Below are 55,476 nucleotides of genomic sequence, written 5' to 3' on the forward strand. Positions count from 1 at the left end.
CGCCGCGAAGGCCGCGAAGAAGAGCCCGCTGAGCGACGGGCAGAAGCGCCTCGCGCTCGTGGGGGCGTACGCGTCGTTCGCGGTCTGCGCCCTCGCTGTGCTGGGCGGGCTGCTCCTCATCATCTTCAACCACTGAGCTTCCCCGCCGGCCCGTCGCACCCCGCCCCTAGACTCGGCGCATGGTCGCGGCATCCGTGCAGTTCGGTCAGCATCCGCCTGCCCGGCGGACGATCCTCCACCTGAGCGACACGCATCTGCTGGCCGGCAACCCGCCCCTCGGGGGGCGCTACGACACCGCCGCGAACCTCGGCCGCACGCTCGCGGCCGTCGAGCGCCTCGGTCTGCGACCGGACGCCCTCGTCTTCACCGGCGACCTCACCGACCTCGGCGAGCCCGACGCGTATGCCGCGCTCCGAGAAGCCGTCGAGCCCGTCGCGGAGCGGCTCGGCGCGCCGATCGTGTGGGTGTGCGGCAACCACGACGAGCGCCCGGCGCTGCGTCGCGGCCTCCTCGGCCTCGACGCGTCGGAGGAGCCCGTCACGGCGGTCCGCGACCTCGGGGGTCTCCGGCTCATCGTGCTCGACACATCCGTGCCCGGGTGGCACCACGGCGACCTCGACGCGTCGCAGCTCGGGTGGCTCCGCGAGGTCCTCGCGAAACCGGCGCCGCTCGGCACGATCCTCGCGATGCACCACCCGCCCCTGCCGAGTCACCTGCCGCTCTTCGACATCCTGGAGCTGCGCGACCAGGACCGGCTCGCGGAGGCGATCCGGGGCTCCGATGTGCGGGCGATCCTCGCGGGGCATCTGCACTATTCGACGAGCGGCACCTTCGCCGGCGTCCCCGTGCACGTCGCCGCCGCCACGTGCTACACGATGAACCTCACGCGTCCCGCGTTCGAGGTCAACGGCATGGACGCGGGCCAGTCGTTCCACCTCGTCCACGTGTACGACGACACCGTCACCTCCGCCGTCGTGCCCGTCATGGATGCGCCGACGGGAGACTACTTCTCGCCGGAATGGGTCGAGCGGATGTCGCGGCTCACTCCCGCCGAGCGGCTCGACGCCTTCTCCCGCAAGCCGGGCCGCTGAATCCGCGGGCCGCTGACATGCGCGGCCGTTCCGCGGGCCGCTGACATGCGCGGCCGCCACCGGCAGCCCGATCGCCACGGCGTACATGCCGGGCGATGCCCCTATCCGCCGCGTACGGGGCGTCCGCGGGACCGCGCGAGTAGGGTCGAAGCATCCCCACACCGACGTGATCGACCCACGAGGACTGCACTCCAATGGCTCAGGACGCGAAGACGCGCACCCGCACAGAGACCGATTCGCTGGGATCCCTCGAGATCCCCGCCGACGCGTACTGGGGCATCCACACCGCCCGCGCGCTGGAGAACTTCCCCATCTCGAACCGGCCGATCTCGGTCTACCGCGACCTCGTGGTCGCCCTCGCCATGGTCAAGCAGGCCTCGGCGCGCGCGAACCGGGAGATCGGGGTGCTCGATGACGAGCGCGCCGAGCTCATCGACCGGGCGTCGCAGTTGATCATCGACGGCCGGTTCCACGACCAGTTCGTCGTCGGCGTGGTCCAGGGGGGTGCGGGCACCTCGACCAACATGAACGCGAACGAGGTCATCACGAACGTCGCGCTCGAGCTCGCAGGCAGGCCCAAGGGCGACTACGCGTACCTCTCGCCGATCGACCACACCAACCGCAGCCAGTCGACGAACGACGTGTACCCGACGGCCATCAAGATCGGCCTGAGCCTCGACCTGAAGTCGCTCCTCGAGGAGCTCGATCTCCTCCGCAAGTCGTTCCTCGCCAAGGCGGTCGAGTTCCACGACGTCCTCAAGATCGGACGCACCCAGCTGCAGGACGCCGTGCCGATGACCCTCGGGCAGGAGTTCCACGGCTTCGCCACGACCCTCGGCTACGACCTGCAGCGGCTCACCGAGAACGCGTACCTGCTCTACGAGGTGAACATGGGCGCGACGGCCATCGGCACCGGCATCACGACGCATCACGACTATGCGTCGGCGGTCGTGCAGCACCTGCGCGAGATCACCGAGCTCGATCTCGTCACGGCCGACGACCTCGTCGAATCGACAAGCGACACGGGGTCGTTCATGTCGTTCTCGGCGTCGCTCAAGCGCAACGCGATCAAGCTCTCCAAGATCTGCAACGACCTGCGGCTGCTCTCCTCCGGTCCGCAGGCCGGCTTCGGCGAGATCAATCTGCCGGCACGCCAGGCGGGCTCGAGCATCATGCCCGGCAAGGTCAATCCGGTCATCCCCGAGGTCGTCAACCAGGTCGCCTTCGCGGTGGCCGGCGCGGATCTCACCGTCACGATGGCCGTCGAAGGCGGCCAGCTCCAGCTCAACGCTTTCGAGCCGGTCATCGCGCACTCGCTCTTCCAGTCGATCACGTGGATGCGTCGTGCCATGCGCACCCTCCGCATCAACTGCATCGACGGCATCACCGCGAACCGCGAGCGGCTCGGGGCCATGGTCGGATCGAGCGTCGGCGTCATCACCGCCCTGACGCCCTTCATCGGGTACGCCGCGGCCGCGGCGCTGGCGAAGACGGCTCTTCTCACCGGCCGCAACGTCGCCGACCTCGTCGTCGAGGCCGGACTCATGTCGCGCGACGAGGTGACGAAGCAGCTGTCGCCCGCCCGCCTCTCGGGGCTGGAGACGGTCACCGCCGCGATCCCCATCATCGATCCGGATGCCGGCGACGCCGACGCCGATGCGCTCGAGCAGGCGCTCGGCGCTGCGGAGGCGCCGCCGGCGGTCGCACTCCAGCCCCACTCCGCCGATCGCGGCTGAGTCGCGCCCGCCGACACACACGCAGGAGAGCCCACACGATGGCGGGATGAGCCGCTACGGTCGAAGACACAGTCCTTCCGACCAGGAGGTTCGCAGCATGTCCACACCGCCTCCCGACGGCTCCCAGCCGCCGGCATACAACCCGCCTCCGACGTACAACCAGGGCCCGTCGGGCCCGGCGCCGTACTCCGCAGCGCCTCCTCCGGCTCCCCAGTACGGCTCGGCGCCGCCCGCGCAGCCGGGTCGCACGCTCGGCATCGTGGCGTTCATCCTCTCGTTCTTCGTCCAGCTCATCGCGCTCATCCTGGGCATCGTCGCCCTCGTCCAGAGTCGCAGGGCGGGCCAGAAGAACGGCTGGGCCCTCGCCGCCATCATCATCAGCGCCGTGCTGATGGTGCTCGGGATCATCCTGTTCTTCGCCGTCGTCATCCCGCTCCTCACCTTCTCGGGGGAAGTGCTGCAGGCCTGCCAGGCGGTCGACTTCTCCGGCACCGTCGAGGTGCGCGGTCTCCCCGTCGACTGCTCGACGGTCTCGCGCTGACGCATCACGGCGGCGGGCTGCTCTGCGGAGCGCCCGCCGTCGCCGCGCCCGGGCCGCTTCAGCCGACGATGCGGCAGTGGGTCGTGAGCTCGCCGATGCCGTCGATCCCGACGGTCACGGTCGACCGGTCGCGCAGGAACACCTGCGGGTCGCGCGAGTAGCCGGCGCCGCCCGGGCTGCCCGTCGAGATGAGCGTGCCGGGCAGCAGCGTGGCCGACTTGGACAGATGCGAGATGAGCGTCGCCACCGGCCGGACCATCTGGCCCGTCGAGGCGTCCTGCAGGGTCCGCCCGTCGAGCACGGTCCAGATGTGCAGATCCTGCGGATCGGGGACCTCGTCGGCGGTCACGACGAACGGCCCCGTCGGGGTGAAGCCGTCGAAGGACTTGCAGCGCGACCACTGGGCCTCGGAGTACTGGATGTCGCGCGCCGTGATGTCGTTGACGACGGTGTAGCCCCACACGTGATCGAGGGCCGTCTCGGGCTCGACGTCTTTCGCGGGCCGGCCGATGATGACGCCGAGCTCCGCCTCGTAGTCGACGGACTCGCTGAGAGAACGCGGCCACGTCGTCGTCGCACCGTGCCCCGACAGAGAGTTCGGCCAGAGGACGAAGACGGTGGGCGTCGAGTCGGTCTTGAGCCCCAGTTCGCTCGAATGGGCCGCGTAGTTCAGCCCGATGGCGAGGATGACGGGCGGGGCGAGCAGCGCCGACGCGAACGACATGCCGGGGAGCGGATGCCACGTCCCGCCGCGGGTCGAGGCATCCCCGACCCGCTCGAGCAGTTCGTCGCCCCCCGCGATCAGGTCTTCGAGGAACCGGGGAGCACCGGGGAAGAGCCCCTCGACCAGCAGAGCCTCCTCGCCGCGGATGACCGCGAGTCTCGGCTCGGCGGCCCCGGGCGGGGTCACGTGGGCGAAGCGCATCCTTCAACGCTACATGGGCCGCAGATCCGTAGGCTGTCGGCATGACGCAACCCGGGTTCGGCTCTTCCGATCGAGACGGCTCGCCTGGCAGCTTCCCTTCGCCGCTGGCTCAGCCGAGCCTGACGCCGCCGGCACCCATCACCCCCTCGCACGTCTCCCCGACGCCGCTGCGGGCTCCCGCGCCGAGGCGTTCCGGCCGCAGCGCGCCGATCCTGATCGGCGCGGTCCTCGTGATCCTCCTCATCGGGCTCGTGGGCTACTTCCTCACGTTTCTCGGGACCGGCGCCTCGCTCCTCGGCGCCATCCTCGCCCTCATCCCTCTCGCCGGCGTGCTCCTGGCCATCCGCCTCGTCGATCGGTGGGAGCCCGAGCCCCGGAGCCTGATCGTCTTCGCGCTCGCGTGGGGGGCCATCGCCGCGGTCGCGATCTCGCTCGGCGTGGACCTCTTCCTCTCGCTGCTGTTCGGGCCACGGGACTCCTACGCCGCGGAGGTGTTCCAGACCGTCGTCCAGGCCCCGGTCGTCGAGGAGTTCGCGAAGGGCCTGGGCGTCCTCATCCTCTATGCGATCGGGCGCCGCGCCTTCGACGGCCCGGTTGACGGCATCGTGTACGGCGCGCTCGTCGGAGCAGGCTTCGCCTTCACCGAGAACATCCAGTACTTCGCCATCAGCTATCTCGAGGGCGGCGTCGGCGAAGCATCCGCCACGTTCTTCGTGCGCGGGATCATGTCGCCGTTCGCCCACGTCATGTTCACGAGCGTCACCGGATTCGCCCTCGGCCTCGCGGCGCGCCGCGGCGCGACGACCGGGCAGGCGATCGGTCCGTGGCTGCTGGGCCTGGCCGGTGCGATCCTGCTGCACGCCTTCTGGAACGGCTCAGCGGTCTTCACCGACTTCTTCTCGGTGTACCTCATGCTGCAGGTGCCGCTGTTCCTCGTGTTCGTGATCGGCATCATCGCGCTGCGACGGGAGGAGTCGCGGCTCACGCGCAATCGGCTCGGGGAGTACGCGGCGGCCGGCTGGTTCACGCCGCAGGAGGTGGACATGCTCGCCACGCCGGCTGGACGCAAGGCGGGTCTGGAGTGGGCTCGCACGCTGCGGGGGGATCGGACGCCGATCATGAAGACGTTCATCGCCGATGCCACGGCGCTCGCCATGGCGCGGCAGCGGGCGATCTCGGGGCGTGATCCGCACGCGGCGTCCGACGAGCAGGCTCTGCTGGCGAAGACGGCCGCGGCGCGGCAGGCGCTGCTGTCCCTGTGAGCGGCGCGTACCGGCCGCACCGGTCGAAGCAGCCGGAACGAAGCACCCGGAACGAAGCGCCCGGAACAGAACTCAGCGCTCGGTGCCGCGGCGATGCCTGCGTGTCTACCGAGCGCTGAGCTGGTCGTGACAACCAGCGTGCCAAACCCCGCGATGGGGCGTCAACCCCCCTCGGCGAGTCGCCTCGTGGAGACGGCCCTCTTTGACCGCCCCCGCGTCGTCGGGTTTGATGGGCTCATGACTGATGACCGCACCAAGCCCGACATCGACGCGCCCGTGGGGCCGGCCCCCGACGAGCTCGTCATCCGCGACGTGATCGTCGGCGAAGGCGCCGAGGCGAAACCCGGCGACACCGTCACCGTCCACTACGTCGGCGTGGAGTACGAGTCCGGTGAGGAGTTCGACTCGTCGTGGAACCGCGGCGAGAGCATCCAGTTCCCCCTCCGCGGCCTCATCCAGGGGTGGCAGGACGGCATCCCCGGCATGAAGGTCGGCGGCCGTCGCGAGCTCGTCATCCCGCCGGACCTCGCCTACGGCCCTGCGGGCGGGCACTTCCTGGGCGGCAAGACGCTCATCTTCGTCATCGACCTCATCTCGGTCGGCTGACGCTACCGCGTGACGACGGGAGGGGTGGATGCCGAGGCATCCGCCCCTTCGTCCGTCTTGGGCCGAGCACGCCCGCGCAGGCGGTCCTGCGCGAGCAGGATGCCGAGGAACACCACGAGCGCGCCCACGGGCTCGTTCCAGGTCACGTGCTCGCCCAGCACCAGGACCCCCAGGAACACGCCGACGAGGGGCGTGATGTAGGTCACCGTCGAGGCGCGCGTCGGGCCCCAGGCGCGGACCGTGTTCTGGTTCCAGATGTAGGCGACTCCGGTGCCGAGGCATCCGAGCAGCACGATGCTTCCGACGATCCACGGGTCGAGTGCGACGGGTGTCAGCACGAGGACCGGCGTCAGGGCCACCATGATGGCCGCGGCGATGCCGATGTTGAGGAACGAGAACATGAGGGCGCTCATCCCCGTGGCCGAGACGAACCTGCGCATGTAGGCGAGACTGAAGCCGTAGCAGGCGGTCGCGCCGAGGATCGCGAACTGGGCGACGAGCCCCTGCGAGAAGTCGAGACCCTGCCACGGGCCGATGATGACGACGACTCCCAGGATGCCGAGGAGGATGCCGGCCAGCTGGACGGGCTTGAGCCTCTCGACGCGAAAGAGGAGCCCCGCCATGATCGCCGTCATGATCGGCGTCGTGGCGTTGTAGATGCTCGCGAGCCCCGACGTCACGTGCTGCTGCGCCCACGAGAAGAGCAGGAACGGCACGACGCAGAACGACACGGCCAGCACGGTCATGTGGCCCCACACCGACAGCTGCCGGGGGAGGGTCTCACGCCGGACGAGGACGAAGAGCCCGAGCGCTAGCGCGCCCAGGACGAGCCTGGACCACGCCACCTGTGCGGGCGACAGGCCGCCGAGTGCGACTTTCATGAAGAGGAAGCTCGCGCCCCAGATGATCCCCGTCAGGACGAACCCGACGGCGACGGCGAGCTGAGCCTTCTTCGAGGCTGCCAGGCCCGGGACGGAGTCGGTCGAGGTCACGCCGCGACTCTAGCCCCGGTGCTCTCCGGCGTCGCGTTGCCGAGGATGCGACGTCCGAAATCCGCCGGTCCCTGGCGGTTCGCGCGCGGCAGGGCGCCCGCATTTGTATTCATGGGAATAGATCGCGTCGTCCTCGTCGTTATGCCCCTCGAGCCGCCGGTGTTCGGAGCCGGCCCCAGACGAAGGAGATCACCCGCCATGACCGACACCACCACCGCCATCGACGTCCCCGGCTACCGAGCGGGCACCTGGGTGCTCGACCCCTCGCACAGCGAGGTCGGCTTCAGCGTGCGCCACATGATGATCTCGAAGGTGCGGGGCGCCTTCGGCATCAAGAACGCCACGCTCATCGCGCCGGAGAACCCGCTGGAGGCGAAGGTGGAGGCCAGCGTCGACGCGACGTCGCTCGACACGAAGGACGAGGGGCGCGACCAGCACCTCCGCTCGGCGGACTTCTTCGACGTCGAGAACCACCCCACCATCGAGTTCCGCTCGACGGGCGTGCGCGTCGAGGACGGCGACTTCCTGGTCGACGGCGACCTCTCGATCCGCGGCGTGACCAAGCCCGTCACGTTCGAGTTCGACTTCGGCGGCTTCGGCGCCGACCCGTGGGGCAACTACAAGGCCGGCGCGACGGCCAAGACGGTCATCAACCGCGAGGACTTCGGCCTGACGTGGAACGCCGCGCTCGAGACCGGCGGCGTGCTCGTCGGCAAGGACGTCACGATCACCCTCGACCTGCAGGGCGCGCTGCAGCAGGACTGATCCCGCCGACGAGGAGCGGATGCCGCGGCCGGACGCCGAGGCATCCGCTCCTGTCGTCTCAGGGCACGGGGTGCTCGGCGTCGTAGGCCCTGAAACGCGGGCTGAGACGCACCAGGAGCGACACGAGGCCGACGATGACGAAGCCGCCGATGAGCGGCGGGAACCACAGCGTCGTGATCGTCGCGAGTGTGCCGGCGTAGAGGGCGCCCAGGCGCGGCCCGCCCGCCACGACGACGATGAAGATTCCCTGCAGCCGTCCGCGGATCGCGTCCGGCACGGCTGCCTGCATCATGGTGCTGCGGTAGATTGCGCTCACGTTGTCCGACGCCCCGGATACGGCCAGGCACAGCGCCGCCGCCACGAGCAGCGCGATGTTCGCGGCATCCGCCGACACGGTCGCCGGCCCGAGCACGCCGAGGGCGGCGAGGACGAGCACGCCGCCGAACGCCGCGATCGACACGCCGTAGACCTGGATGGCGCGCTCGATGCCCAAGCCCTGCCGTCGGACGCGGCCGATCGGACCCGAGAAGAGGCTCGACAGGAACGCGCCCGCCGCGATGGATGCCGTGAGCAGCCCCGTGGTGATCGCGCCGCCCCCGAGCAGCACGGCGCCGATCGCGGGGAAGAGGGCCAGCGGCTGCCCGAACGTCATCGCGATGATGTCGAGGATGTACTGCAGCCGGATGTTCGGAGCCCGCCGCAGGAAGCGTGCGCCGTCGCGGAGCGAGTCCAGCCCGGGTCGCACGACGGCGCCCTCGGGCCGGATCGACGGCAGGGTCCACAGGCCGAGGAAGAGAGACGTCATGAGGACCACGTCGAGGGTGTAGGTCCACGCGTAGCCGGTGAGGGCGACGAGAACCCCCGCGAGCGCAGGGCCGGCCATCACCATGATCCCGACCGTGATGCCGTTGAGCGCCGAGGCTGCCGGAAGGAGCTCACGGGGGATCAGGCGCGGGACGATGGCCGATTTCGTCGCCATGACGATCGAGTTGGCCGCCGAGTTGACGACGCTCAGCACGTAGAGCGACCACACGCTCTCGAGCCCGCCCCAGGCGAGGAGGGCCAGCAGGAGAGTCGAGGCGAAGGTCACGAGGGCGGCGATGAGCGCGACGGTGCGCCGGTCGAAGGCGTCGGCGAGCATGCCGCCGTAGAGCCCGGCCAGGATCATGGGCACGAGCCCCGCCACCGCGATCATCGCGACCGCGAAGGTCGACTGGGTGAGGTCGTACATCTGCAGCATGACGGCGACGATCGTGAGCTGGCCGCCGAGGCCCGCGAGGGTCGAGCCGATCCACATGCGGGTGAAGGCGGAGCTGACCCTGAACGGGCTCAGGTCGATGAAATGCTCGCGACGGAGCCGGGGGAGTCTGCGCTGCCTCTGACTCGTCATGACGGATCCTGGCGGCGCACTCTGTCGAGGCTACCGCCGCTGCTGCGTCCGGTCGCCGGCGGGGCTCGGGGTCCCTGAGTGCGCCTGGGGGCTGGTAGACTCTTGAGGTTGCCGTTGGATCGGCCGCGGAGAAAGAGAGCTCGCACATCGGGTGACGGGCACCGCGCAACAAGGAGAGAGGGGATCACCTATGGCACTGGATTCAGACGTCAAGAAGGCGATCATCGAAGAGTACGCGACGCACCCCGGTGACACCGGATCCCCCGAGGTGCAGGTCGCGATGCTGACGCAGCGCATCAAGGACCTCACGGAGCACCTCAAGGAGCACAAGCACGACCACCACTCGCGTCGTGGGCTGTTCCTGCTCGTCGGTCAGCGCCGCCGTCTGCTCGGCTACCTCCAGGACATCGACATCAACCGCTACCGGTCGCTGATCGAGCGTCTCGGACTGCGCCGCTAATCGCGACCAGCGTTCAATCGCGCAGAACATTCTTGAGAAGGCCTCCCCACGGTGTGGGGAGGCCTTCGTTCTTCCCGCCGTCCTGCACCCGCGCAGGGGAGGCGGGGGATCAGACGCCGGCCGCGGCCCGCGCCGCGAGCAGGTCGGCGTGGTGGATCTCGGCGACGTCGGGGTGCGCGCGCAGGCGCGACTTCAGGGCGTTCTGGCCGTAGAGCGAATGGATCGGGTTCGCCGGGTCCTGCGTGACTCCCCGCGCGTGAGCGGCGAGCTCCGGGGGAAGCTCGATGATCGGCAGCTGAGTGTCGAGTGCGGGATTGAAGAAGAACGGCACCGAGATGCGGTCGTCGGGATACCGGGGCGAGATCACCCGGTGGTTCGTCGCGAGAAGGTAGCCCTGCGTCGCGTACTCGAGCAGCTCGCCGATGTTGACGACGAAGGCGCCGGGGATCGGCGGCGCGTCGACCCACTCGCCGTCCCGCTGAACCTGCAGGCCGCCCTTCCCGGGCTCGATCCACAGCAGCGTGAGGACGCCCGAGTCCTTGTGCGCGCCGACGCCCTGCTGCGGCGTCGGGTCGTCTTTGCCGGGGTAGCGCACGATCTTGATGAGGGTGGAGGGCTCGCCGAAGTGGTCGTCGAAGTACGACTCCTCGGCTCCCAGCGAGAGCGCCCACGCGCGCAGGAGCTTGCGCGCGACGATCGAGAGCCGATCGTGCCATTCGGCGATCACCTCCCGCAGCTCGGGCTGGGCGTCCGGCCACAGATTCGGTCCGATGAGGCGTGCGAAGTCGGGCGCATCGGGGTCGGTGACCGCCTCGCGCTCGGGCCCGATGTCGATCTGCTCCCGCCAGTCGACCTCGCCCTGCGTGCGCTCGCCGCCGATGCGGGTGTAGCCGCGGAAATGCGGGCTCCGGATGTTCTCGATCGCGAGCTTGTCGGCCTCCGGCAGGGCGAAGAAGGTCCGCGCCGCGGCGTGCAGACGGCTCTCGAGCTCCGGGGTGACGCCCGTTCCGGTCAGGTAGAAGAAGCCGACGTCGTGGGTGGCGGCGCGCAGCTCGTCGCGGAATCGCGCGGCCGCTTCAGGCCCCTGATCGAGGAGGGAGAGGTCGAGGATGGGCAGGTTCGGCTCGCTCATGCCCCGAGGCTAGGCGGAGGCGCAGCATCCGTCATTCTTTGTTGCCGACCGTTACCGGCCCGCCGATCCGCGCCGCGCGCGCCGCGCCGCTCGGAGGCGTCGGCGGTCTTCCTCCGTGCCCTCCGCCGCGGCCTCCAGCGCCGCGCGGGAGTCCCCGGCGAGCACGACCAGACCGGCTCCCACGACGATGGCGACGAGCCCCGAGATGCCGATGCCGAGCGTCCCGGAGAGGAGATTGGCGACGACGGTGAGCACGGCGAACGCCAGCACGGCGATGCGGAAGCCGCGCGGCAGCAGCAGGTTCCGCCACGTCGCGATGACGAAGGCGATCGTGAGCGCGCTGCCGACGAAACCCGTCAGCAGGAGGATCGCCTGCCAGAGGTTCTCTCCGGTGAGCCCCAGCATCACGATGAGGGCGAGCATCACGAGGAATGTGATCGACAGGCCGTACAGGACCGCAGCCATGCCCGGGCCGGAATACGGGAAGCCCGCGTACGCGAAGACGAAGAACGTCCCTGCGAGGCAGGCGTAGTAGACGACGAAGGCGAGGAGCGTCGTGAGGGCCAGCTCCGAGGACAGGGGCGCGACCCATTCGCCGATGGATGCCGCGATCCCGCCGAGCACGAGCAGGAGACCGGCGAGCGTCATCGGCATCGACCGCCCCCCGCCCTGCGCCGGCCCCGGGACCGCGGCCCCGCCGGGCGGAGCGATCGGCTGCTGCAGGCCCGTCCACGCCTCGCCGTTCCAGTAGCGCACCTGGGCGTCGGGGTCGCCGGGATCGGGGTACCAGCCCCTCGGGGCGGCCGCGCGGCGGGGCCCCGGCCCGTCCGGGCCGCCGTGGGCATCGTCGGTCATCGCTCGCCGCTTCATCGGTGTGGGAGGGTCGTTCCGTCAGTGTGCACCGGCCGCGGGAGCCTGTCGAGAGGCGCGGCGTTGCGCCGGCGGGTGCCCGAGCGGTACGCATGGACTCATGACCACGCTCTCGCGCGCCGTGCTCGTGACCGGCTGCTCGACCGGGATCGGCCGTGAGACGGCGACGCTCTTCGCCCGGCAGGGCTGGACGGTGTACGCGTCCGCCCGCCGGCTCGAGTCGATCGCGGATCTCGAGAACGAGGGATGCCGCCTCCTGGCGCTCGACGTGACGGATGCCGCCTCCTGCGCCGCCGCGGTGGATGCCGTCGTCGCCGAGGAGCGCGCCGTCGGCGTGCTGGTCAACAACGCCGGGATCATGGAGCTCGACGCCTTCGAGACGGTCTCGATCGAGCGGGTCCGGGCGATGTTCGAGACGAACGTCTTCGGTCTCATCCGTCTGACGCAGCTCGTGCTGCCCGGGATGCGCGAGCAGCGGTGGGGCCGCATCATCAACGTCGGCTCGATGAACGGCAAGTTCCCGTTCCCCGGCATGAGCGCGTACGGCGCGACGAAGCACGGCATCGAGGCACTGAGCGACGCCCTGCGCTACGAGATCGGGCCGTTCGGCGTCGACGTCTCGATCATCGAGCCGGGGATGGTGACGACGCCGCTCGCGCAGGGGGCGGCGTCCCGCCGCGACACGTCGGCGGGCGGTGTCTACGGCGCGTACAACGCGGCCGTCGCGGAGTCGGCCCTCTCGGTCGGCCAGGGTCCTTTCGCCCGCTTCGCGTGCACACCGCAGGACGTCGCCCGCGTCATCCTCAAGGCCGCCGCCGATCCGCGCCGGCCGCGCACGCGGTATCGCGTCGCACCGTCGGCCCACCTGCTGCTCACCGCGCGCGCGCTGCTGCCCGATCGCGCGTTCGACGCGCTCCTGCGCCGCTTCGTGCCGGTGCCCGAGGCGCCGTCCAGCCGGCCGGTGCCCGAGGCGCCGTCCGGCCGCTGATCACGAGTCGGGCCGGATGACCGGCCGTTCCGGCGACGGACCGGGGATGCCGCGCGTCACACGCCGTTCTGCCGCGGATCGGCGTGCTGGGGCGCGGCCGGCCTCGGACTCTCTCGCGGCCGGCGGGAGCCCGTCGGATCGGATCGACGGCCTTCGCGACCGGCGAGGCTCGGATCGGCGAACAGCCAGGCCGGGCGCGGCTCGACGAGCGGGCGGAAGACCGTCCGCACGGGCTTGGTGGCCAGGGCGAGGGCGATCAGCACGGATGCGACGACCACGATCGGCAGCCAGATCCACGTCGGGTCGAGGCCCCGGAGGATCCCGGATTCGCGGAACGGGTACAGCACGAACGAGTGCAGGAGATAGACGTACATCGTGTACTGGCCGAAGTGCGTCCACCAGTGCGAGCCGCGGGGCACGAGGGCGAAGAAGGCGGCCGACAGGATGACGGCGACCATCATGAGCGCGAGCCGCACACCGCCCGCCCACCACTGCGTGCCGCCGAGGGCGGAGTAGCTGTCGTCGTAGAAGAGCCACTGGTTGAGGTTCATCGCGCGCCAGTCGTCCACGAAGAACCAGGCGGCGAACCCCGCGACCGCGAAGAGACCGATCGAAACCGGGAAGACCCACCACTGCCGCCGCCCGAGGAGCCCGAACCGATCGATCACGCGGTGCTCGGAGAGCCACCAGCCGAGCGTGAAGAACGGCAGCAGTCCCAGCGTGCGCGACAGCGACAGCGTCGAGTCGATGTTCGAGAAGTACCCCGCGCCGATCGAGATCGCGACCGTCCACAGAAGCGGCCACCGCAGGAGCGCCAGGTAGGGCAGGACGAGGCGGAAGATGCCGAGCGCGAGCAGGAACCACAGCGTCCACGACGGCTTCGTGAGGTTCGGCGACGCGCTGCCCTCGACGATCCACTTGGTGAGGGTCCACAGCGCCTCGAAGATGACGTAGGGCAGCAGGATGTCGGTGATGACCCGAGCCATCTGCCGGCGCGTCGGGGCGCCCGACTTCGAGAAGTAGCCCGAGATGATCGCGAACGCCGGCATGTGGAACGCATAGATCAGCAGGTACAGGCTGAGTGCGATGTCGGAGTCGTAGGTGAGCCGCTGCGTCGCGTGCCCCAGCACGACCAGCACGATGCACGCGAAGCGGGCGTTGTCCCAGAAGGGCACGCGCCGTTTGGCGCGGGGCGCTCCGATCGTCCCCGTCGCGGGAGGAGCGGGGGAGGATGCCGCGGCGGCGGCCGGAGCGCTCGGTTCGGTCATGTCGGGAGAACGCCACCCTATCCTGGGGAGCGCGGCCGCCGCCCGCGGCGCGTCGGGCGCCGCGCCGACCTCGGGAATAATCCGGCGGCGCGCGCGTTGCACGAGATACATTCACTTGCATAGAAACGGATGCCACGAGCATCCGGAAAGCGGGAAGAGATCGTGAGCGAGACCACAACGTGGCCAGGAATGCAGTTCGGCATCTTCACGGTGAGCGACATCACCGAGGACCCGACCGACGGAACCACGCCCAGTGAGGCCGACCGGATCCAGGCGACCCTGACGATCGCCAAGCACGCCGAGGAGGTGGGCCTCGACGTCTTCGCGCTCGGCGAGCACCACAACCCGCCGTTCTGGTCGTCGTCGCCGACCACCACCCTCGCCTACATCGCGGCCCAGACCGAGCGCCTCGTGCTCTCCACCGCGACGACGCTCATCACGACCAACGACCCGGTGAAGATCGCCGAGGACTACGCGATGCTGCAGCACGTCTCGCGCGGCCGTGCCGACCTCATGATCGGTCGCGGCAACACCGGCCCGGTCTATCCGTGGTTCGGCAAGGACATCCGGCAGGGCCTTCCGCTCGCGATCGAGAACTACAACCTCCTGCACCGCCTGTGGCGCGAGGACGTCGTGGACTGGGAGGGGTCCTTCCGCACTCCCCTGCAGGGGTTCACCTCGACGCCGCGACCGCTGGACGGCGTCCCCCCGTTCGTCTGGCACGGCTCGATCCGCACGCCTGAGATCGCCGAGCAGGCCGCGTACTACGGCGACGGCTTCTTCGCCAACAACATCTTCTGGCCCAAGGAGCACTATCAGCGCCTCATCACGCTGTACCGCCAGCGCTTCGCCCACTACGGCCACGGAACGCCCGAGCAGGCGATCGTGGGCCTGGGCGGCCAGGTGTTCATGGCGAAGAACTCGCAGGACGCGGTGAACGACTTCCGCCCGTACTTCGACAACGCCCCGGTGTACGGCCACGGCCCCTCGCTCGAGGACTTCAGCGAGATGACCCCGCTGACGGTGGGCTCGCCGCAGCAGGTCATCGACCGCTACGCGGCGATGCGCGAGACGTTCGGCGACTACCAGCGTCAGCTGTTCCTGATCGACCACGCCGGGCTCCCGCTGAAGACGGTGCTCGAGCAGCTCGACATCCTCGGCGGCGAGGTGGTTCCGGTCCTGCGGAGGGAGCTGCAGAAGGACCGCCCGGCGGAGGTTCCGGACGCCCCGACCCACGCCGCCCTCGTGAAGGCGAAGTACGGCGACGAGGCGCCGCGCCAGGCCGTCCCCGGCGCGAACCGGGGCGACAACCTCGTCGGCGCGAGCCCGTATCAGGACACGCCGGCTCCTGCCGGCGCGGCGTTCGGTCTCGGACGGAAGGGAGCCTGAGATGGCCGCGGCATCCGCTCGCCGTATCGCGGTCATCTCGGCCGGACTGTCCAACCCGTCCTCGACGCGCATGCTCGCGGACCGGCTGAGCGCCGCCACCGCGCAGCAGCTCGCGGCGCGCGGCATCGAGGTCGAGATCGACGTGTTCGAGCTGCGCGATCACGCGCACGACATCACGAACAACCTGCTGACGGGGTTCGCGCCGCCTGCTCTCGAGTCGGTCATCAACGCGGTGGTCTCGGCCGACGCCGTCATCGCCGTCACCCCGATCTTCTCGACCAGCTACTCGGGGCTGTTCAAGTCGTTCATCGACGTGCTCGACCCCGACGCCCTCACCGGCAAGCCGGTGCTGATCGGGGCGAACGCGGGCACCGCGCGTCACTCGCTCGCGATCGACTACGCCATCCGTCCGCTCTTCACCTACCTGCACGCCGAACCGGTGTCGACCGGGGTCTTCGCGGCCTCGAGCGACTGGGGCGCCTCCGCTGACAACGTGGCACCCCTCGGCGAGCGGATCGAGCGCGGCGCGCGCGAGCTCGCGGACGCGGTCGCACGGAAGGAGCCGGTGACCGACGCCGACCCGTTCGATCCGTCGAACTACCTCGGCGAGGGCCGGTCGTTCGGCCACCTCCTGGGAGGCCTTGCGGGAGAGTAGGGGTCAGACCAGCACGATCTCGGACGGCGTGTCCAGCGGCACCCACGCCGCGGGGCGCGCCGTCTCTCTCGCGGTCAGCACGTCGGCCTCCACGAGGGGTCCGAGGTCGATCCCGGCGAGCTGCTCGATGTCGCCGATCGGCACCTGAAAGGTGCGGAAGGCACCGAGGGGCGCGACGGCACGCCCGCGCGCGGCGTCGACGAGCTCGGACTGGTCGAGGACGAACCCGGCCGCGGCGAGCTCGGGGACATCGGACGGTCGCGCCGTCGACCAGGCCGCGACCTTCCAGAAGCGGCGGGGGATCCGGATGCCGCGATACGGGGGATCGTCGGGTGCGAGAACCGGCGCGGTGAAGACCGACACACGCTGGTCGGTCGCGTCGGCGTACGCGAGCACATGATCCTCGAGGCCGAGCCACAGCTCCTTCGACTGGTTGAAGCCGGCGGCCTGAGGAGCGGCGTTCGGGTAGAAGAACGTCGCCGCCGTCGCCTCCCGCGCCTCGGCGACGGTGCCCCACCCCGGGTCGCGGCGGCGGACGAGGTGGCCGCGGTCGAGGTCGTTGTCGGCATAGACGGCCGGTCCCGCCTGCTCGGTCGCCGGGACGCGGTCGTCGAGATCCCAGTTCCCGCGCCTCTCGAGGTCGTGGAGCGTTCCTCCGTCGACATTCACGCCGGTCGCGATCGCCAGCCGGCGCGCGGGCTCCAGCAGCACGGTGAACCGCGGATAGGCCAGCTCCCGGACCTCTCGGTCGCCGAGCGTCATCGGCAGGGGCACCGGGATGCCGAGGAAGCCCGCGTCGTATCCCGTCCAGTTCCCGCTCGGCTCAGCCATGCCTCCATCCTGGCGCGCGGCGCTGACACCGCGGGGGAGGATGGACCACGTGGCCGAACCCGTCGTCAAGACCCGCGCGGACGCTCCACCCCGCTTCTTCGAGGCGGAGGCGGCGGGACTCGCGTGGCTCGCCGAGCCCGAGGCATCCGGAGGCGTCCACATCGTCCGGGTGCTCGACGTCGCCCCCGGACGGCTGACGCTCGAGCGCATCGCCGCCGGGAGGCCGGATGCCGCGTCCGCCGCGGCGTTCGGACGAGCACTCGCCGCCCCGCACGGCGCCGGCGCCGCGGCGTTCGGAGCGCCGCCCGACGGGTGGGACGGTCCGCTGTTCATCGGGCGGCGTCCGCAGCCCGCCGCGCACGAGGAGGCCTGGGGCGCCTTCTACGCCCGAGACCGCGTGCTCCCCTTCGTCGGCCCGGCCGTCGATGCGGGGCATCTCACGACGTGGGGCGCGGCCCTCGTCGAACGGGCCTGCGCCACCATCGCGGACGGGGCGTTCGACGACGCCGATCCGCCCGCCCGATTGCACGGCGACCTCTGGAACGGCAATGTGCTGTGGGGGCCGGACGGCGTCGTGCTGATCGATCCGGCCGCTCACGGCGGGCACCGCGAGACCGACCTGGCGATGCTCCAGCTCTTCGGCTGCCCGCTGCTGGACGCCGTCCTCGGTGCGTACGTGGACGCTCACCCGCTGAGGCCGGGGTGGCGCGAGCGCGTGCCGGTGCACCAGCTCCACCCCCTCGCCGTGCACGCGGCCGGGCACGGCCCGTCCTACGGTCGCGCCCTGATCGACGCCGCGCGCCGCGTGCTCGCGCTGGCGTGATCACCCGCGCCGGTCGGGCCTCCTCCGCCGCGCCAGCGCGGCGTCCAGGGCGAGACCCGAACCCACGGCGACGACGACGGACACCACGACGGCCGCGGCCGACCCACCGGGGATGATGGCGGCGACAGCGGCTCCCAGCAGCGCCTGGTAGAGCGCCCAGGCCGTCGCGGCGAGGGTCGCCACGGCGAGGTAGCGGGGCGCGGGCAGGCGCGAGGCGCCGGCGACGAGGTTCACGGCGAGCCGGGCGAACGGGATGAAACGCGCGGTGAAGAGCACGAGGGCGGTCCGCTCGTCCAGCCGCCTCCGAGCCCACGCGAACGCGGCCTGCGTGTTCGGTGCCCGCATCCAGCGCCATCGCTCGAGTCCCACGACCCGCCCGACCAGGTAACAGCACACGTCGCCGCAGGCGGCCGCCGCGGCGGCCACGACGACGACGGCGGCAAGCGGCGGGGCACCGGTCGAGACCGCGAGCGCGCCGAACGCCGTCACCGCGGCCTCGCCGGGAACGACGACGAGGAAGGCGTCCCCGAGCACGAGGGCGAACAGGAGCGGAAGGGCGAACGGCGACGACGCGATCGCGGTGAGCCAGGCATCCGTCACGGCACCTGGGTACCAGCCGCCGGTGAACGGCCACCGAACGGCGGACCACCGGTGACGCGTCGCCGTGCATCGGGTGAACACTCGGCGATCGGCGCCGTTCCGCGGCATCCGTCGCCCTTCCGGCGGTCACGCTGGAGGCGTGAGAGTCGCGGTGCTCGCAGAATCCTTCCTCCCGCACATGAACGGTGTCACCGGATCGGTCCTCCAGATCCTGAGGCACTTCGCCCGGGAGGGTCACGAGACCCTCCTGATCGCGCCGAGGGCCGGTGAGGTCGCTCCGGATCTGATCGGAGCCCGCGCCGAGCTCCTGCGCTCCGTGCCGCTGCCCTCCTACCCCGAGGTGCGGGTGGTCTTCGCGCGGGCCGCCCGGCTGACGGCCATCCTGCGGCGCTTCCGGCCGGACGTCGTGCACCTCGCCTCTCCCTTCGTGCTGGGCTGGCAGGGGGTCGCCGCCGCCGACGCGCTGCGCATCCCCGCCGTCGCGGTGTACCAGACCGATGTCATCGCATACGCCGAGAAGTACGGGATGCCGCGGGCCACGGCCTTCGTCGCGTCGCACGTGACGCGGCTGCACCGTCGCGCGACCGTGAACCTCGTACCCTCGTCGGCCTCGTCGCGCCAGCTCGAGCTGCTCGGCGTCGATCGGCTGCGGCGATGGGGGAGGGGAGTGGATGCCGAGCGCTTCGCGCCCGAGCGGCGCAGCGCCGAGTGGCGCAGCGACATCGCCGGCGACGACCTCATCGTGGGCTACGTCGGCAGGCTCGCGCCCGAGAAGCAGGTGGAGGACCTCCGGGTCCTCGCAGGTCTCCCCGGCGTTCGGCTCGTGATCGTCGGCGAGGGTCCTTCCCGGGCGCATCTGGAGAGGATCCTCCCCGGAGCCCGATTCCTCGGGCACCTCTCGGGCGACGCGCTGGCCGAAGCCGTCGCAGGCTTCGACGTCTTCGTGCATCCCGGCGAGAGCGAGACGTTCGGTCAGACGATCCAGGAGGCGCTGGCCAGCGGGGTGCCGGTCGTTGCGACGGGCGCCGGCGGGCCGGTGGATCTCGTGCGCAGCAGCATCGACGGATGGCTCTACCGGCCGGGCGACCTCACCGACCTGCGAGGACGGGTCGCAGACCTCCTCGGCGACGACGCCAAGCGACTCGCCTTCGCGCGCGCCGCGCGCGAGTCGGTGCGCCATCGCACGTGGGCCGCGCTGTCGGAGCAGCTGCTGGATCACTACGCCGAGGCGCAGCGCCTGCGCCGGATCGACGACGCCCTCCTCTTCCGAGGCGCGACCCGCCCGTCGGCTCCGGCCGCCCCCGCGGACCGCGCCGCGCGGTACACGCGCTACGTGTCTCTCGGCGATTCGCTCACGGAGGGGCTGTGCGACACGTCCCGCATGCCGGCGGGCGAGTTCCGGGGGTGGGCCGACCGCCTCGCCCAGCTGCTCGCCTCCCACGGCGACGGGCTGGCGCCGCTGCGCTACGCGAACCTCGCGGTGCGCAGCCGGAGGGTCCGCGATCTGACCCTCGGGCAGCTGCCTCGCGCGCTCGCGCTTCGCCCCGACCTCGTCTCGATCCTCCTGGGGTCCAACGACCTCGTCAGCAGGCGCGCCGCGCCGCGGCTGCTCGCGGCCGAGCTCGAGGAGGGTGTCCGCGCGCTGCGCGAGACGGGCGCCGACGTCCTGCTCGTGACGCCGTTCCTGCCGCGCCGGCGCGCCGCGCGCCTCTTCGCGCGGCGCTTCGCCGCCTACAACTCAGAGCTCCGCCGGATCGCGCGCGAGACCGGCTCGATCCTGCTCGATCTGGAGGCCCAGCCCGAGATCGGCGACCTGTCGATGTGGGCGCACGACAAGGTGCACCTGCGCTCCCGTGGCCACCGCTTCCTCGCCTACCGCGCCGCCGAGGCGCTCGGCGTTCCGGACGCGGAGGCGCTCGGCGACCTCGACGCGGCGCTGCACGACGACGACCCGCGCACGCCCTCCGCGTGGCTCACCCGCGACGCGCTGCCCTGGGTCTGGCGCCGCATGCGAGGCCGCACCGCCGGCGACGGGCGGCGTGCCAAGCACGACGGGTACGTGGAGCTCCCCGGCCGGGGAACGCCCCGGCCCGCGCCCGCCCGCTGACACGCGGTCCGCACGAGCGCCCGTGCGACACGCAGGTCCGAGGAGAGGGTGCCGCGGCGTGTCCTTCGCAGATCGTGCGGACGGCACGCTCAGCTGCGCCAGCGGTACTCCGTCTGCGGCCGCCCCTGCGTGCCGTAGCGAGGCGACCGATCGACGCGCCCCGACTCGACGAGGTGCTCGAGGTAGCGCCGCGCCGCGACCCGCGACATGCCGAGCCGTTCGGCGGTCTCGCTGGCCGAGAGCGGGCCGCTGTCGCGGACGGCCGCGCTGACCCGCTCGAGGCTCTCGAGCGCGAGTCCCTTCGGCAGCGGCGCGGGGACGGCGGGGCGCATGGCGCCGAGCATCGCGTCGATCTCGGTCTGCGTCGCCGGCCCCGAGGCATCCTGAGCCCGCCGGCGGAATTCGCGGTACTGCTCCAGCCGGTCGCGGAACACCGCGAACGTGAACGGCTTCACGAGATACTGCGCGACGCCGAGCGACGCGGTCTGGCGCACGACGTCGGCATCCCGGACGCCCGTCACCGCGATGACGTCGACGTCGGCGGCGCGCGCCCGCACGTGGCGCAGGACATCCAGACCCGTCCCGTCGGGCATCGTCATGTCCAGCAGCACGAGGTCGATCCCGCCGCCCGGCGGCGCGTCGAGGATCGCCGACACCGCCGCTCGCGCGCCGGTGCACTCCGCCACGACGCGGAACCCCTCCAGCCGCGCCAGGTACGAGCGGTGCAGCTCGAGCGTCAGCGGGTCGTCGTCGACGAGGAGGACGTCGATCACGGTCGCCTCGCGGGCAGCACGACCCGGAAGACGGTGGGGGATGCCTCGACCTCGATGCTCCCGCCGGCTCCCTCGACGATCGACTTCACCAGGGCGAGGCCGACTCCGCGCCCGTCGGCGCCGGCGGGCTTCGTCGAGAAGCCGTGCCGCCAGATCCGGTCGGCGAGATCGGCCGGGATGCCCCGCCCGCTGTCGGCGACCGAGATGCGGAGTCCGCCGTCGGCAGGCGCCAGCTCCACGCGCACCCACCGCGGCTCATCGCCGGAGGCGGCGGCATCCAGCGCGTTGTCGAGGAGGTTCCCCACCACGGACACCGCATCGACGGGTGCCAGCGTGCTGCGCGGCGCGGCGGGATCGATGTCGACGATCCAGTCGACCCCTCGCTCGCGGGCCTGCGAGGCCTTGCCGAGCAGCAGCGCACCGACGGTCGGGTCGCCGTCCCGACGTGCCGTCACCTGGTCGACGAGAGTCTGGGACTGCCGGGAGGTCTCGGTGAGGATCTCGATCGCCTCCTCGGTGCGGCCGAGCTCCAACAGGGCCACCGCCGTGTGCATGCGGTTGCCGTGCTCGTGCGTCTGCGCGCGCAGGGCCTCGCCGAGCGTCCGGACGGACTCGTACGACGACACCGCGTCCCGGACGCTTCCCGCCGGCAGGTCGCCCGTGACGCGCTTGGTGATCCGCCCCGCCGCCAGGGCGCCGAGGAACCCGGCCGCCACGACCGCGAGGGCGATGACGATCGCGAAGGGCAGCCGCGGGAAGAACGCCGACGAGAGGGACTGGACCGTCACGCCGACCGATGCCCACCCGACGACGCGTCCGCCGACCTCGACGGGCGCGATCGTGCGGACCGAGGGCCCGAGCGTGCCGCTGAACTCCTCGGTGAGCGTTTCGGGCGAGGCGGGGATCGTGCCCAGGTAATGACGGCCGATCTCCGCCGGGTCGCGGTGCGTCACGCGGATCCCGTCGGGTGTCATGATCGTGATGAAGTCCACGCCCGTCTCCGACATGAGCCGCTCGGCGTAGGGCTGCAGGCGCGCGGAGGCACCGTCTTCGGGGAGAGCCGCGCCCACCGAGTCCGTTGCGGCGATGGTCTCGGCGAGGGCCTTCGTCACGCGCTCGGCCTCGGCGCGCACCGCCCGCTGCGCCTCGAAGACGAGAAGGAGCGCCACGACCGCGCCGACGACGACGACCGCGGCGAGCAGCACGGCGAAGACGCGCGAGGCCGCGCTCGCCGCCGCCTGCCGACCCGCCATCGCGTCGCTCCCTCCGACCTGCCGTCGCTCCATGGGACCACACGATAGGCCCCCGAGTGCCGGCTCGCCGCGACCAATACGACCACAAGTCCGTGCCGGCTCCGCGTGCGCGCACCCTGGGTTCACCGCCACGGTGGCGGCATCCGACGACGGAGATCTTCACGGAGGCGACGATGGCTCTTTCGACTCGCACGACATCCTTCACACTGCCGGGCTACAACTGGCGCCGCGGCAAGCAGGCGTGGGACAAGCACACCTGGCTCTATATCGCTGTCATCGCCGCCGTCGTGCTGGGCGCCGCGGTCGGCTTGATCTGGCCGGAGGCCGGCGTCGCGCTCAAGCCGCTCGGGACGGCCTTCGTCTCGCTCATCAAGATGATGATCGCGCCGATCATCTTCTGCACGATCGTGGTGGGCGTCGGCTCGATCGCGAAGGCCGCGACCGTGGGCAAGATCGGCGGACTCGCCCTGCTCTACTTCATGGTCATGTCGACCTTCGCGCTCGCGATCGGCCTCGTCGTCGGGAACGTGATCCACCCGGGCGAGGGTCTCAACATGGCGAGCTCGACCTACGAGGCGACCGCGGAGGCCAAGACGACCGAGGAGTTCCTCCTCGGCATCATCCCGCTCACCTTCTTCTCCGCATTCACGGGCGAGAACGTGCTGCAGGTGCTCTTCATCGCTCTGCTCGTGGGATTCGCCCTGCAGAGCATGGGGGAGAAGGGCCGGCCCATCATGAACGCGGTCAAGCACCTGCAGGCGCTCGTCTTCCGCATCCTCGGCATGATCCTCTGGCTCGCACCCGTCGGCGCGTTCGGGGCCATCGCGGCGGTCGTCGGCGCGACCGGGGTCGCAGCGATCTGGAGCCTGGGCCTGCTGATGTTCGCGTTCTACGTCACGTGCTTCGTCTTCATCGTCGGCATCCTGGGCACGCTCCTGTTCGCGGTGACGAGGATCAACATCTTCTCGCTCATCAAGTACCTGGCGCGCGAGTACCTGCTGATCGTCGGCACGTCCTCGTCGGAGTCCGCACTGCCGCGCCTCATCGCCAAGATGGAGCACCTCGGCGTCTCGAAGCCGGTCGTGGGCATCACCGTCCCGACGGGATACTCGTTCAACCTGGACGGCACGGCCATCTACCTCACGATGGCCTCGCTGTTCATCGCGTCCGGGATGGGGGCGCCGATGTCGATCCCCGAGCAGATCGGCCTGCTCGTCTTCATGATCATCGCGTCCAAGGGCGCCGCGGGCGTCACGGGAGCCGGTCTCGCGACGCTGGCGGGCGGACTGCAGGCCTACCGTCCCGACCTCGTCAACGGCGTCGGCGTCATCGTCGGGATCGACCGCTTCATGTCGGAGGGCCGCGCCGTCACGAACTTCACCGGCAACGCCGTGGCGACCGTCCTCATCGGGACGTGGACGAAGGAGTTCGACGCCTCGCGTGCCCGGAAGGTCCTCTCCGGCGAGCTGCCGTTCGACGAGACGACGATGGTGGGCGACCACGACGGGATGTCGCCTTCGCCCGACGCGGTGGGCACCCAGGGGCTCGAGGAGGCGGCGGTCGCCGAGGCCGCGGCGAAGGAGGAGCGCGAGCGAGCGCGCGAGGCATCCGTCACCCGCTGATCATCACGCCGCCCGCACACCGGGGCCGTCGCCTGTGCGACGGCCCCGGTGTCGTGGGCCGGTCAGGGCTCGATCTCGCCCGACTCGATCGCGGCCTCCCGCTCCTCGTCCACGCGTTCGTCGACCTCGTCCTCTACGGTCTCGAGCGGATCCAGGGTCGGCGGTGCCGTCTCCAGCTCCTCGTCGTCGTCGAGCGGCACCTCGCGCTCGTCGTCGGGGATGCGCTCGCGGAAGTCGCTCATCTCACTCCTCGCCGTAGGGCGGGAGGTCGTCGGCGACGACGTCCGTCAGGAGCGCGGCCTCCGCCTCACCCTCGATGACGTCGTCCTGCCGCTCGTCGGTGCGGTCGACGGATGCCTCGGCGATCCCCCCGTCGGGATCGGAGACGTCCGTGCCGCCCGGCCCCCCGGCGAGGTCGGGGAGCTTCTCCGCTTCTTCGTCGATGCTGTGAAAGGTGGGGTCGAAGACCATGATCTCTCTCCTCTCAAGCGCCCTTGAGGCTCAGCCGCTCTTGCGACGGAACTCCCGCTTGGTCACCGCGCCATGCGTCCCGTGGACGGCCGAGTCGCCGTCCAGGTGCGCTTCTCCTTCGCGGTGCTGGGCGTTCTTCTTGTCGAGAGCCTCTTTGAATTTGCGCTTCATCTCGTCGGATGCCGCGGTCGCCGGCTTGTCGTCGGTGCTCATGCCCCCACCCTAGGCGGCGGGTTTCCGGGCCGCCAGATGGGGCGGGAAGGGCCCGACTGCTAGGATCGACAAGGTTGCCCTGTGGCATCCGCTCAATTGAACACCTGAGCTCATGGAGCAGGCCCGGCAGGAAGCTGGTCCCCTGTGGTGGATTCCCCGTCGCGCGTCGCGCCGGGTGATCTTCGACTGGTGGCCAGCGCAGGCGGACCTCGCGATGACGTCGCGCGCCCATATCTGCCTGTTCCTGCTCCTTCGCACAACCTCGCGCTCGATTCGCGCGCGCGAGGCTAAACAAAGAAGGAGAGACCTCTTGGAAGGTCCTGAAATCACCGCCGCCGAGGCCGTTCTCGACAACGGCCGCTTCGGCACCCGCACCGTCCGGTTCGAGACCGGACGCCTCGCCCAGCAGGCGCAGGGCGCGGTCGCCGCCTATCTCGACGAGGAGACGATGCTCCTCTCGGCCACCAGCGCCGGCAAGTCCCCGCGCGAAGGCTTCGACTTCTTCCCGCTGACGGTCGACGTCGAGGAGCGCTCGTACGCCGCGGGCAAGATCCCCGGCTCGTTCTTCCGCCGCGAGGGCCGCCCCTCCACCGAGGCGATCCTCGTGTGCCGTCTCATCGACCGCCCGCTGCGTCCGTCCTTCGTCGATGGCCTCCGCAACGAGGTGCAGATCGTCGTCACGGTGCTCTCGATCGCGCCGGGCGAGTTCTACGACGCCCTCGCGATCAACGCCGCATCGCTCTCGACGCAGATCTCGGGTCTGCCGTTCTCGGGCCCCATCGCCGGTGTGCGCCTCGCGCTCATCCCGGGCCACGGTGAGCACGCCGACCAGTGGATCGCGTTCCCCAACGCCAAGCAGCTCGAGGAAGCCGTCTTCGACCTCATCGTCGCCGGCCGCGTGCTCGAGGACGGCGACGTCGCGATCATGATGGTCGAGGCCGAGGCGACCGAGGGCAGCTGGAACCTCATCAAGGCCGGCGCCACCAAGCCGAGCGAAGAGGTCGTCGCGCAGGGCCTCGAGGCTTCGAAGCCCTTCATCAAGGAGCTCGTCCGCGCGCAGAACGAGGTCGCGACGACCGCCGCCAAGGAGGTCCAGTCGTACCCCGTCTTCCTGCCCTACAGCCAGGAGACGTACGACTTCGTCGCCGGTCGTACGTATGACGAGCTCGTCGGCGTGTACCAGATCGCCGACAAGCAGGAGCGTCAGAACGCCGACGACGCGATCAAGGACCGCGTCAAGGGCGAGCTCGTCGCCGCCGTCGAGGCGGGGGAGCTCCCCGCCGTCGCGACGATCGAGTTCTCCGCCGCCTACAAGTCGGTCACGAAGAAGATCGTCCGCGGCCGCATCCTCTCCGAGGGCGTCCGCATCGACGGCCGCGGCCTCGCCGACATCCGTCCGCTCGACGCCGAGGTGCAGGTCATTCCGCGCGTCCACGGCTCGGCGATCTTCCAGCGCGGCGAGACGCAGATCCTGGGTGTGACGACGCTCAACATGCTCAAGATGGAGCAGCAGATCGACTCGCTGTCGCCCGTCACGCACAAGCGCTACATGCACCACTACAACTTCCCGCCCTACTCGACCGGTGAGACCGGTCGGGTCGGCAGCCCCAAGCGTCGCGAGATCGGGCACGGCTTCCTGGCCGAGCGCGCCCTCGTGCCGGTGCTCCCCGGCCGCGAGGAGTTCCCGTACGCGATCCGTCAGGTGTCCGAGGCCCTCGGCTCGAACGGCTCGACGTCGATGGGCTCGGTGTGCGCCTCGACCCTGTCGCTCCTCAACGCCGGCGTGCCGCTGCGCGCGCCCGTCGCGGGCATCGCGATGGGTCTCGTGTCCGACGAGGTCGACGGCCAGACGCGCTACGCCGCGCTGACCGACATCCTCGGCGCCGAGGACGCCCTCGGCGACATGGACTTCAAGGTCGCCGGCACGTCCGAGTTCGTCACGGCGATCCAGCTCGACACGAAGCTCGACGGCATCCCGTCGTCGGTGCTCTCCGCCGCGCTGCAGCAGGCGCACGACGCCCGCATCACGATCCTCGGGGTCCTGAACGCCGCGATCGACGGTCCCGACGAGATGGCCCCGACGGCCCCGCGCGTCATCAGCGTGCAGATCCCCGTCGACAAGATCGGCGAGCTCATCGGACCCAAGGGCAAGACGATCAACGCGATCCAGGACGAGACCGGCGCCGACATCTCCATCGAGGAGGACGGCACCGTCTACATCGGCGCCGTGGACGGCCCTTCGGCCGAGGCGGCCCGCGTCCAGGTCAACGCGATCGCCAACCCCACCAACCCGGAAGTCGGCGAGCAGTTCCTCGGAACGGTCGTCAAGATCGCGACGTTCGGCGCGTTCATCTCGCTCCTGCCCGGCAAGGACGGCCTCCTGCACGTCAGCGAGGTGCGCAAGCTCGCCGGCGGCAAGCGCGTGGAGAACGTCGACGACGTCCTCTCGGTCGGTCAGAAGCTCCTCGTGCGCATCACGAAGATCGACGACCGCGGCAAGCTCTCGCTCGAGCCGGTCCTCGAAGAGGCCGCAGCCGAGCAGGGTGACGCCGCTCCTGCCGAGGGTGCCGAGGCGCCCGCCCAGGTCTGACCCCTGCGGCGAGCGCTGCGCCGCAGCGCGTCGTTGTCCGGATGCCCGTCCCTTCTCGCGAGGGGGCGGGCATCCGCTTTTCGGGATGCCCGTCCGCGCGCGGGAGACTGGGAGCGGTCCCCGCGGACTTCGTGATCAAAGCGTTATGCAATGTTCCCCGACAGGACGCCTCATTGGCGTGATCTGTCCGCTGTCTGGCCTACCCTCTAATTACCGTGCCGGGGGGTGCGGAAGAAGTGATCACGAGATCTCCTCTAGGAATCCCGTGAGGGGGTGGCACATGTCTCTCTTCGGCGTTGACTCGAGCGTCTCCTCGGCGAGCCCCGAGACGCGTCCGGCCGCCCTTCCCGCATCCCACCCGTCGGCGCCCATCCCGGTGCAGGGTGCGCCGCTGGGCAGGAGCCTGCGCGTCCCGCTCGGCGAGTCGGGAGCCGACGTGTTCCCCCTCGTCCTCGGCGGCGCCGAGTTCGGCTGGAATGTCGACCTCGAGTCGAGCCACGACATCCTCGACGCCTACCTGGAGCTCGGCGGGAACGCGATCCACACCGCTGACAGCTTCTCCGGCGGACGCAGCGAGCACATTATCGGCCAATGGCTCTCGTCCCGGGGACTCCGCGACGAGACGGTGCTCACCGTCCGCATCGGCGGCCATCCCGACAACCCGGGTCTCGGACCGGTGAACCTCGTGCGTGCCGTCGAGGCGTCGCTCACCCGCCTCGGCACCGATCGGATCGACGTCCTCTACCTCGACGCCGTCGCCGACGGCACGACTGCCCTCGAAGAGACGCTCGCCACGGCCGAGTGGCTCATCGACACGGGCAAAGCCCTCGCCATCGGCGCGATGGGCTACACCGCCGCACAGCTCGTCGAAGCGCGGATCTTCGCCTCGGCGGGTTACCCGCGCATCACGGTGCTCGACGTGCCCTTCAACGTCCTCCGGCGCCACGAGTTCGACTCCGACCTGCGGCTGGTCGCGGGTGCGCAGGGCATGGCGGTCACGCCGTCGCACGCGCTCGAGCACGGGTTCCTGTCCGGCCGCCACCGCACGCGGATCCGAGGAAGCCTCTCCGTGCGCGGTGCGCAGCTCGCCGCCAGCCTCAACCGACGGGGCACCCGCACCCTGCGTGCGCTCGACGCGGTGGGCGCGGAGCTGGGCGTCCCCGACGCGGCGGTCGCCGTGGCGTGGCTCCTCGCCCAGAAGCTCGTGACGGCGCCCATCGTCAACGCGTACGCGCCTCAGCACGTCGAAGAGCTGGTGCAGGGCGTGGGCGTGCGCCTCAGCCGCTCGCAGCTGACCGACATCGCGCGCGCCTCGGAGTGACCGACCCGGGTCCGCCCCGTCGCTGACGTAGGGTGGAAGGGCGCCGTTCCCGCGCACGCCGACCCCGACGAAGTGAGAGCCGTTGACGCACTACCTGTACCTCGTGCGGCACGGCGAGCATCAGGATGCCGAGCACGGCCTCGTCGACGGTCCCCTCTCGCCGCGTGGCCGGCGCCAGGCATCCCTCATCGCGGACCGCCTGTCCGGCGTGCCTCTCGACGCGGTGTGGCACTCGCCGCTCGAGCGGGCGGCGCAGACCGCGCGCGCGGTCGCCGACCGGCTGCCGTCGGTCTCGCCCGAGCCGACCGCCCTCCTCTTCGACTGCGTGCCCACGGGCATGACGCCCGAGACCCCCGCGGTCTTCGAGCCGTTCTTCGGCGCGGTCACCGAGGCGGAGGTCGAGGCGGGGCGCGCGCAGATGTCCGACGCGGTGGGCGAGTTCCTGGCGCGGAAGACGGGCGAGGTGCACGAGCTCCTCATCACGCACAACTTCGTGATCGCATGGTTCGTCCGTGAGGTGCTCGGCGCGCCCGACTGGCGGTGGATGACGCTCAACCAGGCGCACTGCGGCCTCACGGTGCTCGCCCAGAAGCAGGGCCGGCCGTGGACCCTCGTGTCGCACAACGACCTCGCGCACCTGCCCGTCGAGCTGCGCACCGGGCTCCCCGACCAGTACCCCGTCTGAATCCGGTTCGTCCGGCCCTCGGTGCCATCCGGCGGGACGAGGATGGGACGCATGGCTCAGCGGTGGATCGCGACGGATTTCGGAGACCTCGACGTGCTGCGGTTCGAGGAGTACGACCCCCCGGCTCCCGCTCCGGGTGAAGTGACCATCGCCGTGCGCGCCGCCGGCGTCAACCCGGCCGACTACAAGCACATCCGCGGCAGCCGCGCGCCCGGCGCCGCCGAGCCGCCCCTGCCGATCGGCTACGAGATCGCGGGCGTCGTGTCGGCGGTCGGCGGGCCGGATGCCGCAGGGGCTCCGACCCGGATCGGGTCGGGCGAGGTCGCCGTGGGTGACGAGGTGCTCGCGTTCCGCGTCGCGGGCGGCTACGCGACCGAACTCACCGTCCCCGCGCCCGATGTCTTCCGCAAGCCCGACGATCTTCCGTTCCCGGAGGCGGCGAACCTCCTCCTCGCCGGCGCGACGGCGGCCGAGATGCTGCACGTGACGCGCGTGCGCGAGGGCGACACCATCCTCGTGCACGGCGCCTCCGGAGCCGTCGGGGTCAGTGTGCTCCAGCAGGCGCGTCGGCTCGGCGCCCGGACGATCGGCACGTCGAGCAGGGCGAGCTTCGACACCGTCGAGCGCTTCGGCGGCACGCCGGTGGCGTACGGCGAGGGGCTCGGCGAGCGTGTCCGTGCCGCCGCCCCGGACGGCATCGCGGCTGCTCTGGACTGCGTCGGCACCGACGAGGCGATCGACGTCTCCCTCGGCCTCGTCGCCGACCGCTCGCGGCTCGTCACGATCGTCGCCGGCACGCGGGCGAAGGAGGCGGGGTTCGTGATCATCGGCGGTGCGATGCCCGCGAGCAAGGCCTACCGAGACGAGGTGCGCGCGGAGCTGGTGCGCCTCGCGGGCGCCGGGGAGCTCGTCGTGCCGATGGCGCGCACCTTCCCCCTCGCCGAAGCCGTGGCGGCACTCGAACTGGTTCGCACGGGGCATCCCGGCGGGAAGGTCGCGCTCATCCCGTAGTGGCGGCGAGCCGGCCGCGGCTGCTACAGCGTCTCGCCGCCCTCTGCCGGCGCGAGGCGGAGTCCGTACCAGCGGGTCGCGTTGGGATTGTCGTTGTACGGCTCGATCTCGCGGAAGCCCGCGCTCGCGTAGAGTCCGCCGGCGGCCTCGAGAGTGTGATGCGTGTCGAGCACGAGCTCGGCGGCATCCCATCTCCTCGCCCGCCGCTCCAGGTCGTCGAGCAGGAGGCGACCCCATCCGCGACCCCGCGTCTCGGGGCGCAGGTAAAGGTGCTTCACCTCGTAGCGGCCTCCGAGGGATCCGTCCGCGACGCGGCGGATGCCCCCGCAGCCCACCGCCAGCTCCGCGTCGTCGTAGAGCACGAGGAAGACCCCCTCCGGCGGGGTGAACGTCTCCACCGACGGGAAGACCGTGGTGTACGCGTTGCCGGGGAAGCTCTGCGCGCGAAGGGCGAAGTACTCCGTGAGCAGCTCGCGGGCCACCGGGTCGTCCACCGGGACGGGGCGCAGTTCGACCATGCCTCCGAGCCTACGGCGCCCGGGAAGCGCTCCGGCGGGACCGGCTCCCGTCGCATCTAGGCTGGACGCATGACGACTCGCGTGGCCCTCGTGGGCGGCACCGGCAGGCTCGGCGGGATCATCCGCGAGGTGATCGAAGCGGAGGAGGGCTTCGAGCTCGTCGCGATCCTGTCTTCGCAGTCGGCGCTGTCGGATCTCGACGGTGCCGACCTCGTGGTCGACGCTTCCACCCCCGCCGTGTCCATCGACGTCGTCCGCGCCGCGATCGAGCGCGGCATCAACGTCCTCGTCGGCACGTCGGGCTGGTCCGCCGAGCGCATCGCCCTCATCCGGCCGCTGGTCAAGGCGGCGGGAACCGGCGCCGTCTTCATCCCCAACTTCTCGCTCGGGTCGGTCGTGGGGTCTGCGCTCGCGGCCGCGGCGGCCCCGTTCTTCCCGTCGATCGAGATCGTCGAAGCGCACCGGGAGACGAAGATCGATTCGCCCAGCGGCACGGCGGTGCGCACGGCCGAGCTCATCGGCGCCGCCCGCGCTCAGGTCGGCCCGGTCGAGTCGCCCCACGTCGACCAGAGGGCCCGCGGGCAGCAGGTCGCCAGCGTGCCGATCCACTCTCTGCGCCGCCCGGGCGTGGTCGCACGTCAGGAGACGATCCTGTCGGGGCGGGGGGAGTCGCTCACGATCGTCCACGACACGGTCGAACCCGCCCTCGCGTACGCCCCCGGCATCCGTCTCGCCCTCGCTGGCGCGCGTGCGGCGACGGGGGTGGTCGTGGGGCTGGACAGCTTCCTCGACATCGGCCTGCGCGTGCCCGGCGCGGGCGACGACCGCCCGGTCGCGGAGGGCGACGTGCCGGGCCAGGTGGCGCGGGCCACGAGCGCGTGAGGGCCCGCATCGGCGTCGCCGTCATGGCGGTGCTGCTCGCGCTCTACATCGCCCTCGTCGCTCAACGGGGCTGGTTCCTGATCGCAAGCGGCGACCCGATCGCCGTGGCCATGGGCGTCGCTCTCTTCGTGCTTCCGCTGCTCGCCGTGTGGGCGCTGGGTCGCGAGCTCTGGTTCGGCGTGCGGGCAGAGCAGCTCGGGCGGCGGCTCGAGACGGAGGGCGGCCTCCCCGACCAGGAGGTGGGTGTGCGCCCGAGCGGGCGCGTCGTGCGCGCCGACGGCAACGCCGTCTTCCCGGCGTTCCGGGCGGACGTCGAGGCGCATCCCGAGGACTGGCGCGCGTGGTACCGGCTGGGCCTCGCCTACGACAGCGCGGGCGACCGGCGCCGCGCCCGCGAATCGGTCCGCAAGGCGATCGCGCTCGAAGCGGCCGAACGCAAGCGGGGCTAGCTCGCCGACGCGGGAGTGGACGAGCGAGCGGCCGGAACGGCCGCCGCCACCGCTTCTTCGACGGTCGCGTGGGCGAAGGAGAAGCCGGATGCCTCGAGCACGCGCGGCCGCACGTCGGCGTCGGTCGTGAGCAGGGCCTCGGTCGCGTCGCGGCCGAGCACGAGCCGGATGGCCCCGACGGGAGCGCGCAGCAGGAACGGGCGGTTGAGCCGCCGGGCGAGCGCGAAGCCGAGATCGTTCGCGTGCGCCGGCGTCGGCCCTGTGAGATTGACGGGGCCGTCGATCCCGCGCGCGATGATGTGGCGGATCGCGGCGATCTCATCGTCGAGCGAGATCCACGGCCAGATCTGCGTTCCTCGGCCGATCGGCCCGCTCACCCCCAGCTTCGTGAGGAGGATGAGCGGCTTGAGCACGGCATCGGGGTGCACGAGCGGCGCGGTGCGAAGGAGCGCGACGCGCGCCTGCGGTCCGGCCGAGCGGGCGGCATCCTCCCATTCGCCGCACAGGTCCGCGAGGAAGGACTCCCCGCGCGGGGAGTCCTCCGTCACCGTGCCGCGGGGAGCCGAGCCGTAGTAGCCGACCGCCGAGGCCGAGACGAAGGCCGGGGCATCCGCTCCGAGCTCCCGGACGGCGCGGGCGATCGTCTGCGTCGGGGTGATGCGCGACCACACGAGGGTGTGCTTGTACGACGACGTCCAGGGGAAGCGCCCGATGCTCGCGCCGTTGAGTCCCACGACCGCGTCGGCGCCCTCCAGCACGGCAGGATCGAGGGGCGAGGCGTCGGTCAGCCATTCCACCTCGTCGGACGTCTCGGCGGGCCGTCGTACCAGCGTCGTGACCGCCACGCCGTCGCCGCGGAGACTCTCGACGAGCGTCGATCCGATGAGGCCGGACGCCCCCGCGACGACGACGCGGCGCGGCATCCGCTCTTCCCCGGAGGGATCAGGCAAGCGACGCCTCGATGGTGATCTCGATGCCGGCGAGCGCCTGCGAGACCGGGCAGTTCGTCTTGGCGTCCTCGGCGATCCGGGCGAAGTCCTCGGGGCTGAGGCCCGGGACGACGGCTTCCACGTTGAGGTGGCTGCCGGTGATCCCCTTGCCGGGGATGAACGTGACCGAGGCGGTCGTCTCGATGCTCTCAGGCGGAGTGCCGTTCTGCGTCAGCTCGTTCGAGAAGGCCATGCTGAAGCACGACGAGTGCGCCGCGGCGATGAGCTCCTCAGGGGTCGTCACGGAGGTCGAGCCCTCGCTGCGGGCCTTCCAGTTGACGGGGAAGGGGCCCTGGTTGGAGCTCTCGAGGGCGATCTCGCCCGATCCCTCCGTGAGGCTTCCCTTCCACGAGGTGCTGGCTTCGCTCGTAACGCTCATCGTGTCCTCCGTGTCGCGGTCGCGGGCCTCGTCGAAGCCCTTCGGTCAGCCTAACGGCGCCGTCCATGCGAGGGAACGGATTCGACCCCCGAGCGGTGCGCGCGGCCGCGACCCTCGCGTCACACGGCGGCCGGGCGAGCGCGGCCGACGATCCCGAAGCGCTGAAGCAGCAGGTAGAGCTGGCAGCCGAGGCAGAGTCCGAAGGCCGCGTTCAGGAACGTCGCGACGAACGCGGCCGCGGCGGCGATCGGCAGCGCCCACGGGACGCCCAGGAGCTGGAGCACGAGGCCGATCGCGACCACGAACAGGCCGACGCCCTGCGCGAAGCGCGGAGGGCGGGGATCCTCGAGCTCGGTGGCAGGCGTCAGCCGGGGCTGCACGACCCGGCGGTACAGCACGCCCCACGGCGCCGTGCGCGGCGAGAGGACGCCCCACAGGAAGAGCAGCGCCGTGACGAGGAGGAGCAGGAACGCGGGATCGAGAACGCGCTGAGCGAGGGATGCCTTTGCCAGCGCCCACGTGCCGTCGGCGTCGCGCTGCGTCGGCAGGCCCGTGAGACCCAGGAAGAGGTCGACGAGGAGCAGCAGGGCGGTGATGCCCGCCGCGAAGCGGGGCCCGCGGGGATCGATCCCGGTGCGGCGGTCAGGCGTGGCGGACATCGGCTTCCTCCGTCAGGCGATTGAGCTCGAGTTCGACCACGTCTCGGCTCGGTATGCCCCCGAATCGGGTCTGGATCACGCCGTCGCGATCGAGGATGAGGGTCGTCGGCGTCTGCATCACGTGGAAGTGCCGCGCGATGTCGGGACGGTGGGTCAGATCGATGTCGAGGTGACGCACTCCCGGACGCGAGTCCGCAACCGACGACAGCGTGCGGTGGACGCCGGGGCATCGCGCGCACAGTTCCGTGCTGAACTGCAGGAGGGTCGCCGTCTCACCCAGTGCGTCGGCGCCCAGACGCTCCGGCTGGACCACCTCGTGCGGGATGTGGCGCTGCGGCCGGTTCTGCTGCCAGCGCAGGTACAGGCCGACGGCGACGGTGGCTGTGAGCAGCACAGCCAGTACGATCGTCGCCCCCAGCAGATCCATGACAGGACAGCGTAACCCTTTTCAGCTGAATGGATCCCGACCGCGGCGAATGTGACCTGCGGCCCGTAACAGATGGCACTGGGTAGGGTGGCAGCGTGAGCGACGCCGCAGACACCCCCGAGATCGAATTCCGCAGCGACGTGACGGTGGAGCTGGTGCGGGCCAGCGCCGCCGATTCGGACGTGCTCTTCGCGGCCCGGGTCTCGACGCAGGGGGAGCAGACACTGGATGCCGCGGCCTCGGGCGCCGAGGCATCCGGTCGCGATCGCGGTCTCATCAACTACCTGATGCGCGACCGGCACGGCTCGCCGTTCGAGCACAACTCGATGACGTTCTACGTCCAGGCGCCCATCTTCGTCTTCCGCGAGTTCATGCGCCACCGCATCGCCTCGTACAACGAGGAGTCCGGCCGCTACCGGGAGCTGCGCCCCGTCTTCTACGTCCCGGCGCGCGAGCGCAATCTCGTGCAGGTCGGCAAGCCCGGCGCGTACGAGTTCCTCCCCGGAACCGACGCGCAGCACGACCTCGTCGACAGCGCGACCCGCGCGGCCTCCGTCCAGGCGTTCGAGGCGTATCAGCGCATGCTGGAGGCAGGGGTGGCCCGCGAGGTGGCGCGCATCGTGCTTCCGCTCAACATCTACTCGTCGATGTACGTCACGCTCAACGCGCGGTCCCTCATGAACTTCCTGTCGCTTCGCACGAGGGTGGAGGGCACCCACTTCCCGTCATTCCCGCAGCGGGAGATCGAGATGTGCGCCGAGAGGATGGAGGCGTTCTGGCGGGAGCGGATGCCCCTCACCCACGCCGCATTCAACGCCAACGGCCGCGTCGCTCCGTGACGTCGTCGAACACCGCCCTCATCACGGGCGCGAGCTCCGGCCTCGGAGCCGAGTACGCCCGCCAGCTCGCCGCCCGCGGATTCGACCTCGTGCTCGTGGCGCGCGACCTCGAGGCCCTGGAGCGGATCGCCGCCGAGCTGCGCTCCCGGTCCGGGGTCGACGTCGAGGTGCTCCGCGCCGATCTGCTCGACCCGTCCGAGCGCGAGGAGGTGGAGGAGCGGATCGCCGCCGACGATCCTCCGATCGACATCCTCGTCAACAACGCCGGCTTCGGCCTTCCCCTGGACTTCGCCCGCAACGACATCGAGGACGAGGTGCGGCATCTGCAGCTGCACGTCGAGGTGCCGATGCGACTGACGCACGCGGCGCTGGGGAGGATGCTGCCCCGCCGCCGCGGCCGGATCATCAACGTCGCCTCGGTGGCCGCCTTCCTGCCGCGCTCGACCTATGGCGCCTGCAAGCGCTGGCTCGTGGACTTCAGCCGCTGGGCGAACGCGCAGTACGGACCGCGCGGGATCTCGGTCACCGCCGTGTGCCCCGGCTTCACGCATACGGGCTTCCACGAGCGCATGGGCCTTCCGCCGGGGGAGGAGGGGGTCTCCGGGTTCCTGTGGCTCGAGGCATCCGATGTCGTCGCCCAGTCCCTCCGCGACGCCGCGCGCGGCAAGGCCGTGTCGGTCCCCTCGCGGAGGTACAAGCTGCTCACCGGCGTGGTGCGCATCCTGCCCGCCTCGTTCGCGGCGGGCCTCGGCCAGCGCGGGCGCTGAGGCTCGCGGACGGCACTCCGCCCCTCGACCGCCGCCCGCGTATCAGAGGGGGAGTGGCCCACGCCGCCCGACCGATAGCCTGGAGGCATGACGCACACGGGCAATCCCTTCGGACAGGTGCTCGTCGCGCTCGTCACCCCCATGACGGCCGACGGCGAGGTGGACTGGCCCGCCGTCGAGAAGCACATCGACGACGTCATCGGCGCGGGTGCCGACGGCATCGTCGTCACGGGCACCACGGGGGAGACCAGCACCCTCACCGACGCCGAGAAGATCCGCCTCGTCGAGGTGGGGAAGGATGTCGCGGCCGGACGCGCCGCGATCATCACCGGCGGCGGCTCCAACGAGACCGCCCACGCGATCGAGCTGTACAAGGCCAGCGAGAAGGCCGGCGCCGACGGCATCATGATCGTCACGCCGTACTACAACAAGCCCACGCAGGCCGGCATCCTCACGCACTTCCGTCTCGTCGCCGATGCGACCGACCTCCCGGTGATCCTCTACGACATCCCGGGTCGCACCGGCGTGCCGATCCGTTACGAGACGATCCTGCGCCTCGCCAAGCATCCGAACATCCTCGCCATCAAGGACGCCAAGGGCGACTTCAGCGAGGTGAGCCGGGTGCTCAACCAGACCGACCTCATGTACTTCTCGGGCGACGACGCCAACGTGCTCCCGCATCTGGCCATCGGTGCGACGGGACTCATCGGCGTCACGGCGAACATCGCCGCACAGCCGTACCGCGTCATCGTGGATGCCGTGAACCGCGGCGACCTCACGGAGGCGACGGCGGCGCACCAGCAGCTCGAGCCGCTCGTGCGCGCCGTCATGACGCACGTTCCGGGCACGGTGTCGGCGAAGTACATCCTCCACGGGCTCGGCCGGATCGGCAGCCCGCGCGTGCGGCTGCCGCTGGTGGGCCCGGAGGAGTGGGAGGCCGCGAAGATCGAGGACGAGCTCGCGCTCGTCAAGGACGTCCCGGGGGCGGACTTCTCGAACTTCCGCCCCGATCGCAACGCCGCCGCCGGCGGCGCACTGCCCAAGGTCTCGGGAACGACGAGATGACCTGCGCCGCGGCGGCCGACTAGGCGCCGCGGGGCAGCAGACGGTCGCGCCGCGAGCGCGGCATCCGGAGGAAGGCGCATATGCCCAGCACCGTATACGACCCGCCCGAGCTCGAGGCCGGCACGCTGCGCGTGACCCCGCTGGGCGGTCTCGGCGAGGTCGGCCGCAACATGACGGTCTTCGAGTACGGCGGCAAGCTGCTCGTCGTCGACTGCGGCGTCCTCTTCCCCGAGGAGCACCAGCCCGGCGTCGACCTCATCCTGCCCGACTTCGAGCCGATCAAGAACCGGCTGGACGACATCGTCGCGGTGGTTCTGACCCACGGCCACGAGGACCACATCGGCGCGGTGCCCTACCTCCTCCGCCTGAAGCCCGACATCCCGCTCGTGGGCTCCGGGCTGACCCTCGCCCTCGTCGAGGCGAAGCTCAAAGAGCACCGCATCAAGGCGTACACGCTGACGGTCGAGGAAGGCCGGCGCGAGCGGCTCGACCCGTTCGACCTCGAGTTCGTCGCCGTCAACCACTCGATCCCCGACGCGCTCGCCGTCGCGATCCGCACCCCTGCGGGCATGGCCCTGGCCACGGGCGACTTCAAGATGGACCAGCTGCCGCTGGACGGGCGCCTCACCGACCTCCGGGCCTTCGCACGCCTCGGCGAGGAGGGCGTCGACCTGTTCCTCGTGGACTCCACCAACGCCGACGTCCCGGGCTTCACGCCGCTCGAGCGGTCGATCGGGCCCGTGCTCGACCAGGTGATCGCGAAGGCTCCGCGGCGCGTCATCGTCGCGAGCTTCTCCAGCCACGTGCACCGCGTCCAGCAGGTTCTGGATGCCGCGGCCGCCCACGGTCGCCGCGTCGCCCTCCTCGGCCGCAGCATGCTGCGGAACATGACGATCGCCGAGGAGCTCGGCTACCTGCATGTGCCCGAGGGCGTCCTCATCGACTACAAGAAGGCCCGCGACCTGCCGGACGACCAGATCGTCTACATGTCGACCGGCTCGCAGGGCGAGCCCATGGCCGTGCTCAGCCGCATGGCGAATCTCGACCATGAGATCGAGCCCGGTCCGGGCGACACCGTGATCCTCGCCTCGAGCCTCATCCCCGGCAACGAGAACGCCGTCTACCGCGTCATCGACGGCCTGACCAAACTCGGGGCCCACGTCGTGCACAAGGGCAACGCCCAGGTGCACGTCTCGGGGCACGCCGCCGCCGGCGAGCTGCTGTACTGCTACAACATCCTCAAGCCCCGCAACGTCCTGCCCGTGCACGGGGAGTACCGCCACCTCATCGCCAACGCCCGGCTGGCCCAGGACACCGGGATCGATGAGGACCGCACGCTCATCGCCGAGAACGGCTCGGTCATCGACCTGCGCGAGGGCCGGGCCCGCGTCGTCGGACAGCTCGACCTGGGATTCGTCTACGTCGACGGCTCGACGGTCGGAGAGATCACCGACGCCGACCTCAAGGATCGCCGGATCCTCGGCGAGGAGGGCTTCATCTCGGTCATCGTCGTGGTCGACGCGGCGACGGGGAAGATCATCTCGGGTCCCGACATCCATGCCCGCGGCTTCGCCGAGGACGACGCGGTCTTCGAGAGCGTCAAGCCCAGGATCGCGGCCGCCCTCACCGAGGCCGCCCAGTCCGGCGTCCGCGATCAGCACGCGCTGTCGCAGGTGGTGCGCCGCACGATCGGCCGCTGGGTCAACCAGTCACTGCGCCGACGGCCCATGATCGTGCCGCTCGTCATCGAGGCGTGACGATGCCGGCACGCCGAATCCCGACCGCTCGCTAGAATCGAGCATGCCCTCGACCATCCGCGTGCGCCCCGCTCAGCAGGGCGACGGCGCCTTCCTCGGCGACATGGTCGTCGAGGCGGCGAACTGGCGGCGGGGAGGCTCGCGCCCGCGCCACGAGGTGCTGACGAGCTCGGAGCACAGCCGCTACGTCGCGGGCTGGATGCGTCCGGGCGACGCCGGCTTCGTGGCCGTCGACGGGCAGGACACGCCGATCGGCGCCGCCTGGTACCGCATGCTCCCCCGCACCGACCCGGGCCTCGGCTACGTCGGCACGGGCGTCCCCGAGCTCATCATCGGCGTGCGACCGATCTGGCGTGCGCACGGCGTCGGCCGGCAGCTGCTCCAGCGGCTGTGCGACCACGCCCGCGCGGAGGGCTTCGCCCGCATCAGCTTGAGCGTCGAGCGCGACAACTTCGCCACGACCCTCTACCGCTCGGAGGGCTTCGCCGTGACGCAGAGCGGCATCGGGCGCGACACGATGGTCAAGCGGCTCCGCTGAACGCCCCGAGTCGCTCCCGGCCGAAGTCGGCGGTCCGACGTAGCGTGGGGGGATGGCCAGGAGCTCCAGCCCGACCACGAATGGTCGCGCGCCCGCGAAGGGCTCGTCGTCGCGTGCCCGCAAGCCGGAGCCCGCGCCCAAGCGCTACGTCGGCGACGCCGACCGGCCGCCCGTCATCGTCCGCGCCTGGCTCGGTCTCGCGCACGCCGCGGGCGGCCTCTTCCGCGCCTTCGGGCCCGAGACCCTCGAGAAGGACCAGCGCCGCGACGGGTTCCCCTTCCTGCTGGTCCTGCTCGCGATCGCCGGGGCCGTCGTGGAGTGGTTCTTCATCGGGTCCGATGTCGCCAAGACGATCAGCGCCTACTCCGCGGGCGGACTCGTCGGCCGCGTCTCCTTCGTCCTGCCGGTGCTCCTCATGCTCCTCGCGGGATGGCTCTTCCGGCATCCGTCCTCGGTCCACGACAACGGCCGCATCGGCATCGGCTTCGGCCTGTTCGTCCTCACCGTCGCGGGCTTCTGCCACGTCCTGGGCGGCCGCCCGCAGCCCCGCGAAGGGCTCCCCGCGCTGAGCGAGGCCGGCGGCGTCCTCGGGTGGATGGTGGGTGAGCCGCTCGCGCTCCTGCTCACGCAGGTCGGCGCATGCATCGTGCTCGCGCTGCTGGCCGCGCTCAGCATCCTGATCCTCACCAAGACGCCGCCGAACCGCATCGGCAAGCGCCTGGGCGATCTCTACGCCTGGATGTTCGGCGACGAGCGTCCCGAGCGCGCGGCGGAAGAGCCTCCCCCTGCGGACGCGCCGGACGAGCGGACGGATGCCTCGCTGCCGTGGTGGCGACGCAACAGGTCCGGACGCGAGCAGGACCCCGATGACGGGATCGGCTCGCAGGATCTCACCGAGCTCCTCACCCCCGGCGCCTCGAAGGGCGGGTTCGAGCAGGCCATCGCCGCCGAACCCGCGCCGCCGATGGTGGCGGAGCCGGACGCCCTCACGGAGGTTCTCGACCCGGCCGCGCTCTCCGGCATCGGGAAAGGGCGGAAAGCCGACACCGCGCTGCGCGACGACGACGGCGCGCCGGACGACGAGCTGCCCGGGCTCTCGGGCATCGGGACCGACGCACCGCACGCCGCCCCGGCGCTGCCGTACCGTCTTCCCTCGGTCAACGCCCTCGCCGCCGGCACTCCGCACAAGGCCCGCTCGGCCGCGAACGACGAGGTCGTGCGCGCGATCACGAGCGTCCTCCAGCAGTTCTCCGTCGATGCCCGCGTCACCGGTTTCTCGCGCGGTCCGACCGTGACGCAGTACGAGATCGAGGTCGGCCACGGCGTCAAGGTCGAGCGCATCACGGCTCTCCAGAACAACATCGCCTACGCCGTCGCATCGAACGAGGTGCGCATCCTCGCGCCGATCCCCGGCAAGAGCGCGATCGGCGTCGAGATACCCAACACCGACCGCGAGATCGTGACGCTCGGAGACGTGCTGCGCTCGCGGGCGGCCCAGCAGTCGACGCACCCCATGACCATCGGCGTCGGCAAGGACGTCGGCGGCGGCTATGTGGTGGCCAACCTCGCGAAGATGCCCCACCTCCTCGTCGCCGGCTCCACCGGCTCGGGCAAGTCGAGCTTCGTGAACTCCATGATCACGAGCCTCCTCATGCGGGCCAAGCCCGCCGACGTGCGCATGGTGCTCATCGATCCCAAGCGCGTGGAGCTGACCTCGTACGCGGGCGTCCCGCACCTCATCACGCCGATCATCACGAACCCCAAGAAGGCCGCGGAGGCGCTGCAGTGGGTCGTGAAGGAGATGGACATGAGGTACGACGACCTCGCGTCCTTCGGCTTCCGCCACATCGACGACTTCAATCGCGCCGTCGTCGCGGGCGAAGTCGACGTGCCGCCCGGGAGCCAGCGGGTGCTCAAGCCGTACCCGTACCTGCTCGTCGTCGTCGACGAGCTCGCCGACCTCATGATGGTCGCCCCGCGCGATGTCGAGGACTCGATCGTGCGCATCACGCAGCTCGCGCGGGCCAGCGGCATCCATCTCGTCCTCGCGACGCAGCGGCCCTCCGTCGACGTGGTGACCGGGCTCATCAAGGCCAACGTGCCGTCGCGCCTGGCCTTCGCCGTGACCAGCGTCACCGATTCGCGCGTCATCCTCGACCAGCCCGGGGCCGACCGCCTCATCGGCCAGGGCGACGGGCTCTTCCTCCCGATGGGCGCTTCCAAGGCGCTGCGGGTGCAGGGCGCCTGGGTCAGCGAGGAGGAGATCGAGAAGGTCGTCAAGCACGTCACGCAGCAGGCGCGACCGGAGTACCGCGACGACGTGGAGGCCGTTGCCGAGAAGAAGGAGGTCGACGCCGACATCGGGGACGACCTCGAGCTGCTGCTGGCCGCCGCAGAGCTCGTCGTCTCGACGCAGTTCGGATCGACCTCGATGCTGCAGCGCAAGCTCCGCGTCGGCTTCGCCAAGGCGGGCAGGCTGATGGACCTCCTCGAGTCCCGCGAGATCGTCGGGCCGTCCGAGGGCTCGAAGGCGCGCGACGTGCTCGTCACCGCCGAGCAGCTGCCCGGCGTCCTCGCTCGGCTGCGGGGCGAAGACGATCCCGGTGCGCCGGCCGCGGCATCCGGATCCGCCCCCCTGACTCGGGACTACGGCCCGGACGCCGTAGAGTCGCAGTACGAGGGGTATCCGGTGGTCGAGAGCGACAGCGACGAGGATGCCTGGGGTCTGACGGGACGGGACTGATGACGGCGATTCCGCGGCAGCTGCCCAACGCCATCACGATCGTCCGCATCCTGTGCGCGCCGGTCTTCCTGTGGATGCTGCTCGCCGACGGGGGAGCGGACGGCCCGCTGCGCTGGTGGGCCGCCGTCCTGTTCATCGTCGCGATCGCGACGGACGGGATCGACGGCTACCTCGCGCGCAGGCACGACATCGTCACCGACCTCGGGAAGCTCCTGGACCCGATCGCCGACAAGGTGCTCACCGGGTTCGCGTTCCTCGGGCTCTCGATCCTCGGCGAGCTGCCGTGGTGGGTCACGATCGTCGTGCTCGTCCGCGAGGTCGGCATCACGGTGTACCGCTTCATGGTCGTGAGCGATCATGTGCTCGCGGCCGCCTGGATGGGCAAGCTCAAGACCCTCGCCCAGGGCGTCGCGCTCGCGCTCGCGCTCCTTCCCCTCTGGACGGTCGTCGGAGACTGGATCTGGTGGGTCAACGCCGTCACGATGACGATCGCGGTCGTTCTCACCATCGCGAGCGGCATCGACTACGTGGTGAGCGAGGTGCGCGCCGCCCGGTCCAGACGAGAAGGGAGCGCACGGTGACGCCGGTGCCATCGCTGGACGGGGGGCTCCCCGACGACGCCGAGATCACCCTCGCCCGAGACCGACGCTCGGACGCGAAGCGGCTGCTCGATCGGCTCGGCGAGCTGGGCTGGAGCGTCGGGGTCGCCGAGTCGCTCACCGGGGGAATGGTCGTCTCGACGCTCGTGGGAGTGCCCGGCGCGTCCGCGGTCGTCCGCGGCGGCATCGTCGCCTACGCGACGGAGCTCAAGCACTCGCTCCTCGGCGTGGATCCCGCGCTCCTCGAGGCGCACGGGGCCGTGCACCCGCGGGTGGCCCGTCAGATGGCGGAAGGGGTGCGCCTGCGCCTCGCGCTCGGAGAGGAGCCGTGCGACGTCGGGATCTCCACGACGGGGATCGCGGGGCCCGACTCGCCCGACGGACAGCCCGTCGGCACCGTGCATATCGGGATCGCGACCCCGCTCGGCACCCGCGTCTCGTCGCTCGAGCTGCGCGGAACGCGTGAGGAGATCCGGGTCGAGACGGTGCGTCAGGCTGTGCGGACGGCGCTCGACGCGCTGTGACCTCGACGCCGGGAGCGGTCTTCGCCCGCACGGGAATGCCCGACGTTTCGAGTCGGTTACATTCGGTGATTCCCACCCGATACCCAGCGCACAGGATTAGATTGACCGTAGACGGTGTTGTACTGTTGTCCACCCGGATGACGGCGGAAGTGAAGAGGGGGCCCGCATGATCCTGGTTCGTCACGAGATCGGCGAGGTCCTGCGCGACTTCCGCCTCCAGAAGGGCCGCACTCTTCGCCAGGTCGCCAGCCGCGCAAGCGTCGCCCTCGGCTACCTCAGCGAGGTCGAGCGCGGTCAGAAGGAGGCGTCGAGCGAGATCCTCGCCTCGGTCGCCGATGCACTCGACGTCCCCATCTCCACCATCATGCGTGAGGTGGGAGACCGCATCTCGGTCCTCGAGGGCCTGCAGACCTTCCCCGACGTCGTCCCCGACGACCTGGCCGGTCTCGATTCCGACCTGCAGCCCGAGCTGTCGCTGCGCTGATCCTTCCCGCTGCCCAGGAACCGGCTGGAAGTACGTCCGCCCATGCGCCGCAGTGAGTTCGAGCGCGCCGTCGAGGCCGAGTTCGGCCCTCGCGCGGGCGCGCTGATGGCGGATCTCGTGCTGCCTGCTCTCGGCGACCGCACCGCCAGGCAGGCGATGGATGCCGGCATCCCGCCGCGAGAGATCTGGCTCGCGCTCTGCGCCGAGACCGACGTGCCGCCCGAGCGGCGCTACGGCGCGGGGCGCCTGGAGCCGAAGCGACGCTGACACCGCTCCCGCGGCGCGTCGTCGATCCCTCGGGTCGCTGCGCCCGCTCGGCCGCCGAACGCCGCTTCCGCGGCGTGTCATCGAACGTGCGTTCGATGGAGGAATAGGCTCCTGCACAGCGGGTGTCGAAGAGCGCCTGTCCACCGTTCGGGAGGGAGCGACGACCGATGTCGGAGCCCCTCTCTAACGTGAGCAGCGTCGAACGACACCTCACGCCTTGTCGCAGCATCCGTCCCACCGGGTCGGAGCGCGACAGCCTACAGGCGACGGAACGCGAGCATTAGGAGCACGCCATGCCATCAGCAGTTGACCGCGAGAAGGCCCTCGAGTCGGCTCTCGCACAGATCGACCGGCAGTTCGGGAAGGGCTCGGTCATGCGGCTGGGCAGTGACGAGCGCGCACCCGTCGAGGTGATCCCGACCGGCTCCATCGCGCTCGATGTCGCGCTCGGCATCGGCGGTCTGCCGCGCGGCCGCATCATCGAGATCTACGGTCCGGAGTCGTCCGGCAAGACGACGCTGACGCTGCACGCGATCGCCAATGTGCAGCGCGCCGGCGGCATCGCCGCGTTCGTCGACGCGGAGCACGCCCTCGACCCCGACTACGCGCAGAAGCTCGGCGTCGACATCGACCAGCTCCTCGTGTCGCAGCCCGACACCGGTGAGCAGGCGCTCGAGATCGCCGACATGCTCGTGCGCTCGGGCGCCATCGACCTCGTCGTGATCGACTCGGTCGCCGCCCTCGTGCCGAAGGCCGAGATCGAGGGCGAGATGGGCGACTCGCACGTCGGCCTGCAGGCCCGCCTCATGTCGCAGGCGCTGCGCAAGCTCACGGGTGGTCTCAACCAGACCAACACCACGATGATCTTCATCAACCAGCTGCGCGAGAAGATCGGCGTGTTCTTCGGCTCGCCCGAGACGACCGCCGGCGGCAAGGCGCTCAAGTTCTACGCGTCGGTGCGTCTCGACATCCGCCGCATCGAGACGCTGAAGGACGGCGCCGATGCCGTCGGCAACCGCACGCGCGTCAAGATCGTCAAGAACAAGATGGCGCCGCCCTTCAAGCAGGCCGAGTTCGACATCCTCTACGGCGTGGGCATCTCGCGGGAGGGCAGCCTCATCGACTTCGGCGTCGAGCATGGGATCGTCAAGAAGTCGGGTGCCTGGTACACCTACGACGGCGAGCAGCTCGGCCAGGGCAAGGAGAACGCCCGCAACTTCCTTCTCAAGAACGAGGATGTCGCGGCCGAGATCGAGTCGAAGATCAAAGAGAAGCTCGGCATCGGCGTGCCTCGGAACTCCGAAGCTCCCGCGGAAGACGAGCTGGCGAAGCGCCGCCCGGCCTGATGCGTCGGCGTGACGGGGACGAGCCTCACGGCCGCGAATCGCGTGAATCCGGGCTCGCCCCCGTGATCCCGCTGTTCGGCGGAGCGACCGACGTCGACGACGAAGGGGTGGGCGAGGCGCGATCGACGGCGGGCGAAGCGTGGCATCCCACCTGGGTGTCAGAGCGGCCGGGGGGAGCGGGTGACGACCGATCGGTGACGCACTCGCGCGAACTCGCCGAGAAGGGGCTTCTCAAGAAGCTCCGCACGCGGTCGCTGTCGATCTCGGAGGCTCGTGCAGTGCTGCGAGAATACGACCTGGTCGATGCGGACGCAGACGGCGTCCTGGCATCTCTCGAGGAGTACGGCTACCTCGACGACGCGGCGCTCGCCGAGCAGCTCGTGCACGCGGGAGTCGACCGGAAGGGCCAGGGACGCGCCGCGATCGCGCAGACGCTCGCCAAGCGCGGCATCCCGCGCGACGTCGCAGATGCGGCGCTGGCCGCCTTGCCCGACGACGACCTGGAGCGTGCCCTGGACTTCGCGCGCGGCAAGGCCGGGGCGATGGGCGCGCTTGATCGCGATACCGCGCTGCGCCGGCTGACCGGTCAGCTGGCTCGCCGCGGCTTTGCGGGCTCGCTGTCCCTCACCGCGGCGCGGATGGCTCTCGAAGAGGCACCGGGAGGGTCCTCGGGCGTCCGCTTCCGCTGACCCGCGGCGCGGCCGTGTCGTTGTGGCTGCATCGGCGCGGCCGCGTCCGGGTCGGTTCCGGAGGCCGCGCAGAACGGCGACTCGTAGAATGTGTACATCATGTCTTCCCCTTCTTCCGCGCCCGCGCTGATCGCGCCTTCGCCGGCCGCGACGGCGGTCGACGGGCGCCTGCGCACGTACGAGGTGCGCACGTTCGGCTGCCAGATGAACGTCCACGACTCCGAGCGGCTCTCGGGCTCGCTCGAGAGCGCGGGCTACGTGCGCGCGGAGATCGGCGAAGAAGCCGACGTCGTGGTGATCAACACGTGCGCCGTGCGCGACAACGCGGCGGGCAAGCTCTACGGAACCCTCGGGCACCTGAAGTCGCGCAAGCAGCAGCACGACGGCATGCAGATCGCCGTCGGCGGCTGCCTCGCACAGATGGACAAGCAGGCGGTGCTCGACAAGGCGCCCTGGGTCGACGTCGTCTTCGGCACGCACAACATGGGTTCGCTTCCGAGCCTTCTCGAGCGTGCGCGGCACAACGGGGAGGCCGAGCTCGAGATCCTCGAGTCGCTCGAGGTCTTCCCGTCGACGCTGCCGACGAGGCGCGACTCCGTCTACAGCGGGTGGGTCTCGATCTCGGTCGGCTGCAACAACACCTGCACCTTCTGCATCGTGCCGAGCCTGCGCGGCAAGGAGAAGGACCGCCGGCCCGGAGACATCCTCAACGAGATGCGGCTGCTCGTCGACGACGGCGCCATCGAGGTCACGCTCCTCGGCCAGAACGTCAACTCCTACGGCGTCGAGTTCGGCGACCGCCAGGCGTTCGGCAAGCTGCTGCGCGCGGCCGGAGAGATCGAGGGACTCGAGCGCATACGCTTCACCAGCCCGCACCCCGCCGCGTTCACCGACGACGTCATCGACGCGATGGCCGAAACGCCGGCGGTCATGCCGCAGCTGCACATGCCGCTGCAGTCGGGAAGCGACCGCATCCTCCGGGCGATGCGCCGCTCATACCGCAGCGACCGGTTCCTGGGCATCCTCGACCGCGTGCGCGCCAGGATGCCCGACGCCGCGATCACGACCGACATCATCGTCGGCTTCCCCGGCGAGACCGACGAGGATTTCGAAGAGACGATGCGCGTGGTCGAGGCATCCCGCTTCTCGAGCGCGTTCACATTCCAGTACTCCATCCGCGAGGGGACGCCCGCCGCCACGATGGAGGGTCATGTGCCGAAGGCCGTGGTGCAGGAGCGTTACAACCGCCTCGCCGCGCTGCAGGAGCGCATCTCGCTCGAAGAGAACCACCGGCAGCTCGGGCGCGAACTGCAGGTCCTGGTCTCGACGGGCGAGGGCAAGAAGGATGCCGAGACGCACCGCCTCACGGGGCGCGCCGAGGACAACCGGCTCGTCCACTTCGAAGTGCCCGTGGGTTCGGATCTGCCGCGACCGGGCGACGTGGTGAGCGTCACCGTGACCCACGCGGCTCCCTTCCACCTGCTGGCCGACTCGACCGACGGCGCGCCGCTGCGCATCCGTCGCACGCGCGCCGGCGACGCGTGGGACCGCTCGCTCGCGGAGTCGTGCGCCGTGCCCGCGCCGCCGGCAGGCGGAACCGGCGCGAAGCGCGCCGTGTCGCTGGGTCTGCCGACTCTCCGCGCCGGCGTATGAATCGGTGAGCCGGTCGCCCGCGCTCTGGGCCCTCGTCGGCGCGACCGGCACGGGCAAGACGGCGCTCTCGCTCGACCTCGTCGAGGCCCTCGGCGCGCGAGGACGGTCGGCCGAGATCGTCAACGCCGATGCGATGCAGCTCTACCGGGGCATGGACATCGGCACGGCCAAGCTCCCCGAGCACGATCGTCGCGGCATCCCTCACCACCTTCTCGACGTGCTGGACGTGACGGATGACGCGGCCGTGGCGTGGTATCAGGATGCTGCTCGCACCGCGATCACCGGCGTCCACGCGCGCGGGTCCGACGCGGTGCTGGTCGGAGGATCGGGGCTCTACGTCTCGAGCGTGCTGTTCGACTTCCGCTTCCCGCCGCGAGACCCTGCCCTGCGCGAGACCCTGGAGGCCGAGCTCGACGAGCAGGGGCCGGGCGCGCTCCACGCCCGCCTGCGGCAGCTCGACCCCGCCACCGCCGAGCGGATGGACCCGCGCAACGGGCGCCGCATCGTCAGGGCGCTCGAGGTCCTGGCGACGGGGTCGCCGACGCACGGGGCGGCGCTCCCCGAGGCGCCGGTCCTCTGGCACCCCGAGACCCGGATCGTCGGCGTCTCGGTGCCGCGACAGGACCTGGTCGAGCGGCTGGACGATCGGGTCGAGGGCATGTGGCGCGACGGCCTCGTCGACGAGGTGGCGTCCCTTCGGAAGCGCGGACTCGAGCAGGGGGTCACGGCCCGACGCGCGATCGGCTACGCGCAGGCTCTCGCGCAGCTGAACGGCCAGCTGGCGCAGGAGGAGGCGATCGCGCAGACGCAGCAGCTCACACGGCGCTATGCGCGCCGCCAGGTGTCGTGGTTCCGCCGTTATGAGGACGTGCAGTGGGTGGCGGCGGGGCACGCGGCATCCGCTCTCGTCACGGAGCTCACTTGACGATCGTCGTGCGCCCGTTCGCTCCGGGCGAGACCGAGGCGGTCATCGCGCTGTGGCATGCGGCGGGCGTCACCCGGCCGTGGAACGATCCTCGCCTCGACATCGAGCGGAAGCTCCGGGTGCAGCCCGAGCTGTTCCTCGTGGCGGCCGAGCGCGACGCGGTGATCGGCCGCGACGCGGTGATCGGCACTGTCACGGCCGGCTACGACGGGCCGGCCGCGGCATCCTGAACCCCGGCGCGCTGCAGGATCCCTAGAATCGGAGGATGCCTCTCGTCCCGTTCACCAAGGGCCACGGGACGGGGAACGACTTCGTGATCGTGCCCGACCCCGCCGGCGAACTCGATCTCTCCGACGATCAGATCGCGGCTCTGTGCGATCGCCGGTTCGGCGTCGGCGGGGACGGGGTGCTGCGCGTCGTGCGGACGACGGCGATCGACGAGGGAGAGGCCGCTGCGGCGGCCGGCGCCGAGTGGTTCATGGACTACCGCAACGCGGACGGATCGAAGGCCGAGATGTGCGGCAACGGCATCCGCGTCTACGTGCGCTACCTGCTCGAGGCGGGACTGGCCTCGCTCGACGATGGCGCGACGATCCTCATCGGCACGCGCAACGGCCCGCTGCCGCTGACGCGCAGCGAGCTCGGATTCGAGGTCGACCTCGGACAGTTCCGGATCGACGATGCCGAGACCCTCGTGCGCGCCCGCGGGCTGCCGGTGCCGCGTCCGGGGCTCAGCATCGATGTGGGCAATCCGCACGTCGTCGTCGCGCTCTCGGTGCCCGGCGAGCTCGACACCCTCGACCTGTCCGTTCGTCCCCAGCTGCACCCCGAGCCGCAGCGCGGCGCCAACGTCGAGTTCGTCGTCCCCGACGATCCGCTGGTGCGAGACGGCGTCGGGGCGATCCGCATGCGGGTCTTCGAGCGCGGGGTCGGCGAGACGCTGAGCTGCGGCACGGGGGTCGCCGCCTCCGCGCTCGCCGTGCGGCACTGGGCAGGCTCCGCCGCGCCCGATCGCTGGGTCGTGGATGTCCCCGGAGGACGCCTCGGCGTGCGCGTGACCCACGTGGACCACGAGCGCCACGTGCTGCTGTCGGGACCTGCGACCCTGGTGTTCTCCGGCGAGGTCTCGCTCGTCTGAGGTCCCCCGCCCCTCGTGATCGCGCGACGCGGACCGGATCAGGGCAGCTCGACCGCGCCCGTTCGCGGCGTCCCGTGCCGACGCACCTTGATGACGCGGAACCCGCGACCGGTCGCCGCTCGGTGGACGCTGTAGCCGTTCTCGAAGGTCGCGGAGAGCCAGCGCTGCAGCGAATCCGACCCGAGATTCCGCTGCACGACGAGCCAGGCGTCCGAGCGCTCGTCCAGGCGGGGGATCCAGCGCTCGAGCAGGCCGTGCAGCTCGTTCTTGCCGACTCGGATCGGGGGGTTGGAGCGGATCGTGCGGAAAGAGACCTCGCCGGGAACATCGTCGGGCAGCACCGCGTTGACATTGGTGACGCCGAGCGCGTCCGCGTTCCGTCGGACGAGGTCGAGCGCCCGCTCGTTCACGTCGACGGCCCAGACCGTTGCCCGGGGCGATTCGAGCGCGAGAGTCAGCGCGATCGGGCCCCAGCCGGAGCCGAGGTCGAGCAGATCACCGCCGGGTGGAGCCGGAGGAGTGCTCGCCAGCAGGACGCCGGTACCCGAGTCGACGTGATCGGGGCTGAAGACCCCTCCCGCGGTCGTGACCTCCACGTCGCGGCCGGCGAGGCGGACCCGGATGCGTCGCAGGTTCTCGGGACTGGCGGGCGACGCGCTGAAGTAGTGGTCCCCCGTCATGGCGTCGAGCGTAGCGAAGAAGCGCCGGTGCGCGGGAGGGTGAGGGCGCGGGAGCGTAGAGTTTGAGGGCCTCGGCTTCGGGCGCCGCGGGCGGATGGAAGATGTCGACCATTCGACCCGAGCGCTGCGATCAGGCATCCCGGAAGGAACACATGACAGACACCACGACACCCCAGAGCACGGACGAGACCCCGGTGGACCCGGTGGACCGGGTGCTGGCGCGCGCCGACGCGCGATCTGGTGTGCGGGTCTTCGGCGCCGCACAGGCGCTGCAGGACGAGACGACGATCTCGCGGGCCGACACCGACGGCGAGCAGTGGGACCGGGAGGAGCGCGCCGCGCTGCGCCGTGTCCCGGGCCTGTCGACGGAGCTCGAGGACGTCACCGAGGTCGAGTACCGGCAGCTGCGCCTCGAGAACGTCGTCCTCGTCGGCGTGCACCCGCAGGGCGAGCAGGAGGATGCCGAGAACTCGCTCCGGGAGCTGTCCGCTCTCGCCGAGACAGCCGGAGCGGTCGTGCTCGACGGCGTCCTGCAGCGGCGTCCTCACCCCGACCCCGCGACGTACGTCGGGCGCGGCAAGGCCGAAGAGCTCCGCGACATCGTGGCTTCGGTCGGCGCCGACACCGTCATCGCCGACACCGAGCTGGCCCCCAGCCAGCGTCGCGCGCTCGAGGACGTCGTGAAGGTCAAGGTCATCGACCGCACCACCGTCATCCTCGACATCTTCAGCCAGCACGCGAAGAGCCGCGAGGGCAAGGCGCAGGTCGAGCTCGCTCAGCTCGAGTATCTCCTCCCGCGCCTGCGCGGGTGGGGTGACTCGATGAGCCGGCAGGCCGGTGGCCAGGTCGGCGCCGGTGGCGCGGGAATGGGCTCGCGCGGTCCTGGTGAGACCAAGATCGAGCTCGACCGACGACGCATCCGCACCCGCATGGCGCAGCTGCGCAAGCAGATCCGGGAGTTCGCCCCGGCGCGCGATGCCAAGAGGGCCGAGCGCAAGCGCAACACCGTCCCGTCCGTCGCCATCGCGGGGTACACCAACGCCGGCAAGTCGTCCCTCCTCAATCGCCTGACCCGGGCGGGGGTGCTCGTCGAGAACGCGCTGTTCGCGACGCTGGATGCGACGGTCCGCCGTTCCGAGACGGCCGACGGACGCACGTACACGCTCACCGACACCGTGGGATTCGTGCGCAACCTGCCCCACCAGCTGGTCGAGGCGTTCCGCTCGACGCTCGAGGAGGTCGGCGAGGCCGACGTCATCCTCCACGTCGTGGACGGCTCGCACCCGGATCCCGCGGCGCAGCTGAAGACCGTGCGCGACGTGATCGGCGATGTCGGCGCGCGCGACACCCGCGAGATCGTCGTGTTCAACAAGGCCGACCTCCTTGCCGAGGACGAACGGATGCTGCTGCGCGGCCTCGAGCCGCAGGCGCTCTTCGTCTCGTCGCGCACGGGTGAGGGCATCGACGCGCTCCGCGCGGCGATCGAGTCGGCTCTGCCTCTGCCCGAGGTCGAGGTGCGGGCTGTCGTGCCCTACGACCGCGGCGACCTCGTTTCGGCCATCCACGAGACCGGGCACCTCGTCTCGCAGTCGCACGAGGCCGACGGGACGGCCGTGCACGCCTACGTGTCGCCGCGCCTGGCCGCGGAGCTCGCGCCCTTCACCGGCTAGCCCGAGCCCGGCTCCGAGGTCAGGTCGAGCGCCGGGACGCCCGGCGTGTCGAACCCGAAGACCTGTCCCAGGAATGCGTAGGACTTCTCCAGGACGTCGATGACGGTCTCCGCCTTGCGGAAGCCGTGTCCCTCACCCTCGTACAGCACATACGCGTGGGGTACGCCGCGGGCGACGAGGGCATCCCGGATCGACTCGGACTGCGACGGCGGCACCACCTCGTCGTCGGCGCCCTGCAGCAGCAGCAGGGGCACTCGGAAGCGCTCCGGTCGGCTCAGCGGCGACCGCTCCGAATACACCTCCTCGGCGGCCGGCAGCGGGCCGATGAGGCCATCGAGGTAGTGCGCCTCGAAGTCGTGCGTGTCCTCGGCGAGGGCACGGGCGTCGCCGACCCCGTAGCGCGAGATCCCCGCCGAGAAGACGTCGGTGCCGACGAGTGCAGCGAGGACGGTCCAGCCGCCCGCGGAGCCTCCCTCGATCGCCAGTCGTGCGGCATCCGCGCGCCCTTCTCCCGCCAGGCCCGCCGCGGCCGCGGCGACATCGTCGACGTCGACGACGCCCCACTGACCGCGCAGGCGCTCCCGATAGTCCCGTCCGTAGCCGGTGGAGCCGCCGTAGTTGACGTCGAGGACGCCGATACCGCGGCTGGTGAAGAACGCGACCTTGCCGGATGCCGCGCCGGCGACGTGCGACGTCGGCCCGCCGTGCACGAGCACGACGTAGGGCGGGCGCGCGTCGACGGGTCCCTCGACGTCCGGATGCGTGGGCGGGAAGTCGAACGCGTGCACGGGCCCGTGGGGCCCGTCGAACGTCACGGCGCGGGGCTGCGGCATCCACTCGTCGCCCCAGGGCGCCGCCGTCCCCGCGATGCGCTCGGACGTCCGCTCCTCGACGTCGACGAGCCAGATGCCCGGCGGCGTGGCCGCACCCGATCCCGACACCAGCACGCGCGACCCCGAGGCGTCTTCGATGACCGCGTTCGCCGTGACTACGAGTCCGAGCGACTCCGAGACCCGAGTGCGCGGGTCGATCAGGACGACGTCATCCGACCCGTTCGTCCGGACGGCGACGATGCGCCCGTCCTGGAGGGGCGCATACCAGCGGGATCCCAGCACCCACAGCGGCCCGCCCGTGTCGGCGTCGGCGGGCGCGACGTCCTCGTGGTCGAGATCCGCGTCCAGATGCATGCGCCAGATGTTCCAACGTCCGGTCTGATCGTCGAGGTACAGCAGGTCGTCCGCGTCGGTCCACACGGGCTGCAGGCTCGACGTCGCGCCGGTCGTGATCGTCGTCCACTCCGCGACGATGCCGCCCTGCATGCGCCCCACACGCAGCTCCGTGCGGTCCCACGGCATGTCGGGATGATTCCAGGCCACCCAGGCGAGATGACGTCCACCGGGTGACAGGGCGGGCTGCGCCACGAAGTCGCTGTCGGCAGTCAGGTCGACGACGCGCCACAGCCCGCGCGTGGCCACCGAGACGACGTCCCGCCGGGGCGCGGGGGTCTCGCCGTGGATCTCCCGGACCGCCAGCAGCACCCCCTCCTGGTAGCTCAACCCGCCGAAGCGGACTCCGGGCTCGGCCGCTGTGAGCGGCACGGGCGGCTCGCCGGGGGACGCCGCCCAGATCCGCTGGTCCGCCTTCTCGACGAAGAAGAGGCGCCCGTCGTCGGAGGCCGTCCACGACCCTCCGCCGTACTCGTGCACGCGGGAGCGCGCGTTCCACGGGAACGGCAGCACGTCTTCGACGTAGCCGTCGGCCCGGCGCCGGCGCACGGCGGTGCGCCCGCCCTCCTCGGGAAGGCTCTCGCCCCACCAGATCTCGTCGCCGACGAAGCGTGCACCCTCCAGCCGGGGCGATGCCGCCGACACCGCCGCCGCCGTGACGGGGGACGGCCAGGATCCATACGGAATCTTCCGCGCCATGGGGCCCAATCTACGCCGACGGCACATACCTATCGAGATATGCCTCTGCCGTTATGGAACTCGAAACAGTCGGTCATACAGGTCGTGCCCGCCTCGGCAGCTCCTCTACCGTGGTCGCATCGTCGTCCCGTCACCGGGGCGTGGAGCGACAGCCGAGCCCGGCACCCGCCCGCGATGACACCGTGCCTCCTCCCGCGAGGGCGTGCACGGCGCCGCGGCCGCCCGGCCGGATCCGTCCTCTCCCGATTGCACGCCATGCCCGCTGATCAGCGCTCCACCGGCTCGGTGCCGTTCTCCTTCGAGCTCTACCCGCCCCGCTCCGACGCGGCTGCGTCAGAGCTGGGGGAGACCATTCGCGTGCTCGCCGACGCCGGTCCGCAGTTCATCTCCGTGACCTATGGCGCGGGCGGCTCCACCGGCGGGGCCTCGCTCGACGTCCTTCGCCGCATCAGGGCGACCGGCGTCGAGCCGCTCGCGCACCTCACGTGCGTCGGGAACACGTACGAGGGCGCCAACAGGCTCATCCGGGAGTTCCTCGACGCCGACATCACGAGCTTTCTCGCGCTGCGCGGCGATCCGCCCGCCGGGGCGTCGGAGGACGACGCGTTCCTGGGCGACCTCGAGAGCGCCGCGCAGCTCGTCCAGCTCATCGACCGGGTGCAGGCCGAGCGCGCGCCGTACACCGAGGCCTCGATCCCCGGCGTGCCGGGCGCCGTCCGCGTCGCGGGCCGCCGCCGCGTCGACATCGCGGTCGCCGCATTCCCCAACGGGCATCCTCGTTCCCGGCATCCTCGGGAGCACATCGACGCCCTGCTCGCGAAACAGGCGGCGGGGGCGACCTTCGCCATCACCCAGGTCTTCTTCCACGCCGACGACTACCTCTGCTTCGTCGAGCGGGCGCGTCGGGCGGGTGTCGGCATCCCGATCCTCCCCGGCATCATGCCGATCGTGTCGCCCGGGCGCCTCCGCCGCGTGCTGGAGCTCACCGGCGAGGAGCTGCCGGGCGAGCTCGCCGTCGCGCTCGAGGTCGAGCCGACCGCCGAGGGGCGCCGCGCTGTCGGGGTCTCCGCCGCAGCCCGCCTCACGCGGGAAGTCGTCGACGGCGGCGCCCCGGGCGTCCATCTGTACGCCTTCAACTCCCACGACGCCGTCCTCGCGGTGCTCCGCGAGGCCGGCATCCCGACCCGCCGATCC

The 55,476-nt window shown here is 71.0% G+C and carries 58 protein-coding genes (2 of these 58 cut by a window edge); 38 read left to right on the plus strand and 20 right to left on the minus strand.

Annotated features, from left to right (window positions below):
* The 4 genes from EV279_RS14965 to EV279_RS14980 all read left to right on the plus strand — a co-directional run.
* A protein-coding gene (locus EV279_RS14965; RefSeq protein ID WP_133545388.1) for a peptidase crosses the window boundary here: on the plus strand, positions 1-136 show its 3' end. The gene continues 200 nt to the left of window position 1, outside the view; only the last 136 of its 336 coding nucleotides appear in the window; its start codon lies off the left edge, out of view; the stop codon is at positions 134-136.
* Between the two features lie 43 nt (positions 137-179).
* Positions 180-1,091, plus strand: coding sequence for a phosphodiesterase (locus EV279_RS14970; RefSeq protein WP_133545390.1), 912 nt, complete (start codon positions 180-182; stop codon positions 1,089-1,091).
* A gap of 194 nt (positions 1,092-1,285) precedes the next feature.
* Positions 1,286-2,827, plus strand: coding sequence for an aspartate ammonia-lyase (locus tag EV279_RS14975; RefSeq protein WP_133545392.1), 1,542 nt, complete (start codon positions 1,286-1,288; stop codon positions 2,825-2,827).
* 97 nt (positions 2,828-2,924) lie between these two features.
* Positions 2,925-3,368, plus strand: a complete 444-nt coding sequence (locus EV279_RS14980) for a DUF4190 domain-containing protein (protein WP_133545394.1) — start codon at positions 2,925-2,927, stop codon at positions 3,366-3,368.
* A gap of 58 nt (positions 3,369-3,426) precedes the next feature.
* Here EV279_RS14980 and EV279_RS14985 read toward each other — a convergent pair whose 3' ends face one another.
* Positions 3,427-4,293: a fumarylacetoacetate hydrolase family protein gene (locus EV279_RS14985; protein ID WP_133545396.1), complete on the minus strand. Its 867-nt coding sequence runs from the start codon at positions 4,291-4,293 to the stop codon at positions 3,427-3,429.
* 41 nt (positions 4,294-4,334) lie between these two features.
* Here EV279_RS14985 and EV279_RS14990 point away from each other — a divergent pair, with 41 nt between their 5' ends.
* The gene (locus tag EV279_RS14990; protein ID WP_133545398.1) at positions 4,335-5,555 is read left to right on the plus strand and encodes a PrsW family intramembrane metalloprotease; all 1,221 of its coding nucleotides are present in this window, start codon (positions 4,335-4,337) and stop codon (positions 5,553-5,555) included.
* A 237-nt stretch (positions 5,556-5,792) separates the two neighbouring features.
* Entirely contained in the window at positions 5,793-6,161 is a 369-nt protein-coding gene (locus EV279_RS14995) for an FKBP-type peptidyl-prolyl cis-trans isomerase (RefSeq protein WP_133545400.1), read from the plus strand.
* Positions 6,162-6,163: 2 nt separating this feature from the next.
* Here EV279_RS14995 and EV279_RS15000 read toward each other — a convergent pair whose 3' ends face one another.
* The gene (locus EV279_RS15000; protein WP_133545402.1) at positions 6,164-7,153 is read right to left on the minus strand and encodes a DMT family transporter; all 990 of its coding nucleotides are present in this window, start codon (positions 7,151-7,153) and stop codon (positions 6,164-6,166) included.
* 198 nt (positions 7,154-7,351) lie between these two features.
* On the opposite strand from EV279_RS15000, the gene EV279_RS15005 reads away from it, so the two are divergent.
* On the plus strand, positions 7,352-7,918 hold the full coding sequence (locus EV279_RS15005) for a YceI family protein (protein WP_133545404.1): 567 nt from the start codon (positions 7,352-7,354) through the stop codon (positions 7,916-7,918).
* Between the two features lie 58 nt (positions 7,919-7,976).
* On the opposite strand, the gene EV279_RS15010 is transcribed toward EV279_RS15005, so the two are convergent.
* On the minus strand, positions 7,977-9,308 hold the full coding sequence (locus tag EV279_RS15010; RefSeq protein WP_133545406.1) for an MFS transporter: 1,332 nt from the start codon (positions 9,306-9,308) through the stop codon (positions 7,977-7,979).
* A 190-nt stretch (positions 9,309-9,498) separates the two neighbouring features.
* On the opposite strand from EV279_RS15010, the gene rpsO reads away from it, so the two are divergent.
* Complete coding sequence (rpsO, locus tag EV279_RS15015) at positions 9,499-9,768, plus strand: 30S ribosomal protein S15 (RefSeq protein WP_133545408.1); 270 nt, start codon at positions 9,499-9,501, stop codon at positions 9,766-9,768.
* Positions 9,769-9,877: 109 nt separating this feature from the next.
* On the opposite strand, the gene EV279_RS15020 is transcribed toward rpsO, so the two are convergent.
* Both EV279_RS15020 and EV279_RS15025 read right to left on the minus strand, forming a co-directional pair.
* Positions 9,878-10,900, minus strand: a complete 1,023-nt coding sequence (locus EV279_RS15020) for a 2-oxoglutarate and iron-dependent oxygenase domain-containing protein (RefSeq protein WP_133545410.1) — start codon at positions 10,898-10,900, stop codon at positions 9,878-9,880.
* A 51-nt stretch (positions 10,901-10,951) separates the two neighbouring features.
* Complete coding sequence (locus EV279_RS15025) at positions 10,952-11,755, minus strand: DUF2510 domain-containing protein (protein WP_166644543.1); 804 nt, start codon at positions 11,753-11,755, stop codon at positions 10,952-10,954.
* Positions 11,756-11,870: 115 nt separating this feature from the next.
* Between EV279_RS15025 and EV279_RS15030 the strand changes: the two genes are divergently transcribed.
* Positions 11,871-12,758: an SDR family NAD(P)-dependent oxidoreductase gene (locus tag EV279_RS15030; protein WP_133545414.1), complete on the plus strand. Its 888-nt coding sequence runs from the start codon at positions 11,871-11,873 to the stop codon at positions 12,756-12,758.
* Positions 12,759-12,814: 56 nt separating this feature from the next.
* On the opposite strand, the gene EV279_RS15035 is transcribed toward EV279_RS15030, so the two are convergent.
* The gene (locus tag EV279_RS15035; RefSeq protein ID WP_133545416.1) at positions 12,815-14,026 is read right to left on the minus strand and encodes an acyltransferase family protein; all 1,212 of its coding nucleotides are present in this window, start codon (positions 14,024-14,026) and stop codon (positions 12,815-12,817) included.
* Positions 14,027-14,215: 189 nt separating this feature from the next.
* On the opposite strand from EV279_RS15035, the gene EV279_RS15040 reads away from it, so the two are divergent.
* Both EV279_RS15040 and EV279_RS15045 read left to right on the plus strand, forming a co-directional pair.
* Positions 14,216-15,415, plus strand: coding sequence for an LLM class flavin-dependent oxidoreductase (locus tag EV279_RS15040; RefSeq protein WP_133545599.1), 1,200 nt, complete (start codon positions 14,216-14,218; stop codon positions 15,413-15,415).
* A 1-nt stretch (position 15,416) separates the two neighbouring features.
* Positions 15,417-16,070 carry an FMN reductase gene (locus EV279_RS15045; protein WP_133545418.1) on the plus strand — a complete coding sequence of 218 codons (654 nt, stop codon included), beginning with the start codon at positions 15,417-15,419 and terminating at the stop codon, positions 16,068-16,070.
* A gap of 3 nt (positions 16,071-16,073) precedes the next feature.
* On the opposite strand, the gene EV279_RS15050 is transcribed toward EV279_RS15045, so the two are convergent.
* Complete coding sequence (locus EV279_RS15050) at positions 16,074-16,901, minus strand: DNA/RNA non-specific endonuclease (RefSeq protein ID WP_133545420.1); 828 nt, start codon at positions 16,899-16,901, stop codon at positions 16,074-16,076.
* Between the two features lie 49 nt (positions 16,902-16,950).
* Here EV279_RS15050 and EV279_RS15055 point away from each other — a divergent pair, with 49 nt between their 5' ends.
* Positions 16,951-17,724, plus strand: a complete 774-nt coding sequence (locus tag EV279_RS15055) for a fructosamine kinase family protein (RefSeq protein WP_243728637.1) — start codon at positions 16,951-16,953, stop codon at positions 17,722-17,724.
* Here the strand turns inward: EV279_RS15055 and EV279_RS15060 are convergent, their stop codons facing one another.
* Positions 17,725-18,324: a VTT domain-containing protein gene (locus EV279_RS15060; protein WP_243728638.1), complete on the minus strand. Its 600-nt coding sequence runs from the start codon at positions 18,322-18,324 to the stop codon at positions 17,725-17,727.
* Positions 18,325-18,502: 178 nt separating this feature from the next.
* Here EV279_RS15060 and EV279_RS15065 point away from each other — a divergent pair, with 178 nt between their 5' ends.
* Entirely contained in the window at positions 18,503-20,431 is a 1,929-nt protein-coding gene (locus EV279_RS15065) for a GDSL-type esterase/lipase family protein (protein ID WP_243728639.1), read from the plus strand.
* An 89-nt stretch (positions 20,432-20,520) separates the two neighbouring features.
* On the opposite strand, the gene EV279_RS15070 is transcribed toward EV279_RS15065, so the two are convergent.
* Together EV279_RS15070 and EV279_RS15075 are read right to left on the minus strand one after the other, a co-directional pair.
* On the minus strand, positions 20,521-21,204 hold the full coding sequence (locus EV279_RS15070) for a response regulator (protein WP_133545426.1): 684 nt from the start codon (positions 21,202-21,204) through the stop codon (positions 20,521-20,523).
* Positions 21,201-22,490, minus strand: a complete 1,290-nt coding sequence (locus EV279_RS15075; RefSeq protein ID WP_243728640.1) for an ATP-binding protein — start codon at positions 22,488-22,490, stop codon at positions 21,201-21,203. Before EV279_RS15075 ends, EV279_RS15070 begins: the two co-directional genes overlap by 4 nt.
* Before the next feature lie 140 nt (positions 22,491-22,630).
* Between EV279_RS15075 and EV279_RS15080 the strand changes: the two genes are divergently transcribed.
* Complete coding sequence (locus tag EV279_RS15080) at positions 22,631-24,079, plus strand: cation:dicarboxylase symporter family transporter (protein ID WP_133545428.1); 1,449 nt, start codon at positions 22,631-22,633, stop codon at positions 24,077-24,079.
* A gap of 62 nt (positions 24,080-24,141) precedes the next feature.
* Here the strand turns inward: EV279_RS15080 and EV279_RS15085 are convergent, their stop codons facing one another.
* Genes EV279_RS15085 through EV279_RS15095 form a run of 3 tightly spaced genes read right to left on the minus strand, consistent with a single transcriptional unit; the run spans position 24,142 to position 24,763 of the window.
* Entirely contained in the window at positions 24,142-24,321 is a 180-nt protein-coding gene (locus tag EV279_RS15085) for a hypothetical protein (protein WP_133545430.1), read from the minus strand.
* A 1-nt stretch (position 24,322) separates the two neighbouring features.
* A complete protein-coding gene (locus EV279_RS15090; RefSeq protein ID WP_133545432.1) occupies positions 24,323-24,550 on the minus strand; it encodes a hypothetical protein in 228 nt (75 codons plus the stop codon).
* Positions 24,551-24,580: 30 nt separating this feature from the next.
* Complete coding sequence (locus tag EV279_RS15095) at positions 24,581-24,763, minus strand: DUF5302 domain-containing protein (protein ID WP_133545433.1); 183 nt, start codon at positions 24,761-24,763, stop codon at positions 24,581-24,583.
* A 310-nt stretch (positions 24,764-25,073) separates the two neighbouring features.
* Here EV279_RS15095 and EV279_RS15100 point away from each other — a divergent pair, with 310 nt between their 5' ends.
* The 4 genes from EV279_RS15100 to EV279_RS15115 all read left to right on the plus strand — a co-directional run bounded on the left by EV279_RS15100 (position 25,074) and on the right by EV279_RS15115 (position 30,370).
* Positions 25,074-27,353, plus strand: coding sequence for a polyribonucleotide nucleotidyltransferase (locus EV279_RS15100; protein ID WP_133545434.1), 2,280 nt, complete (start codon positions 25,074-25,076; stop codon positions 27,351-27,353).
* A 280-nt stretch (positions 27,354-27,633) separates the two neighbouring features.
* Positions 27,634-28,674 carry an aldo/keto reductase gene (locus EV279_RS15105; RefSeq protein WP_133545436.1) on the plus strand — a complete coding sequence of 347 codons (1,041 nt, stop codon included), beginning with the start codon at positions 27,634-27,636 and terminating at the stop codon, positions 28,672-28,674.
* 82 nt (positions 28,675-28,756) lie between these two features.
* Positions 28,757-29,359: a histidine phosphatase family protein gene (locus EV279_RS15110; protein WP_133545438.1), complete on the plus strand. Its 603-nt coding sequence runs from the start codon at positions 28,757-28,759 to the stop codon at positions 29,357-29,359.
* Between the two features lie 51 nt (positions 29,360-29,410).
* Positions 29,411-30,370 (plus strand): NADP-dependent oxidoreductase, encoded by a 960-nt coding sequence (locus EV279_RS15115; RefSeq protein ID WP_133545440.1) that lies wholly within the window; start codon positions 29,411-29,413, stop codon positions 30,368-30,370.
* Between the two features lie 23 nt (positions 30,371-30,393).
* Here the strand turns inward: EV279_RS15115 and EV279_RS15120 are convergent, their stop codons facing one another.
* Positions 30,394-30,888: a GNAT family N-acetyltransferase gene (locus EV279_RS15120; protein ID WP_133545442.1), complete on the minus strand. Its 495-nt coding sequence runs from the start codon at positions 30,886-30,888 to the stop codon at positions 30,394-30,396.
* A 69-nt stretch (positions 30,889-30,957) separates the two neighbouring features.
* On the opposite strand from EV279_RS15120, the gene EV279_RS15125 reads away from it, so the two are divergent.
* Together EV279_RS15125 and EV279_RS15130 are read left to right on the plus strand one after the other, a co-directional pair.
* Positions 30,958-31,770 carry a dihydrodipicolinate reductase C-terminal domain-containing protein gene (locus tag EV279_RS15125; RefSeq protein WP_133545445.1) on the plus strand — a complete coding sequence of 271 codons (813 nt, stop codon included), beginning with the start codon at positions 30,958-30,960 and terminating at the stop codon, positions 31,768-31,770.
* Positions 31,767-32,219 carry a hypothetical protein gene (locus tag EV279_RS15130; RefSeq protein ID WP_133545447.1) on the plus strand — a complete coding sequence of 151 codons (453 nt, stop codon included), beginning with the start codon at positions 31,767-31,769 and terminating at the stop codon, positions 32,217-32,219. Before EV279_RS15125 ends, EV279_RS15130 begins: the two co-directional genes overlap by 4 nt.
* Here EV279_RS15130 and EV279_RS15135 read toward each other — a convergent pair.
* The 4 genes from EV279_RS15135 to EV279_RS15150 all read right to left on the minus strand — a co-directional run bounded on the left by EV279_RS15135 (position 32,216) and on the right by EV279_RS15150 (position 34,673).
* Positions 32,216-33,142, minus strand: a complete 927-nt coding sequence (locus EV279_RS15135) for a TIGR01777 family oxidoreductase (RefSeq protein ID WP_133545449.1) — start codon at positions 33,140-33,142, stop codon at positions 32,216-32,218. The genes EV279_RS15130 and EV279_RS15135 overlap by 4 nt on opposite strands.
* 19 nt (positions 33,143-33,161) lie before the next feature.
* On the minus strand, positions 33,162-33,587 hold the full coding sequence (locus EV279_RS15140) for an OsmC family peroxiredoxin (protein ID WP_133545451.1): 426 nt from the start codon (positions 33,585-33,587) through the stop codon (positions 33,162-33,164).
* Positions 33,588-33,706: 119 nt separating this feature from the next.
* Positions 33,707-34,246, minus strand: coding sequence for a DUF4395 domain-containing protein (locus EV279_RS15145; protein WP_133545453.1), 540 nt, complete (start codon positions 34,244-34,246; stop codon positions 33,707-33,709).
* The gene (locus EV279_RS15150; RefSeq protein ID WP_133545455.1) at positions 34,230-34,673 is read right to left on the minus strand and encodes a thioredoxin family protein; all 444 of its coding nucleotides are present in this window, start codon (positions 34,671-34,673) and stop codon (positions 34,230-34,232) included. Before EV279_RS15150 ends, EV279_RS15145 begins: the two co-directional genes overlap by 17 nt.
* A 95-nt stretch (positions 34,674-34,768) precedes the next feature.
* On the opposite strand from EV279_RS15150, the gene thyX reads away from it, so the two are divergent.
* The 16 genes from thyX (at position 34,769) to dapF (ending at position 50,007) form a co-directional block, all read left to right on the plus strand.
* Entirely contained in the window at positions 34,769-35,512 is a 744-nt protein-coding gene (gene thyX, locus EV279_RS15155; RefSeq protein ID WP_133545457.1) for an FAD-dependent thymidylate synthase, read from the plus strand.
* Positions 35,509-36,279: an SDR family oxidoreductase gene (locus EV279_RS15160; RefSeq protein WP_133545459.1), complete on the plus strand. Its 771-nt coding sequence runs from the start codon at positions 35,509-35,511 to the stop codon at positions 36,277-36,279. The genes thyX and EV279_RS15160 overlap by 4 nt, the downstream gene beginning before the upstream one ends.
* 87 nt (positions 36,280-36,366) lie before the next feature.
* A complete protein-coding gene (dapA, locus tag EV279_RS15165; RefSeq protein WP_133545461.1) occupies positions 36,367-37,344 on the plus strand; it encodes a 4-hydroxy-tetrahydrodipicolinate synthase in 978 nt (325 codons plus the stop codon).
* An 80-nt stretch (positions 37,345-37,424) separates the two neighbouring features.
* Entirely contained in the window at positions 37,425-39,101 is a 1,677-nt protein-coding gene (locus EV279_RS15170) for a ribonuclease J (RefSeq protein WP_133545463.1), read from the plus strand.
* 43 nt (positions 39,102-39,144) lie between these two features.
* Positions 39,145-39,639 carry a GNAT family N-acetyltransferase gene (locus EV279_RS15175; RefSeq protein ID WP_133545465.1) on the plus strand — a complete coding sequence of 165 codons (495 nt, stop codon included), beginning with the start codon at positions 39,145-39,147 and terminating at the stop codon, positions 39,637-39,639.
* Between the two features lie 52 nt (positions 39,640-39,691).
* Positions 39,692-42,382 carry a DNA translocase FtsK gene (locus EV279_RS15180; protein WP_133545467.1) on the plus strand — a complete coding sequence of 897 codons (2,691 nt, stop codon included), beginning with the start codon at positions 39,692-39,694 and terminating at the stop codon, positions 42,380-42,382.
* Complete coding sequence (pgsA, locus tag EV279_RS15185) at positions 42,382-42,963, plus strand: CDP-diacylglycerol--glycerol-3-phosphate 3-phosphatidyltransferase (RefSeq protein WP_133545469.1); 582 nt, start codon at positions 42,382-42,384, stop codon at positions 42,961-42,963. Before EV279_RS15180 ends, pgsA begins: the two co-directional genes overlap by 1 nt.
* Positions 42,960-43,505, plus strand: coding sequence for a CinA family protein (locus EV279_RS15190; protein WP_243728641.1), 546 nt, complete (start codon positions 42,960-42,962; stop codon positions 43,503-43,505). Before pgsA ends, EV279_RS15190 begins: the two co-directional genes overlap by 4 nt.
* Positions 43,506-43,671: 166 nt before the next feature.
* The gene (locus tag EV279_RS15195) at positions 43,672-43,989 is read left to right on the plus strand and encodes a helix-turn-helix transcriptional regulator (protein WP_133545471.1); all 318 of its coding nucleotides are present in this window, start codon (positions 43,672-43,674) and stop codon (positions 43,987-43,989) included.
* 42 nt (positions 43,990-44,031) lie between these two features.
* Positions 44,032-44,256 (plus strand): DUF3046 domain-containing protein, encoded by a 225-nt coding sequence (locus EV279_RS15200; RefSeq protein WP_133545473.1) that lies wholly within the window; start codon positions 44,032-44,034, stop codon positions 44,254-44,256.
* A gap of 293 nt (positions 44,257-44,549) precedes the next feature.
* On the plus strand, positions 44,550-45,602 hold the full coding sequence (gene recA, locus EV279_RS15205; protein WP_133545475.1) for a recombinase RecA: 1,053 nt from the start codon (positions 44,550-44,552) through the stop codon (positions 45,600-45,602).
* A 62-nt stretch (positions 45,603-45,664) separates the two neighbouring features.
* Positions 45,665-46,291 (plus strand): regulatory protein RecX, encoded by a 627-nt coding sequence (locus EV279_RS15210; RefSeq protein WP_243728642.1) that lies wholly within the window; start codon positions 45,665-45,667, stop codon positions 46,289-46,291.
* Positions 46,292-46,390: 99 nt separating this feature from the next.
* Positions 46,391-47,944 carry a tRNA (N6-isopentenyl adenosine(37)-C2)-methylthiotransferase MiaB gene (gene miaB, locus EV279_RS15215; RefSeq protein WP_133545479.1) on the plus strand — a complete coding sequence of 518 codons (1,554 nt, stop codon included), beginning with the start codon at positions 46,391-46,393 and terminating at the stop codon, positions 47,942-47,944.
* Between the two features lie 4 nt (positions 47,945-47,948).
* On the plus strand, positions 47,949-48,869 hold the full coding sequence (gene miaA / locus EV279_RS15220) for a tRNA (adenosine(37)-N6)-dimethylallyltransferase MiaA (protein ID WP_133545480.1): 921 nt from the start codon (positions 47,949-47,951) through the stop codon (positions 48,867-48,869).
* Positions 48,866-49,099, plus strand: a complete 234-nt coding sequence (locus EV279_RS15225; protein WP_133545481.1) for a hypothetical protein — start codon at positions 48,866-48,868, stop codon at positions 49,097-49,099. The genes miaA and EV279_RS15225 overlap by 4 nt, the downstream gene beginning before the upstream one ends.
* Positions 49,100-49,134: 35 nt before the next feature.
* Complete coding sequence (dapF, locus tag EV279_RS15230) at positions 49,135-50,007, plus strand: diaminopimelate epimerase (RefSeq protein WP_133545482.1); 873 nt, start codon at positions 49,135-49,137, stop codon at positions 50,005-50,007.
* Between the two features lie 38 nt (positions 50,008-50,045).
* Here dapF and EV279_RS15235 read toward each other — a convergent pair whose 3' ends face one another.
* Complete coding sequence (locus tag EV279_RS15235) at positions 50,046-50,687, minus strand: methyltransferase (RefSeq protein ID WP_133545483.1); 642 nt, start codon at positions 50,685-50,687, stop codon at positions 50,046-50,048.
* A 152-nt stretch (positions 50,688-50,839) separates the two neighbouring features.
* On the opposite strand from EV279_RS15235, the gene hflX reads away from it, so the two are divergent.
* On the plus strand, positions 50,840-52,357 hold the full coding sequence (gene hflX / locus EV279_RS15240; protein ID WP_133545485.1) for a GTPase HflX: 1,518 nt from the start codon (positions 50,840-50,842) through the stop codon (positions 52,355-52,357).
* On the opposite strand, the gene EV279_RS15245 is transcribed toward hflX, so the two are convergent.
* A complete protein-coding gene (locus EV279_RS15245; RefSeq protein WP_133545487.1) occupies positions 52,354-54,282 on the minus strand; it encodes a prolyl oligopeptidase family serine peptidase in 1,929 nt (642 codons plus the stop codon). The genes hflX and EV279_RS15245 overlap by 4 nt on opposite strands.
* Positions 54,283-54,537: 255 nt before the next feature.
* Here EV279_RS15245 and EV279_RS15250 point away from each other — a divergent pair, with 255 nt between their 5' ends.
* Positions 54,538-55,476, plus strand: partial view of a methylenetetrahydrofolate reductase gene (locus EV279_RS15250; protein ID WP_208109577.1) — the 5' portion only. It continues 75 nt past the right edge of the window; 939 of the gene's 1,014 nt are visible here — the first part of the coding sequence; the start codon lies at positions 54,538-54,540; its stop codon lies beyond the right edge, outside the window.

The sequence above is a fragment of the Microbacterium sp. BK668 genome, from assembly GCF_004362195.1.
In the GTDB taxonomy this organism is placed as follows: domain Bacteria; phylum Actinomycetota; class Actinomycetes; order Actinomycetales; family Microbacteriaceae; genus Microbacterium.

Bases quoted from the DNA above. Each gene is read 5' to 3' on its own strand.
- EV279_RS15040 (WP_133545599.1), top strand. From the start codon at position 14,216: ATGCAGTTCGGCATCTTCACGGTGAGCGACATCACCGAGGACCCGACC.
- EV279_RS15235 (WP_133545483.1), bottom strand. From the start codon at position 50,687: ATGACGGGGGACCACTACTTCAGCGCGTCGCCCGCCAGTCCCGAGAAC.
- EV279_RS14970 (WP_133545390.1), top strand. From the start codon at position 180: ATGGTCGCGGCATCCGTGCAGTTCGGTCAGCATCCGCCTGCCCGGCGG.
- EV279_RS14980 (WP_133545394.1), top strand. From the start codon at position 2,925: ATGTCCACACCGCCTCCCGACGGCTCCCAGCCGCCGGCATACAACCCG.
- pgsA (WP_133545469.1), top strand. From the start codon at position 42,382: ATGACGGCGATTCCGCGGCAGCTGCCCAACGCCATCACGATCGTCCGC.
- EV279_RS15045 (WP_133545418.1), top strand. From the start codon at position 15,417: ATGGCCGCGGCATCCGCTCGCCGTATCGCGGTCATCTCGGCCGGACTG.
- rpsO (WP_133545408.1), top strand. From the start codon at position 9,499: ATGGCACTGGATTCAGACGTCAAGAAGGCGATCATCGAAGAGTACGCG.
- EV279_RS14995 (WP_133545400.1), top strand. From the start codon at position 5,793: ATGACTGATGACCGCACCAAGCCCGACATCGACGCGCCCGTGGGGCCG.
- dapF (WP_133545482.1), top strand. From the start codon at position 49,135: ATGCCTCTCGTCCCGTTCACCAAGGGCCACGGGACGGGGAACGACTTC.
- EV279_RS15125 (WP_133545445.1), top strand. From the start codon at position 30,958: ATGACGACTCGCGTGGCCCTCGTGGGCGGCACCGGCAGGCTCGGCGGG.
- EV279_RS15025 (WP_166644543.1), bottom strand. From the start codon at position 11,755: ATGACCGACGATGCCCACGGCGGCCCGGACGGGCCGGGGCCCCGCCGC.
- EV279_RS15135 (WP_133545449.1), bottom strand. From the start codon at position 33,142: ATGCCGCGCCGCGTCGTCGTCGCGGGGGCGTCCGGCCTCATCGGATCG.
- EV279_RS15035 (WP_133545416.1), bottom strand. From the start codon at position 14,026: ATGACCGAACCGAGCGCTCCGGCCGCCGCCGCGGCATCCTCCCCCGCT.
- EV279_RS15080 (WP_133545428.1), top strand. From the start codon at position 22,631: ATGGCTCTTTCGACTCGCACGACATCCTTCACACTGCCGGGCTACAAC.
- EV279_RS15200 (WP_133545473.1), top strand. From the start codon at position 44,032: ATGCGCCGCAGTGAGTTCGAGCGCGCCGTCGAGGCCGAGTTCGGCCCT.
- EV279_RS15105 (WP_133545436.1), top strand. From the start codon at position 27,634: ATGTCTCTCTTCGGCGTTGACTCGAGCGTCTCCTCGGCGAGCCCCGAG.
- EV279_RS15140 (WP_133545451.1), bottom strand. From the start codon at position 33,587: ATGAGCGTTACGAGCGAAGCCAGCACCTCGTGGAAGGGAAGCCTCACG.
- EV279_RS15075 (WP_243728640.1), bottom strand. From the start codon at position 22,490: ATGGAGCGACGGCAGGTCGGAGGGAGCGACGCGATGGCGGGTCGGCAG.
- EV279_RS15065 (WP_243728639.1), top strand. From the start codon at position 18,503: ATGAACGGTGTCACCGGATCGGTCCTCCAGATCCTGAGGCACTTCGCC.
- EV279_RS15085 (WP_133545430.1), bottom strand. From the start codon at position 24,321: ATGAGCGACTTCCGCGAGCGCATCCCCGACGACGAGCGCGAGGTGCCG.
- EV279_RS15020 (WP_133545410.1), bottom strand. From the start codon at position 10,900: ATGAGCGAGCCGAACCTGCCCATCCTCGACCTCTCCCTCCTCGATCAG.
- EV279_RS15170 (WP_133545463.1), top strand. From the start codon at position 37,425: ATGCCCAGCACCGTATACGACCCGCCCGAGCTCGAGGCCGGCACGCTG.
- EV279_RS15195 (WP_133545471.1), top strand. From the start codon at position 43,672: ATGATCCTGGTTCGTCACGAGATCGGCGAGGTCCTGCGCGACTTCCGC.
- EV279_RS15175 (WP_133545465.1), top strand. From the start codon at position 39,145: ATGCCCTCGACCATCCGCGTGCGCCCCGCTCAGCAGGGCGACGGCGCC.
- EV279_RS15010 (WP_133545406.1), bottom strand. From the start codon at position 9,308: ATGACGAGTCAGAGGCAGCGCAGACTCCCCCGGCTCCGTCGCGAGCAT.
- EV279_RS15180 (WP_133545467.1), top strand. From the start codon at position 39,692: ATGGCCAGGAGCTCCAGCCCGACCACGAATGGTCGCGCGCCCGCGAAG.
- dapA (WP_133545461.1), top strand. From the start codon at position 36,367: ATGACGCACACGGGCAATCCCTTCGGACAGGTGCTCGTCGCGCTCGTC.
- EV279_RS15120 (WP_133545442.1), bottom strand. From the start codon at position 30,888: ATGGTCGAACTGCGCCCCGTCCCGGTGGACGACCCGGTGGCCCGCGAG.
- EV279_RS15245 (WP_133545487.1), bottom strand. From the start codon at position 54,282: ATGGCGCGGAAGATTCCGTATGGATCCTGGCCGTCCCCCGTCACGGCG.
- EV279_RS14985 (WP_133545396.1), bottom strand. From the start codon at position 4,293: ATGCGCTTCGCCCACGTGACCCCGCCCGGGGCCGCCGAGCCGAGACTC.
- recA (WP_133545475.1), top strand. From the start codon at position 44,550: ATGCCATCAGCAGTTGACCGCGAGAAGGCCCTCGAGTCGGCTCTCGCA.
- EV279_RS15030 (WP_133545414.1), top strand. From the start codon at position 11,871: ATGACCACGCTCTCGCGCGCCGTGCTCGTGACCGGCTGCTCGACCGGG.
- hflX (WP_133545485.1), top strand. From the start codon at position 50,840: ATGACAGACACCACGACACCCCAGAGCACGGACGAGACCCCGGTGGAC.
- EV279_RS15050 (WP_133545420.1), bottom strand. From the start codon at position 16,901: ATGGCTGAGCCGAGCGGGAACTGGACGGGATACGACGCGGGCTTCCTC.
- miaB (WP_133545479.1), top strand. From the start codon at position 46,391: ATGTCTTCCCCTTCTTCCGCGCCCGCGCTGATCGCGCCTTCGCCGGCC.
- EV279_RS15090 (WP_133545432.1), bottom strand. From the start codon at position 24,550: ATGGTCTTCGACCCCACCTTTCACAGCATCGACGAAGAAGCGGAGAAG.
- EV279_RS15005 (WP_133545404.1), top strand. From the start codon at position 7,352: ATGACCGACACCACCACCGCCATCGACGTCCCCGGCTACCGAGCGGGC.
- EV279_RS14990 (WP_133545398.1), top strand. From the start codon at position 4,335: ATGACGCAACCCGGGTTCGGCTCTTCCGATCGAGACGGCTCGCCTGGC.
- EV279_RS15150 (WP_133545455.1), bottom strand. From the start codon at position 34,673: ATGGATCTGCTGGGGGCGACGATCGTACTGGCTGTGCTGCTCACAGCC.
- EV279_RS15145 (WP_133545453.1), bottom strand. From the start codon at position 34,246: ATGTCCGCCACGCCTGACCGCCGCACCGGGATCGATCCCCGCGGGCCC.
- EV279_RS15115 (WP_133545440.1), top strand. From the start codon at position 29,411: ATGGCTCAGCGGTGGATCGCGACGGATTTCGGAGACCTCGACGTGCTG.
- EV279_RS15095 (WP_133545433.1), bottom strand. From the start codon at position 24,763: ATGAGCACCGACGACAAGCCGGCGACCGCGGCATCCGACGAGATGAAG.
- EV279_RS14975 (WP_133545392.1), top strand. From the start codon at position 1,286: ATGGCTCAGGACGCGAAGACGCGCACCCGCACAGAGACCGATTCGCTG.